57 protein-coding genes and 1 pseudogene (1 of these 58 only partly in view) are annotated in these 53965 nt (G+C 63.2%); 29 read left to right on the plus strand and 29 right to left on the minus strand.

What is annotated here, in order from left to right; translation table 11 throughout:
* Together ACWTU9_RS11915 and ACWTU9_RS11920 are read right to left on the minus strand one after the other, a co-directional pair.
* On the minus strand, nucleotides 1-8 hold the beginning of the coding sequence (locus tag ACWTU9_RS11915; RefSeq protein ID WP_455858440.1) for an autotransporter family protein. It extends 2152 nt beyond the left edge of the window; only the first 8 of its 2160 coding nucleotides appear in the window; the start codon lies at nucleotides 6-8; its stop codon lies beyond the left edge, outside the window.
* Entirely contained in the window at nucleotides 5-1837 is a 1833-nt protein-coding gene (locus ACWTU9_RS11920) for an autotransporter-associated beta strand repeat-containing protein (RefSeq protein ID WP_455858441.1), read from the minus strand. The genes ACWTU9_RS11915 and ACWTU9_RS11920 overlap by 4 nt, the downstream gene beginning before the upstream one ends.
* Nucleotides 1838-2290: 453 nt before the next feature.
* Here ACWTU9_RS11920 and ACWTU9_RS11925 point away from each other — a divergent pair, with 453 nt between their 5' ends.
* Nucleotides 2291-3169, plus strand: coding sequence for a DMT family transporter (locus ACWTU9_RS11925; protein WP_455858509.1), 879 nt, complete (start codon nucleotides 2291-2293; stop codon nucleotides 3167-3169).
* 13 nt (nucleotides 3170-3182) lie between these two features.
* On the opposite strand, the gene ACWTU9_RS11930 is transcribed toward ACWTU9_RS11925, so the two are convergent.
* The 5 genes from ACWTU9_RS11930 to ACWTU9_RS11950 form a co-directional block, all read right to left on the minus strand.
* A complete protein-coding gene (locus ACWTU9_RS11930; protein ID WP_455858442.1) occupies nucleotides 3183-4493 on the minus strand; it encodes a hemolysin family protein in 1311 nt (436 codons plus the stop codon).
* A gap of 137 nt (nucleotides 4494-4630) precedes the next feature.
* Nucleotides 4631-5338 (minus strand): LssY C-terminal domain-containing protein, encoded by a 708-nt coding sequence (locus ACWTU9_RS11935; RefSeq protein WP_455858443.1) that lies wholly within the window; start codon nucleotides 5336-5338, stop codon nucleotides 4631-4633.
* 71 nt (nucleotides 5339-5409) lie between these two features.
* Nucleotides 5410-6213 carry an extensin-like domain-containing protein gene (locus ACWTU9_RS11940; RefSeq protein WP_455858444.1) on the minus strand — a complete coding sequence of 268 codons (804 nt, stop codon included), beginning with the start codon at nucleotides 6211-6213 and terminating at the stop codon, nucleotides 5410-5412.
* A gap of 105 nt (nucleotides 6214-6318) precedes the next feature.
* Complete coding sequence (locus ACWTU9_RS11945; protein WP_455858445.1) at nucleotides 6319-7011, minus strand: extensin-like domain-containing protein; 693 nt, start codon at nucleotides 7009-7011, stop codon at nucleotides 6319-6321.
* A 559-nt stretch (nucleotides 7012-7570) separates the two neighbouring features.
* A complete protein-coding gene (locus ACWTU9_RS11950) occupies nucleotides 7571-7996 on the minus strand; it encodes a DUF3775 domain-containing protein (protein WP_455858446.1) in 426 nt (141 codons plus the stop codon).
* Between the two features lie 220 nt (nucleotides 7997-8216).
* Here ACWTU9_RS11950 and ACWTU9_RS11955 point away from each other — a divergent pair, with 220 nt between their 5' ends.
* Both ACWTU9_RS11955 and greA read left to right on the plus strand, forming a co-directional pair.
* Nucleotides 8217-8753 carry a tetratricopeptide repeat protein gene (locus ACWTU9_RS11955; RefSeq protein WP_455858447.1) on the plus strand — a complete coding sequence of 179 codons (537 nt, stop codon included), beginning with the start codon at nucleotides 8217-8219 and terminating at the stop codon, nucleotides 8751-8753.
* Nucleotides 8754-9041: 288 nt separating this feature from the next.
* Nucleotides 9042-9515 (plus strand): transcription elongation factor GreA, encoded by a 474-nt coding sequence (gene greA, locus ACWTU9_RS11960; protein WP_181058741.1) that lies wholly within the window; start codon nucleotides 9042-9044, stop codon nucleotides 9513-9515.
* A gap of 23 nt (nucleotides 9516-9538) precedes the next feature.
* On the opposite strand, the gene waaC is transcribed toward greA, so the two are convergent.
* Genes waaC through rfaD form a run of 3 tightly spaced genes read right to left on the minus strand, consistent with a single transcriptional unit; the run spans nucleotide 9539 to nucleotide 12440 of the window.
* Nucleotides 9539-10513 carry a lipopolysaccharide heptosyltransferase I gene (gene waaC / locus ACWTU9_RS11965; RefSeq protein ID WP_455858448.1) on the minus strand — a complete coding sequence of 325 codons (975 nt, stop codon included), beginning with the start codon at nucleotides 10511-10513 and terminating at the stop codon, nucleotides 9539-9541.
* Nucleotides 10510-11517: a lipopolysaccharide heptosyltransferase II gene (gene waaF, locus ACWTU9_RS11970; protein WP_455858449.1), complete on the minus strand. Its 1008-nt coding sequence runs from the start codon at nucleotides 11515-11517 to the stop codon at nucleotides 10510-10512. The genes waaC and waaF overlap by 4 nt, the downstream gene beginning before the upstream one ends.
* The gene (gene rfaD, locus ACWTU9_RS11975) at nucleotides 11490-12440 is read right to left on the minus strand and encodes an ADP-glyceromanno-heptose 6-epimerase (protein WP_455858450.1); all 951 of its coding nucleotides are present in this window, start codon (nucleotides 12438-12440) and stop codon (nucleotides 11490-11492) included. The genes waaF and rfaD overlap by 28 nt, the downstream gene beginning before the upstream one ends.
* Before the next feature lie 142 nt (nucleotides 12441-12582).
* Here rfaD and ACWTU9_RS11980 point away from each other — a divergent pair, with 142 nt between their 5' ends.
* From ACWTU9_RS11980 to ACWTU9_RS11995, 4 genes are all read left to right on the plus strand, one after another.
* Complete coding sequence (locus tag ACWTU9_RS11980; RefSeq protein WP_455858451.1) at nucleotides 12583-13215, plus strand: LysE family translocator; 633 nt, start codon at nucleotides 12583-12585, stop codon at nucleotides 13213-13215.
* A gap of 126 nt (nucleotides 13216-13341) precedes the next feature.
* The gene (gene rfaE1, locus ACWTU9_RS11985) at nucleotides 13342-14832 is read left to right on the plus strand and encodes a D-glycero-beta-D-manno-heptose-7-phosphate kinase (protein WP_455858452.1); all 1491 of its coding nucleotides are present in this window, start codon (nucleotides 13342-13344) and stop codon (nucleotides 14830-14832) included.
* A gap of 8 nt (nucleotides 14833-14840) precedes the next feature.
* Complete coding sequence (locus ACWTU9_RS11990; RefSeq protein WP_455858453.1) at nucleotides 14841-15413, plus strand: D-sedoheptulose-7-phosphate isomerase; 573 nt, start codon at nucleotides 14841-14843, stop codon at nucleotides 15411-15413.
* A complete protein-coding gene (locus tag ACWTU9_RS11995) occupies nucleotides 15406-16062 on the plus strand; it encodes a D-glycero-alpha-D-manno-heptose-1,7-bisphosphate 7-phosphatase (RefSeq protein WP_455858454.1) in 657 nt (218 codons plus the stop codon). Before ACWTU9_RS11990 ends, ACWTU9_RS11995 begins: the two co-directional genes overlap by 8 nt.
* On the opposite strand, the gene ACWTU9_RS12000 is transcribed toward ACWTU9_RS11995, so the two are convergent.
* Complete coding sequence (locus tag ACWTU9_RS12000; RefSeq protein ID WP_455858455.1) at nucleotides 16059-16529, minus strand: Lrp/AsnC family transcriptional regulator; 471 nt, start codon at nucleotides 16527-16529, stop codon at nucleotides 16059-16061. The genes ACWTU9_RS11995 and ACWTU9_RS12000 overlap by 4 nt on opposite strands.
* A gap of 258 nt (nucleotides 16530-16787) precedes the next feature.
* Here ACWTU9_RS12000 and trxB point away from each other — a divergent pair, with 258 nt between their 5' ends.
* Both trxB and ACWTU9_RS12010 read left to right on the plus strand, forming a co-directional pair.
* Complete coding sequence (gene trxB, locus ACWTU9_RS12005) at nucleotides 16788-17762, plus strand: thioredoxin-disulfide reductase (protein ID WP_455858456.1); 975 nt, start codon at nucleotides 16788-16790, stop codon at nucleotides 17760-17762.
* Between the two features lie 80 nt (nucleotides 17763-17842).
* Complete coding sequence (locus tag ACWTU9_RS12010; RefSeq protein ID WP_454585543.1) at nucleotides 17843-18739, plus strand: LysR family transcriptional regulator; 897 nt, start codon at nucleotides 17843-17845, stop codon at nucleotides 18737-18739.
* Nucleotides 18740-18892: 153 nt separating this feature from the next.
* On the opposite strand, the gene ACWTU9_RS12015 is transcribed toward ACWTU9_RS12010, so the two are convergent.
* The 3 genes from ACWTU9_RS12015 to ACWTU9_RS12025 all read right to left on the minus strand — a co-directional run bounded on the left by ACWTU9_RS12015 (nucleotide 18893) and on the right by ACWTU9_RS12025 (nucleotide 23325).
* Nucleotides 18893-19390, minus strand: a complete 498-nt coding sequence (locus tag ACWTU9_RS12015) for a methyltransferase family protein (RefSeq protein WP_455858457.1) — start codon at nucleotides 19388-19390, stop codon at nucleotides 18893-18895.
* 781 nt (nucleotides 19391-20171) lie between these two features.
* Nucleotides 20172-22223: an elongation factor G gene (locus tag ACWTU9_RS12020; RefSeq protein WP_455858458.1), complete on the minus strand. Its 2052-nt coding sequence runs from the start codon at nucleotides 22221-22223 to the stop codon at nucleotides 20172-20174.
* Nucleotides 22224-22467: 244 nt separating this feature from the next.
* Nucleotides 22468-23325, minus strand: a complete 858-nt coding sequence (locus tag ACWTU9_RS12025) for an alpha/beta fold hydrolase (protein ID WP_455858459.1) — start codon at nucleotides 23323-23325, stop codon at nucleotides 22468-22470.
* Nucleotides 23326-23473: 148 nt separating this feature from the next.
* Between ACWTU9_RS12025 and ACWTU9_RS12030 the strand changes: the two genes are divergently transcribed.
* Together ACWTU9_RS12030 and ACWTU9_RS12035 are read left to right on the plus strand one after the other, a co-directional pair.
* Entirely contained in the window at nucleotides 23474-24025 is a 552-nt protein-coding gene (locus tag ACWTU9_RS12030) for a methyltransferase family protein (protein WP_455858460.1), read from the plus strand.
* 38 nt (nucleotides 24026-24063) lie between these two features.
* Nucleotides 24064-24459: a (R)-mandelonitrile lyase gene (locus ACWTU9_RS12035; protein ID WP_455858461.1), complete on the plus strand. Its 396-nt coding sequence runs from the start codon at nucleotides 24064-24066 to the stop codon at nucleotides 24457-24459.
* A 123-nt stretch (nucleotides 24460-24582) separates the two neighbouring features.
* On the opposite strand, the gene ACWTU9_RS12040 is transcribed toward ACWTU9_RS12035, so the two are convergent.
* On the minus strand, nucleotides 24583-25785 hold the full coding sequence (locus tag ACWTU9_RS12040) for a pyridoxal phosphate-dependent aminotransferase (protein ID WP_455858462.1): 1203 nt from the start codon (nucleotides 25783-25785) through the stop codon (nucleotides 24583-24585).
* A gap of 102 nt (nucleotides 25786-25887) precedes the next feature.
* The gene (locus ACWTU9_RS12045) at nucleotides 25888-26034 is read right to left on the minus strand and encodes a hypothetical protein (RefSeq protein WP_455858463.1); all 147 of its coding nucleotides are present in this window, start codon (nucleotides 26032-26034) and stop codon (nucleotides 25888-25890) included.
* Between the two features lie 29 nt (nucleotides 26035-26063).
* On the opposite strand from ACWTU9_RS12045, the gene ACWTU9_RS12050 reads away from it, so the two are divergent.
* Nucleotides 26064-26957, plus strand: coding sequence for an EAL domain-containing protein (locus tag ACWTU9_RS12050; RefSeq protein WP_455858464.1), 894 nt, complete (start codon nucleotides 26064-26066; stop codon nucleotides 26955-26957).
* Nucleotides 26954-27814: an EAL domain-containing protein gene (locus tag ACWTU9_RS12055; RefSeq protein WP_455858465.1), complete on the plus strand. Its 861-nt coding sequence runs from the start codon at nucleotides 26954-26956 to the stop codon at nucleotides 27812-27814. The genes ACWTU9_RS12050 and ACWTU9_RS12055 overlap by 4 nt, the downstream gene beginning before the upstream one ends.
* 244 nt (nucleotides 27815-28058) lie before the next feature.
* On the opposite strand, the gene ACWTU9_RS12060 is transcribed toward ACWTU9_RS12055, so the two are convergent.
* Nucleotides 28059-28271 carry a cold-shock protein gene (locus ACWTU9_RS12060; protein ID WP_015316174.1) on the minus strand — a complete coding sequence of 71 codons (213 nt, stop codon included), beginning with the start codon at nucleotides 28269-28271 and terminating at the stop codon, nucleotides 28059-28061.
* A 286-nt stretch (nucleotides 28272-28557) separates the two neighbouring features.
* Between ACWTU9_RS12060 and ACWTU9_RS12065 the strand changes: the two genes are divergently transcribed.
* Nucleotides 28558-28896 (plus strand): hypothetical protein, encoded by a 339-nt coding sequence (locus tag ACWTU9_RS12065; RefSeq protein ID WP_455858466.1) that lies wholly within the window; start codon nucleotides 28558-28560, stop codon nucleotides 28894-28896.
* A 101-nt stretch (nucleotides 28897-28997) separates the two neighbouring features.
* Here the strand turns inward: ACWTU9_RS12065 and ACWTU9_RS12070 are convergent, their stop codons facing one another.
* Nucleotides 28998-29579 carry a methylated-DNA--[protein]-cysteine S-methyltransferase gene (locus ACWTU9_RS12070; protein ID WP_455858467.1) on the minus strand — a complete coding sequence of 194 codons (582 nt, stop codon included), beginning with the start codon at nucleotides 29577-29579 and terminating at the stop codon, nucleotides 28998-29000.
* A 178-nt stretch (nucleotides 29580-29757) separates the two neighbouring features.
* On the opposite strand from ACWTU9_RS12070, the gene ACWTU9_RS12075 reads away from it, so the two are divergent.
* Together ACWTU9_RS12075 and ACWTU9_RS12080 are read left to right on the plus strand one after the other, a co-directional pair.
* Nucleotides 29758-30693 (plus strand): transglycosylase SLT domain-containing protein, encoded by a 936-nt coding sequence (locus ACWTU9_RS12075; RefSeq protein ID WP_455858468.1) that lies wholly within the window; start codon nucleotides 29758-29760, stop codon nucleotides 30691-30693.
* 5 nt (nucleotides 30694-30698) lie between these two features.
* Nucleotides 30699-31184, plus strand: coding sequence for a GNAT family N-acetyltransferase (locus tag ACWTU9_RS12080; protein ID WP_455858469.1), 486 nt, complete (start codon nucleotides 30699-30701; stop codon nucleotides 31182-31184).
* Between the two features lie 200 nt (nucleotides 31185-31384).
* On the opposite strand, the gene ACWTU9_RS12085 is transcribed toward ACWTU9_RS12080, so the two are convergent.
* Nucleotides 31385-31729 (minus strand): hypothetical protein, encoded by a 345-nt coding sequence (locus ACWTU9_RS12085; protein ID WP_455858470.1) that lies wholly within the window; start codon nucleotides 31727-31729, stop codon nucleotides 31385-31387.
* A gap of 160 nt (nucleotides 31730-31889) precedes the next feature.
* Here ACWTU9_RS12085 and ACWTU9_RS12090 point away from each other — a divergent pair, with 160 nt between their 5' ends.
* The 6 genes from ACWTU9_RS12090 (at nucleotide 31890) to ACWTU9_RS12115 (ending at nucleotide 37109) form a co-directional block, all read left to right on the plus strand.
* Nucleotides 31890-32633: a DUF899 family protein gene (locus tag ACWTU9_RS12090; protein ID WP_455858471.1), complete on the plus strand. Its 744-nt coding sequence runs from the start codon at nucleotides 31890-31892 to the stop codon at nucleotides 32631-32633.
* Between the two features lie 198 nt (nucleotides 32634-32831).
* Nucleotides 32832-33785 carry a YihY/virulence factor BrkB family protein gene (locus ACWTU9_RS12095; protein ID WP_455858472.1) on the plus strand — a complete coding sequence of 318 codons (954 nt, stop codon included), beginning with the start codon at nucleotides 32832-32834 and terminating at the stop codon, nucleotides 33783-33785.
* Between the two features lie 124 nt (nucleotides 33786-33909).
* On the plus strand, nucleotides 33910-34455 hold the full coding sequence (locus ACWTU9_RS12100; protein ID WP_455858473.1) for a DUF4142 domain-containing protein: 546 nt from the start codon (nucleotides 33910-33912) through the stop codon (nucleotides 34453-34455).
* A gap of 313 nt (nucleotides 34456-34768) precedes the next feature.
* A complete protein-coding gene (locus ACWTU9_RS12105) occupies nucleotides 34769-35233 on the plus strand; it encodes a cupin domain-containing protein (RefSeq protein ID WP_455858474.1) in 465 nt (154 codons plus the stop codon).
* Nucleotides 35234-35447: 214 nt separating this feature from the next.
* Nucleotides 35448-35840, plus strand: a complete 393-nt coding sequence (locus ACWTU9_RS12110; protein WP_455858475.1) for a RidA family protein — start codon at nucleotides 35448-35450, stop codon at nucleotides 35838-35840.
* A gap of 228 nt (nucleotides 35841-36068) precedes the next feature.
* Nucleotides 36069-37109, plus strand: a complete 1041-nt coding sequence (locus tag ACWTU9_RS12115; protein WP_455858476.1) for a branched-chain amino acid ABC transporter substrate-binding protein — start codon at nucleotides 36069-36071, stop codon at nucleotides 37107-37109.
* Between the two features lie 104 nt (nucleotides 37110-37213).
* On the opposite strand, the gene carB is transcribed toward ACWTU9_RS12115, so the two are convergent.
* The 3 genes from carB to ACWTU9_RS12130 form a co-directional block, all read right to left on the minus strand.
* Nucleotides 37214-40717, minus strand: coding sequence for a carbamoyl-phosphate synthase large subunit (carB, locus tag ACWTU9_RS12120; protein ID WP_455858477.1), 3504 nt, complete (start codon nucleotides 40715-40717; stop codon nucleotides 37214-37216).
* 362 nt (nucleotides 40718-41079) lie between these two features.
* Nucleotides 41080-41856, minus strand: a complete 777-nt coding sequence (locus ACWTU9_RS12125) for an SH3 domain-containing protein (protein WP_455858478.1) — start codon at nucleotides 41854-41856, stop codon at nucleotides 41080-41082.
* Nucleotides 41857-42006: 150 nt separating this feature from the next.
* Nucleotides 42007-42777 (minus strand): metallophosphoesterase family protein, encoded by a 771-nt coding sequence (locus ACWTU9_RS12130; protein ID WP_455858479.1) that lies wholly within the window; start codon nucleotides 42775-42777, stop codon nucleotides 42007-42009.
* 204 nt (nucleotides 42778-42981) lie between these two features.
* On the opposite strand from ACWTU9_RS12130, the gene ACWTU9_RS12135 reads away from it, so the two are divergent.
* Nucleotides 42982-43452, plus strand: a complete 471-nt coding sequence (locus ACWTU9_RS12135) for a nucleoside deaminase (protein ID WP_454576961.1) — start codon at nucleotides 42982-42984, stop codon at nucleotides 43450-43452.
* A gap of 105 nt (nucleotides 43453-43557) precedes the next feature.
* On the opposite strand, the pseudogene ACWTU9_RS12140 reads toward ACWTU9_RS12135, so the two are convergent.
* Nucleotides 43558-43668 (minus strand): annotated as a pseudogene (locus tag ACWTU9_RS12140) (IS5/IS1182 family transposase); the annotation flags it as partial.
* A 138-nt stretch (nucleotides 43669-43806) separates the two neighbouring features.
* Here ACWTU9_RS12140 and ACWTU9_RS12145 point away from each other — a divergent pair.
* Entirely contained in the window at nucleotides 43807-44466 is a 660-nt protein-coding gene (locus tag ACWTU9_RS12145; RefSeq protein ID WP_455858480.1) for a methyltransferase family protein, read from the plus strand.
* Between the two features lie 227 nt (nucleotides 44467-44693).
* Here the strand turns inward: ACWTU9_RS12145 and ACWTU9_RS12150 are convergent, their stop codons facing one another.
* Nucleotides 44694-45050 (minus strand): ArsR/SmtB family transcription factor, encoded by a 357-nt coding sequence (locus ACWTU9_RS12150; protein ID WP_455858481.1) that lies wholly within the window; start codon nucleotides 45048-45050, stop codon nucleotides 44694-44696.
* A gap of 207 nt (nucleotides 45051-45257) precedes the next feature.
* Here ACWTU9_RS12150 and ACWTU9_RS12155 point away from each other — a divergent pair, with 207 nt between their 5' ends.
* Nucleotides 45258-46436 carry an MFS transporter gene (locus ACWTU9_RS12155; RefSeq protein ID WP_455858482.1) on the plus strand — a complete coding sequence of 393 codons (1179 nt, stop codon included), beginning with the start codon at nucleotides 45258-45260 and terminating at the stop codon, nucleotides 46434-46436.
* Nucleotides 46437-46548: 112 nt separating this feature from the next.
* On the opposite strand, the gene ACWTU9_RS12160 is transcribed toward ACWTU9_RS12155, so the two are convergent.
* Complete coding sequence (locus tag ACWTU9_RS12160; RefSeq protein ID WP_455858483.1) at nucleotides 46549-47013, minus strand: MarR family winged helix-turn-helix transcriptional regulator; 465 nt, start codon at nucleotides 47011-47013, stop codon at nucleotides 46549-46551.
* A gap of 177 nt (nucleotides 47014-47190) precedes the next feature.
* On the opposite strand from ACWTU9_RS12160, the gene ACWTU9_RS12165 reads away from it, so the two are divergent.
* Nucleotides 47191-47985 carry an SDR family NAD(P)-dependent oxidoreductase gene (locus ACWTU9_RS12165; protein ID WP_455858484.1) on the plus strand — a complete coding sequence of 265 codons (795 nt, stop codon included), beginning with the start codon at nucleotides 47191-47193 and terminating at the stop codon, nucleotides 47983-47985.
* 188 nt (nucleotides 47986-48173) lie between these two features.
* Here ACWTU9_RS12165 and ACWTU9_RS12170 read toward each other — a convergent pair whose 3' ends face one another.
* The gene (locus tag ACWTU9_RS12170) at nucleotides 48174-48773 is read right to left on the minus strand and encodes a LysE family translocator (protein WP_455858485.1); all 600 of its coding nucleotides are present in this window, start codon (nucleotides 48771-48773) and stop codon (nucleotides 48174-48176) included.
* Nucleotides 48774-48869: 96 nt separating this feature from the next.
* On the opposite strand from ACWTU9_RS12170, the gene ACWTU9_RS12175 reads away from it, so the two are divergent.
* Nucleotides 48870-49739 (plus strand): LysR family transcriptional regulator, encoded by an 870-nt coding sequence (locus ACWTU9_RS12175; RefSeq protein WP_455858486.1) that lies wholly within the window; start codon nucleotides 48870-48872, stop codon nucleotides 49737-49739.
* A gap of 182 nt (nucleotides 49740-49921) precedes the next feature.
* On the opposite strand, the gene ACWTU9_RS12180 is transcribed toward ACWTU9_RS12175, so the two are convergent.
* The 3 genes from ACWTU9_RS12180 to ACWTU9_RS12190 all read right to left on the minus strand — a co-directional run bounded on the left by ACWTU9_RS12180 (nucleotide 49922) and on the right by ACWTU9_RS12190 (nucleotide 52965).
* Entirely contained in the window at nucleotides 49922-50572 is a 651-nt protein-coding gene (locus ACWTU9_RS12180; protein WP_455858487.1) for a dihydrofolate reductase family protein, read from the minus strand.
* A gap of 119 nt (nucleotides 50573-50691) precedes the next feature.
* Nucleotides 50692-51552 carry a protein-L-isoaspartate O-methyltransferase family protein gene (locus ACWTU9_RS12185; RefSeq protein ID WP_455858488.1) on the minus strand — a complete coding sequence of 287 codons (861 nt, stop codon included), beginning with the start codon at nucleotides 51550-51552 and terminating at the stop codon, nucleotides 50692-50694.
* Between the two features lie 54 nt (nucleotides 51553-51606).
* Complete coding sequence (locus tag ACWTU9_RS12190) at nucleotides 51607-52965, minus strand: Nramp family divalent metal transporter (protein ID WP_455858489.1); 1359 nt, start codon at nucleotides 52963-52965, stop codon at nucleotides 51607-51609.
* Between the two features lie 242 nt (nucleotides 52966-53207).
* Here ACWTU9_RS12190 and mntR point away from each other — a divergent pair, with 242 nt between their 5' ends.
* Nucleotides 53208-53663: a manganese-binding transcriptional regulator MntR gene (gene mntR, locus ACWTU9_RS12195; RefSeq protein ID WP_454585513.1), complete on the plus strand. Its 456-nt coding sequence runs from the start codon at nucleotides 53208-53210 to the stop codon at nucleotides 53661-53663.
* 99 nt (nucleotides 53664-53762) lie between these two features.
* Nucleotides 53763-53951 (plus strand): hypothetical protein, encoded by a 189-nt coding sequence (locus tag ACWTU9_RS12200; RefSeq protein WP_112563314.1) that lies wholly within the window; start codon nucleotides 53763-53765, stop codon nucleotides 53949-53951.
* Nucleotides 53952-53965 lie beyond the last annotated feature (14 nt).

Genomic DNA, 53965 nt, shown 5'->3' on the forward strand with positions numbered 1-53965 from the left:
TGGCTCACCGCACCGCTGCCGGAGATGGTGCCGGCAAGGTATAGTTGTCAGTGCGGTAGAAGGCGAGCGTGCCATTGTTGGTGACGTCGCCTGTTATCGAGCCGGATGTGCCGCGATTGCCGAGTTGCAAGGTGCCGGCGGAGATCGTCGTGCCGCCGCTGTAAGTGTTGTCGCCGGTCAGGGCCGTGGTGCTGGAACCCTGTTGGACCACGCCGCCGCTGCCCGAGATGATGCCGGCAAGAATCAAGCCGTTGGAGCGGTCGAAGGCAAGGGTGCCGTTATTGGTGACGTTGCCTGTTATCGAACCCGACATGCCGCCATTGCCGAGCTGCAGCGTGCCGGCGGAGATCGTCGTGCCGCCAGCGTAGCTGCTGTCGGCCGTCAGGATCGTTGTGCCTGAACCTTGCTGGACCACCGCGCCGCTGCCGGAAATCGTGCCGGCGAAAGTCGCCTCGTTGGAGCGATCGAAGGCTAGGTTGCCGTTGTTGGTCACGTTGCCTGTTATCGAGCCTGACGTCCCGCCATTGCCGAGCTGCAATGTGCCAGCCGAGATCGTGGTGCCGCCGGCATAGGTGCTGTCGCCGGTGAGCACTGTCGTGCCGGTGCCGATCTGGTTTACCACGCCGCTGCCGGAGATGATGCCGGCAAAGGTGGAGGTATCGGAGCGGTCGAAGGCGAGGGTTCCGTTGTCGGTCACGTCACCGATAATCGATCCAGTCGTGCCGCCATTGCCGAGCTGCAGCGTGCCGGCGGAGATGGTCGTGCCGCCGTCATAGGTGTTGTCGCCGGTCAGCACCGTCGTGCCGGTGCCGATCTGGTTCACCGCGCCGATGCCGGAGATGGCGCCGGCATAAATGTAGGTGTCGGAGCGGTCGAAGGCCAAAGTGGCGTTGTTGGCGACGTTGCCGAGGATGCTCCCCGATGTGCCGCCATTGCCGATCTGCAACGTGCCCTGGCTGATCGTCCAGCTTTCGGTGGCGGTGTTGTCCGCGGTCAGCGCCCATGTGCCGCTGCCGGTCTTCTCGAGGATATCGAAGTTCCGGTATTGTCCGGCAGCACCGATCGAACCATCCAGGATCGAGAAGCCCGTTCCGCTGAGCCGAAGGCGATCCGTGGTCGCCGTCGCGTTCGCCACCACATTGCCAAAGATTTGCGAGCCGTCCTGCAGCTCCAGGCGGATTACGCCCGTCGTCGGCGCGACACTCCAGCCGATTGCGTCGGCGCCGGCGCCGGCCCGGATTATGCCGCTGTTGACGATATCGATCGAGGCGGTGGCGGCGCCCACAATCGCGCTTCCACCGGCGCCGCCCCCTTCGATCGTGCCGGTGTTGATGATCTGGCCGGCGCCGCTTCGCACAAAGATGCCGACGCCTCCGATACCGCCTGCGGCTGGCCCACCGCGGATCGTTCCGTGATTGGTTAAGCTAGTGGCGGCGGCGGGGCCGCCGAAATCGACGCCAGCACCTCCATTTCCTGTAGAGGCCGTTGCGCCCTGGACAAGGCCCATATTCGTAACCGACGCCCCATTCCGGATTGACAGCCCCGCCCCTGAACTCCCGCCGCTGGTGCCCATGAACGTGCCCACCAGTGTCCTGACGGCGCCGGTGCCTGTGATCGGGACGCCGCTGTTCGCCGGGCCCGAAAGCGTGAAACCTTGGGTGTCGATCGTGATCGACTTGGTCGGCACCGGTAGTTGACCGCTAGCCGTGGCAAAGCTGGCGGTCATCACAATCGTCGAGCTGGAATCGCCGTCTCCATTCGCCGCAGTGATGGCAGCGCGCAACTCGCCGTCAGTGCTGACCAAATAGGTCGCGGCCGCAGCCGCGCCCGGAAGCATGCAGGCGATCGCCGCGCCGCTCGCGCCCGCAAGGAGCGTCCTACCCCGAATGCGCCCAGACGCAACCGTGCCACTGCTTGCTCTCATTGAATGATGCCCTGACTGAATGCCGAATGTCTGCGGTGGCTCGCGCCGAACCAAACCGTCAATAGGTTAACTCCAGGTTTGATTCGTGTCTTGCAGTTGAAGTGTTCGTTACTGAATATTTTCTGCCGTTACTTCCATGCAACATTAGAATCTCAACATATATGCAGTATAAATATAAGCTTTGAATCAAGTATCGCTGGTGGGTCGCCGTGCGATCATGGATCGATCCGCGAAGGCCGCCCTGGCCCCCACTACGGGCCGGGGCTGCCATCTGGCCCTGCCGTTTGGGCCTGATATATCCGGCTGGAATCCGTCACATGAGCGATATCAGTGAAGTCACCCAGCACGACAAACGCCGTTTCGCCGATGATCCCGGTGCTGGTCTGCGCGCTTGCCATTTTCCTGTTGTCGGCGATGGACGCGGCGATGAAGAGCCTGGTTATCGCCGTCGGCGTCTACAACACCGTGCTGTGGCGCAGCATGCTGGCGACCGTGGTTGCGGGCACGACCTGGGCGGCGGGGCCGCGCACGCTTCCCACGCCTTCCGTGCTCAGGCTGCATGCGCTGCGTGCCATCGTCGTCGGTATCGTCCTGCTGTCGTTCTTCTGGGGGCTTGCCAGGCTGCCGCTGGCGGATGGGATCGGGCTTAGTTTCGTCGCTCCGCTGTTTGCTCTTCTGCTGGCTGCGCTGCTCCTGGGCGAACGCATACAGCGCCAGGCGATCTGGGCGTCGCTGGCCGGCATTGCCGGCGTCGCCATCATCATGGCCGGACAATTCGGGCAAGGGAACTATACCGGGGATGCCCTGCTCGGTACGGTGGCGGTGCTGGTGGCGACGGTGTTCTACGCCTACAATCTGATCCTCTCGCGGCGGCAGGCGCAGGTGGCCAAGCCGGTCGAGATCATGCTGTTTCAGAACCTGTGCGTTGCCGCCGTCCTTCTCCCCGCTGCGCCCTGGCTGGCGGTTTCCCTGCCGGGCAATCTCTGGCTTCCCCTGGCTGGCGTGACGGCACTGTCGCTCTCCGGCCAGTTCCTGATGAGCTGGTCCTATGCGCGGGCAGAAGCGCAATATCTGATTCCGACGGAATACTCGGCCTTCATCTGGGCGATCGTGTTTGGCTGGCTGTTCTTCGACGAGGCGGCGACCTGGACCACGCTGGCGGGTGCGGCCTTGATCGTCGCCAGTTGCCTGATCGCCTCGCGCTCAAATCCCAGACTTGCCGAACCGATCGAAGCCGCGGTGTGAAGGGGCGCTGTTGTCAGCGCACCACTTCGCGATGACCGCTGGGCAGGCGGGTGGCGATCAGCTTGTCGATGCGGCGGCCGTCGAGGTCGACGACCTCGAAGCGCCAGCCTTGCGCATCGACGCATTCGCCCGTCGCCGGCAGATGATGCATGTGGGACAGAACATAGCCGGCGACGGTTTCGTAGTCGCGGTTCTCCGGCAAGTCTATGCCGAGAACCTCCGCCATCTCGTCGGCCTGCATGTAACCGGCGAGCAGCCATGAGCCGTCCTCGCGCTTGACGGCGTTTTCCTCCTCGCCGGCGTCGAGGTCGGCGCGGAAGACACCGGTGATGGCTTCGAGAATGTCGGCGGGAGTGACGATGCCTTCGAAATGGCCGTATTCGTCATGCACCAGCGCCATCGGCACGTCGGAATCCTTCAGCTTCTGCAGCACGTCGAGCGCGTCGGCCTGGTCATAGACGATGGGGGCGGCGCGCACATGTTTGCGCGGGTCGAGCGGGCGGCCGGCAAGGATCGCAGCCAGCACGTCGCGGGTCTGGACGACGCCGACCATGACATCGACGCCGCCATCGCCTGCCGGCAGGCGCGAATGCTGTGTGTCCATCAACAGCTTGCGGATGGCGCTCTCATCCGCCTGCAGATTGATCCAGTCGACTTCGGTGCGCGGCGTCATCACCGCGCGCACTGCGCGATCGCCAAGCCGCATGACGCCGGCGATCATGCGCCGCTCGTCGGATTCAATGGTGCCGTGATGCTCGGCTTCGGCAACCAGCATCTTGATCTCCTCGTCGGTAACCTTATCCCCGCTCTCGCCGCGCTGGCCAAGCAGCCACAATATGGCGCGGCCGGAAATGTCGAGCAGGAAGACGAGTGGCGCCGAAACGGTGGCGAGGACGGTCATCGCAGGCGCCGCCCTCACGGCGACCCGCTCGGGATCGCGCAGCGCGATCTGCTTGGGCACCAGTTCGCCGACGATCAGCGAGAAATAGGTGATGATGGCGACGACGATGCCGACGCCGAGCGGATCGGCGATGGTCTCGCGCATGCCGTTGGCGGCCAGGAACTGTGCCAGCCGCTCGCCCAGCGTGGCGCCGGAAAAGGCGCCGGACAGGACGCCGACCAGCGTGATGCCGATCTGTACCGAGGACAGGAATTTGCCGGGATTGGAGCCAAGCGCCAGCGCGCGCCCGGCGCCCTTTATGTTGCGGTCGATCATCGCCTTGAGGCGGGCTGGCCGTGACGAAACGATGGCAAGCTCGGACATTGCCAAAAGGCCGTTCACGCAGATGAGGACGGCTACGGTCGCGATTTCAACGTATAGCATGAGGGGTCAATAGCATTGCGGCGGGCTGCTGGAAAATAGTCCGCGATGATTTTTGGAAAATGACAGTGGCAACTCGCAACGGTACGGCCCAAAAGCATCGGACAGCTTGCCGCCATTTTCAAATGCTTTTTCCGGCCTTACGGCAGTTGCCGCAGGACGCCAACGATGGCCCTGCCGTCGGTGAAATAGGGATCGCCGCCGCCATTGCGTCCGGCTTTGGTGGCGCCGATGCCAGGGATATCGCCCACCGAGATCACCATGCCGGCCGCAGTCAGGTCGTGGATCACGAGATCGCGCTCGGCGTCGATGTCGGGACCGATATGGTGAGTGATGGCGCCGGTGTCGTGGCTGAGACCAACGCCGCGATCGAAGCTGGCCGAGCCCAGCCAGAGCGGGCGGCCGTCGTCGCCGGTCGCATCGGTGCGCCAGAAGCGGACATGATGACGCCGGTCGGCGCTGCCGCCGACCGGCTTTTCAAAGGCGAGGTCCTGGGCGCGGCCTTCGAACAGCAGCCGGCTGACCGGGGCGTCGGGATAGGGATGATCGAACAGCACGCTTTCACCGATTTCGATCGCGGTTTTCAGCGTCACGCCATCGGCCGTGTCCCAGCCGGCCAGGGCGAAGGCATGCACAAGCTCCTTTTCGCTGCCGACAAGGCCGACATTGATCGGGTCGCCCGGAATGCCTTGCGGCGTATGCGTCACCATTTCGAAGGCCTGCTTGCGATAGCCGCGGTCGCGAAACGTCCAGAATTCCGGCGCGGCGACATAGGCAAGCGCCAGCCAGGCAGCCACGATAGCCGCCAGCCAGATCGTTGCGCGTCTTCGAAGGCTTTTTCGACCCACCTGCCGCCGCCTGCTTGTGAGGCTCACCTTATGCGGCGTAAACGGGTTTTGGCAAAGAGAGCCGAATACCGTCAGCGGCAGGCGCGGTAGCCGCTCTTGCGGTTCTTGATGTCGAAATGGAAATGGTTGCGGTGGTCGTAATTGTAGCCGGGGCCGAGCACGGTGGTGAAATACTGGCAGCCGTCGGCGCGCACATTGTTGAGGAAGCCGCGGGTGCGGAAGGCGAACAGGCCCGGCTTGCGCACGTCGATGTCGTCGCCATTGTTGAGCTCGATGCTCATGACGTCGAGCGCGTTGCCCTTGCCGTGCTCGGATAAGACACCTTCACCGGCGATGTTGCGGCAGGAATAGCTCGAGCCCTGGTGGATGGTTTTCACGCCCGAGAAATAGCGCCAGCGGGCCGAGGGAACCAGTTCGTTCCTGGTCCAGGCGGCAAAGCTGGCCGCCATGTTGCAGGTCAGCGTCGCCGCCGGTTTCATCTCGATGCCGGCGATGGAAGAGACCTTGACCGGCCAGTCGATGCCGCACTGTCCTTCATGGATCGGCTGGACATCGGTGTAGGCGACGCGAAGGCTCTTCAACTCGCTACGGCAGTCGATTTGGCTGGCCGGCATCTGCTCAGGCTCCGACATCGGCTCGTCCATGCGCGGATAGGCGGCGGTCATGTAGGGGTTGGATGGGACGAGCTTCTGCATGCCCTCATATTGCGGGACGGCCGCAGTCTGCGAGCCGACGTCAACGGCCGGCTGCAAATTCAGCACGCTGCCGGTGTTGCAGGCCGAAACGGCGGCCAGCGCAAGGCCGGAGGCCGCCATCGCCGCGCGTTTCGACTGGCGCAAGGAGGCGAGAAAAACGGCGCGAAATCTGCCGGCCATTGACGGAATCCCGTTGACGGATATCCGGCATTTTAACGATCAAGGGTAAAGGAAAACTCAGCGCATGCGTTCACGCCTGCGGCCGAAATGCGGCAGCCTGCCAGCCTACTGGCAGAAGGTGCCGCCGTGCCGGCGCGGTTCGAGATCGAGGTGGAGATGCAGGGCGTGGTCGACGTCGGCGCCGGGTCCAAGCACGGTCTTGAACGGTCCGCAGGCCGCCTTGCGCACGGCGTTGAGGAATTTGCCGTCCTTCTCGGGCGGCGTTGGACCGACTTCGATCTTCCTGCCGTCCGACAAGGTGAAGCTGGCGATGTCGAGGGCGTTGCCGAAGGCGTGTTCCGACAGTTTGCGCGTGCCGTGGCGCGGGCGGCAGACAAAGGCCGATGCCTGGTTGATTGATTTCAGGTTGGCGCCGAATTCGTCCTTTGCCGCCGGCTGGATGACATTGGCGGCAAAGCGGGCAGCCGCCTCGGCCATTGGGCAGTTGAGTTCGGTCGCGGGCCCGATGGCGATGGATTTGCCGAGTGATTTCAGCATGATCGGATAAGGGATCGAGCAGCCGATATCGGGATTGCTTTCAGCCTGGTGTCCTTCGAATTCGACGCCCAGAGCCCTCAATCGTTCGCGGCAGGCAACTTCCTCCGCCGGCATTTTCGCGTCGGGCAGATCGGCCGAGCGGGGGTCGGGGAGCATCTTCTTGTCGTCGGCATCCGCCGGTTTTTCGGGCGGCTGCGGGGCGATGACCGGCGGCTCTGCCTCCGGCTTTGTGGCGTCGGGCCTTTCGGTCGGAACCGGCACCACTGCCGGTGGCTCAGGCTCGCTTTCCGTATCGTTTGACTGCTCTGGCGCCGACGGCTTCGGGGTTGACGGTCCGGGCCGCGCCTGTTTTTTGAATCGGGATTTCTCTTGATTGAACCGGTCGTCATTGAACTTGGCAGCGGTCTTTGGACCTTCGGTCTTTTGCTCTTCGGTTTTTGCGGCGTCGGTTTTCTGCGCCTCCGCGGGGCGCGTCTCGGGCACCGGAACATCGCCAGCTGAGGGCTGCGGCTCCGGCGTTTTCGGTTCTGCCTGGCTCGGCGCAATATGCCGCTTGCCGCGCGATTTCAGGCGGTGCTTGCTGCGCGGCTTTGACGGCCGGTCGGCCCGTTGTGTCAGCAGTTGCTCAACCCAGGAAGGCTTGTGAGGCCGTCTATGCTTCGCGTCAGCAGGCGTCGTGAGCAATCCGGCCACCACCATGGCCAGCGCCAACCCGCATATTCTGGAAAAGACAAGCGCCGCCATTGGCCCTAAACGGCGTGGGCTTGCGGAGGTTGCCGGGAAAAGCGCGTGCGCCCGATCACGATCGGTTACCCCGGCGTTACGCGCCGATCGCCTCCAGCCCTTCCTCCAGCCAATCGGCCAAGAGCGGCATGCCGAGCAGATATTTTGCCGTGCGCTTGTTGGCGCGCTCGCGCGCGGCGGTAACCGCATCGGCCCATTCCGCCGCGTCATAGTCGCCGCGGCCGACCCAGGCCAGCGCGATGAGTTCGGCCGCTTCGTCGACATTGAGGTCGTTGATCAGTTCGCGCAGCTCTTCCTCGCTGAGGTTTTCCGAGCTTTCCTCGGCAAGCCCGTCATGGTGGTGATTGTCGCGCGTGTCGCCGTCGAACTCGACCTCATGCTCGGCGCCGTCGGTATAGTCTTCGTTGACGGCCGCGCTCAGACCCTTTGCCTTGAGAATGAACAGCCGCACGGTGTCCGGGCCGATCGATAGCTCCCATTCCCGTTCACGGCGCTGTTGCACTCTCGCGCACTCCCGCTGGTCATTTCGCGGATGATAGCGGATTTGCAGCGCGCGTCACGTCACCTTCGGCCGGCTGGCGTCATGGCTGGCGGAATTTTGACTCGTGCGGCTGTCTTTTGAAGCGGTTTTGGCAAATAGTTTTGCTGGCGGTGGCTTTTCCGGGATGAAATGATGTCGGCCTGGCGTTAGCGTTTCATCATTATCCCTCAAGGAGGCTTCGATGCGCAGACGATTGCTGATTCAAGTTCTAGCTGTTGCCGCCCTGCCGCTGTTTGCGGCGCCCGCATTCACCGCGGGTGAAGGCGGCGGAGGCGGCGACGGCGGGAGCACGAAATGCAAGAAGGGCGAGGTCTGGGACAAGAAGCTCAAGAAGTGCGTCGCGCCGAAGTACGGCATGCTCGACGACGACAACATCTACGAGGCCGGCCACGATCTGGCGATGGCCGGGCGCTATGATGAGGCGATCGCCGTGCTCAGCCTCGCCGAGAACAAGCAGGATCCGCGCATCCTCAACTATCTCGGCTATTCGCACCGTCATTCCGGCCGCGTCACGGTCGGCCTCGGCTACTACGAGGAAGCGCTGCGCATCAATCCCGATTACACGCTGGTACGCGAATATCTCGGCGAGGCGCATCTGCAGATCGGCGACCTCGCCGGCGCGCAGGAGCAGCTGGCCGAAATCGAGAAGCGCACTGGCAAAGGCTCGCGCGAATACGGCATGCTGGCCGAACAGATCTACCATTTCATGAGAAGCTGAACCCCACCCCAACGGCTTCTTTGGGTCGGCTGCGAGCAATCGCAGCCGGCTTTTTGCTGTCGTGGCCGCAACTCAGCGCGCATGCCGTGGCGACAACTGCACAATTGGCTCATGATTTTTCAAAAGTCCGCTTTTTCAGCGTGAAAAGCGCGCGAAGATCGCTATATTAGGGGAAATTGCGGTGAAACGGTTCCGTTAGCCCGAGGCTGCCGGACCCGTTTTCTTTTTGTACCCATCGACAAGGCTTTCCCCGAAACGCGGGGGTGGCGGCAGGAAAGGTCAGGCATCATGAACAAGGTCCCGATGACAGGCGAGGGCTTCGCGTCATTGAAGGAAGAACTGCGTTGGCGCCAGCAGGAAGAGCGGCCGCGCATCATCGAGGCGATCTCCGAAGCGCGCTCGCATGGCGACCTGTCCGAAAATGCCGAATATCATGCCGCCAAGGAGTCGCAGAGCCTTAATGAGGGCCGCGTCAACGAGCTCGAAGATTATATCGCGCGGGCCGAGGTGATCGACGTCACCAAGCTCAGCGGCGATAAGGTCAAGTTCGGCGCCACGGTGGTGCTGGTCGACGAGGACACCGAGGAGAAGAAGACCTACCAGATCGTCGGCGACCAGGAAGCGGACGTGAAGTCGGGCCGTATCTCTATCTCGTCGCCGATCGCGCGCGCGCTCATCGGCAAGGAAGTCGGCGACGCCATCGAGGTCAACGCGCCGGGTGGTGCACGGGGCTACGAGATCGTCCAGGTGCAGTTCATCTAGGACCTCAGATAATTCTGAAAGTTCTAAGCCGGCGCTCGTGATTTGAGCGCCAGCTGCTTTTCAGCTTCCGCCACCACCTCAACCGGCGTCAGGCGCTGCCCTGCGGCGGCAAGCAGCGTTGAGGCATACGCTCCGCGCGGGCCGGTCAAACCGGGTTCCGTCGCCAGGAAAATCGCGATCGTCGGCAGGCCGAAGGCGCTGGCAAGGTGGGTCAGGCCGGTGTCGGCGCCGATGATCAGGCTCGAGCGGCCAAGGATGGCGGCGATCTCAGCCAGCGGCGATTTTGGCACTGCGATGGTTGACGGCACGGCTCTGGCGATCGCCTCGGCCACGGCCTTCTCGCGCTCGTTCGACCAGGTGGTGACCGGCGTGAACTGCCGTTCAGCCAGCAGCCGGGCGGTTTTGATCCAGTCTTCGGCCGGCCATTTCTTGTCCTCGCGGCTGGTGCCGTGCAGCAGGAAGGCGGTTTTGCCATCGATGCCGGCCACGTCGCCCGGAGGCGGCACAATCCCCGATGACAGCGTCGATAGATCGGGCTTGTAGTCGAGCGCCAGCCCGAACAGCCGGCGCGTGCGTTCGATGGCGTGCAGGTCGCGCGGCACAGCGTATTTGCGCTGGTAAAACAACGTTGCCGATGGTTCTCGCGCGCTTGCGCGGTCGAAACCGGCAACCGGCGCGCCGGCCTGGATGGCGACAAAGGCCGACTTCAACAACCCCTGCGCATCGATGATCAGATCGTACTGGCCCGCCTGCAGTTTCCGGCGCAAGCCGGCCATCTCGCGCCATGTACCGCTGTCGAAAAGGTGCTTGCGCCAGCGCCGGATCGCCACCTTGTGGATGGTTCGGATCCCCGGATGCAGCGCAACGATGCCGGCGAAGGCCTCTTCCACGCACCAGTCGAAGGAAATGTCGGGACGCGCGCGCCGCGCATCCTCGATGGCGGGAAAAGTGTGGATGACGTCGCCCATCGACGATGTCTTGACGATCAGCACCTTCATGCGACGGCCGGCATTTCCAGCAAGCGGTCGACCGCCGCAGTTACGCGTTCGACATCGAGTGTTTTCAGGCAGTTGAGATGGCCGAGCGGGCAAACCTTCTGGTGGCAAGGCGAGCAGGACAAATGCAGCCAGATCAGCTCGCGCTGCTCGGCAAGCGGCGGCGTGTTTTCCGGCGAGGTCGAACCGTAGACGGCAACGATCGGCGTGCCGACGGCAGCAGCGACATGCATCAACCCACTGTCGTTGGATACAGCCAACCTGGCAGCGGCGATCAGGTCGATGGCGTCTTCCAGCCGCGTTTTGCCTGCGAGATCGATGACGCCGGGCGCGAGTGCCGCGATCTCGGTGGTGACGTCGCGATCGTTCTTGGAGCCGAACAGCGCGACCTTGAATCCCTTTGCCATTATCTCGCGGGCGAGACCGGCATAGCTTTCGCTCGGCCAGCGCTTGGCCGGGCCGAATTCAGCGCCGGGCATCAGGGCCACGAATTTTCTCGGCTGCAGGCCGAAGCGGGCCAGAAGCTCGTTCTGATTGCCCGCATCGACAGTGAGCCGCGGGGGCCGGAAGTGTCCGCCCTGGGCGAGACCGAAATAGGCCTGCGCAGTGCGCCGTTTGACGGCATCGGGCAGCGGCACGATGTCGGTCAGCAGGCCATAGCGCATTTCGCGCAAATTGCCGAAACGGCGCGGAATGCGCGCAAAGAACGGGATCAGCGCCGACTTCCAGCTTCCCGGCAGGACGTATGCCATGTCGTAGCGGCCGCGCAGCAGGCGGCCGAAGCGGCGGCGAATGGTGAATTCGAGCGCGCCGGCTTTCAGTGGAAAATCGATCTGCTGGCGGATCTCGGGCATGCGCTTGACCAGCGGGGCGGCCCAGGCCGGCGCCAGCACGTCGATGGCGGCGTTGGGATGGAGCTCCTTCAGCGCCGAGAACAGGCACTGCGCCATGACCATGTCGCCCACCCAGCGTGGGCCGATCACGAGGATCGTTGGGCTTTCAGCCATTCGACATAGTCTCTGACGCCGGTTTCCACGCTGCGGAATTGCCCGTTATAGCCGGCTGCGCGCAAGCGGGACATATCAGCCTGCGTAAAACTCTGGTAGCTGCCCTTGAGGTGGTCTGGAAACTCAATGAACTCGATCTCGCCCTTGCCAAGCGTATCGATGACGGTCTCGGCGATGGCGCGAAACGGCTGGGCGCGGCCGGTGCCGCAGTTGAAAATGCCGCTGGCGCCGCGCTTCCACAGCCACAGATTGACGTCGGCGACGTCTCCGACATGGATGAAATCGCGGCTCTGTTCGCCCGGCCCGAAACCGTCATAAGCGCCGAACAGCTTGGGGTTCTCACCGCGCCCGACCTGGTTGAACAGATGGAAGGCGACCGAGGCCATGGCGCCCTTATGTGCCTCGCGCGGCCCGTAGACGTTGAAATAGCGCAGGCCGACGACCTGCGAATGGTCGGTGTCGAACACCGTGCGCCTGACATAGTCGTCGAACAGTTTCTTCGAATAGGCATAGACGTTGAGCGGCCGCTCGAGCGCCGGATCCTCGCGGAACTCTGAGCCGCCGCCATACACGGATGCCGAGGAGGCGTAGAGGAGCGGCACGCGCAGCGACAGGCAGGCATGCAGCAGCCGCTTCGAATAGGCGTAGTTTACCTCCATCATGTATCTACCGTTCCACTCGGTGGTGGTCGAGCAGGCGCCCTGATGGAAAACGGCCTCGATGCGGCCGAGATCGCCGGCCTCGAAGCGCGGCAGGAATTCGTCCTTGTCTAGATAGTCGGCGATCTGCAAGTCGGCCAGATTGGCGATCTTGTGGCCGTCGGTGAGGTCGTCGACGACGAGGATGTCGTCATGGCCTTCGGCGTTGAGTGCGGCGACGATGTTGGAGCCGATCATGCCGGCGCCGCCCGTGACGATGATCATGAAGGCCTCTGGTTGCTTGCGATTCCGGTCCTTATAAGGGAGGCCAGCCGGGCTGTCGATGAAGCAGACGGTTGCGCCGCAGTTGCGCTGCAAAGCTTCCGCTTCACTCGATCCACGCCGCCCTGACATCTTGAGGTGCAAAATGCCGTCGACCGAACTGCTCATTGCGTTTTTCGCCACCACGGCGATCTTCGCCTACATCCCAGGCCCGGCCATGCTCTATGCGGCTGCGCAGACGATGGCGCGTGGGCGCTGGTCGGGGCTGACGGCTGCACTTGGCATACATCTCGGCGGTTATGTCCATGTCTTTGCGGCTGCGGCCGGCCTGTCGGTGCTGTTCCACGCCGTTCCGCCGCTCTATATGGCGGTCAAGCTCATCGGCGCGCTCTATCTGACCTGGCTCGGCGTCGCCCTGTTCCGCAAACGCGGGGAGGGGGATGCGGCATTGCCCGTCATCGAGCGCAAATCGGCGCGCCGCGCGTTTTTCGAGAGCATCACGGTCGAAGTGCTCAATCCGAAGACGGCGATCTTCTTCATGGCGTTCCTGCCGCAGTTCATCGATGCCTCGGCGGGCTTCCCGGTCTGGCTGCAGTTCGTCGTTTTGGGCACCATCGTCAATCTGATGTTTTCTTCCGCCGACATCGTCTGCGTGTTGCTGGCCGGGCTGGTGATCGGCCGGCTCAAGCGCTCCAGCCGGGCGCAGCGCCTGATGCAGCGGGCAGGCGGGGCGGTGCTGGTTGGACTGGGCGTGCATGTCGCCCTGCAGAAGAGCTGACGGCTGCTGCCTGACGTTGCGCTGCGTGGATTTGCGGTATATCGGCTTCGCCATGAACGATCCGGCCCGTAAATTGACAATTTTCAGCGTGATTGAGATCGGCCTTTCCCTCGCATTGCCAGTGACATGATCAAGCACAATCCGCCTTCTCCCGAGCCCCTGCACCGCGCCATTGCCCGCTTTGGCGACGTCGCCGTGCTAGTGGTCGGCGACTTCATCCTCGACCGTTTCGTCAACGGCGTCATCGAACGCATCTCGCCGGAAGCGCCCATCCCGGTGCTGCACGGGCGCGGCGAGACATCGACGATGGGCGGCGCCGGCAATGTCGTCGCCAACATCGTCTCGCTGGGCGCCAATGCCATCCCGGTCTCGGTGATCGGTACCGATGTGGCCGGTGACAATCTGGTGCGCATGCTTGGCGAGCTCGGCGCCGACACGGCAGGCATGGCGCAGGAGCGCGGCCGCATGACGTCGTCGAAGAGCCGCTTCAGCGCGCTCAACCAGCAGGTGCTGCGCTTCGACGAGGAAGAGATCAAGCCGCTCGACGACAAGGAGCGGGCAGGCTTGGTCCGGCATTTTCGCGACGCACTCTCTCGCGCCGATATCGTCATCCTGTCCGATTACGGCAAAGGCATCTTGCTCGATGGCGTCGCCGCCGAACTGATCGCCATCTGCCGCGAGGCGGGAAAACCGGTGCTGGTCGACCCCAAAGGACGCGACTATGCGCGCTATGCGGGGGCAACCGCCATCACCCCCAACCGCAAGGAGCTTGGCGAAGCCGTGGGTCATCCGGTTTTCGCCGATGACGAGATTGTCGAGGCAGCACGCGAATTGATTGCGGCGCATGGCTTCGACTTCGTCGTCGCCACCCGCAGCGAAAAGGGCATGAGCGTCGTCGGCCACGATGAGGCGCGCCACATTGCCACGCAGGCGCGCGAAGTGTTCGATGTGTCGGGCGCCGGCGACACCGTCATTGCGAGTTTCGCGCTGGCTCTGGCCGCGGGTGCTGATCGCGTCATGGCCGCTTCGATCGCAAATGCTGCCGGCGGCGTGGTGGTGGGCAAGCGCGGCACGGCGCGGCTCACCGTCGAGGAACTCACCGGCGCGCTGTTCCGCTCGCACGGCCCGACCGCGCACAAGGATGCCATCCTCGATGCCGCATCGGCAGCACGCATGGTTGCGGCGTGGAAGGATGAGGGCCTCAGCGTCGGCTTCACCAATGGCTGTTTCGATATCCTGCATGCCGGCCATGTCAGCCTGCTGCACGCGGCGCGCAGCCAGTGCGACCGGCTGGTGCTCGGCCTCAACAGCGATGCCTCGGTGCGCAGGCTGAAAGGACCGGGCCGTCCGGTCAACGACCAGCATGACCGCGCCTGCGTGCTCGCTGCCCTGGCGTCGGTCGATGCCGTGGTCGTCTTCGACGAGGACACGCCGCTGGCGCTGATCGAGGCGCTGCTGCCCGACATTCTGGTCAAGGGCGCCGACTACACCGTCGAAACCGTTGTCGGGGCCGATGTGGTGCAGAAGGCGGGCGGACGTGTCGTGCTGGTCGATCTCGTCGCCGGCAAGAGCACCACCGGCACGATCGGCAAACTGCGCGCCGACACCACAAACTGAGGGATTTCATGTCCGGACTGAACGATTACTTGGTCCGCTCGGCGGCTGCCATCACCGCCACGGTCGAGCGTGACCTGACCGACGAGATGGAGCGCGCGGTGAGCGCTGTCGTGTCGGCGCTTTCGTCGGGCAAAGCGCTGCTCATCGCTGGCAATGGCGGCTCGGCCAGCGACGCCATCCACATCGCCGGTGAACTGGTCGGCCGCTTCCTGAAGGAGCGCAAGGCCTACAATGTCATTGCGCTGCCGGCCAATGCGGCGGTGCTGACCGCCTGGGGCAACGACTACGGCTTCGACACCGTGTTTTCGCGCCAGGTCGAGGCGCACGGCGCGCCCGGCGGCGTACTGCTCGCCATTTCGACCAGCGGCAATTCGCCGAGCATCCTCGCCGCCGCCGAGCAGGCGCGGATGATGGGCATGACGGTGATCAGCCTGACCGGCGACACCGGCGGCAAGCTCAAGCCGCTCACCGACATCCTGCTCAACGTGCCCTCGACCTCGACGCCGATCATCCAGCAGGGGCATCTCTGCCTCTACCACTATCTCTGCGAAGTGGTGGAAGCGCGCCTCAGCAATGGCTGACACCGGCGCCTCCGGTCCATACCCGCTGGCGGAGCCCGGCCTATGGGTCGAGCGAGTTGGCCGGCGGCTGTTTGTCGTCGGCGCTCCGGCGCTGTTTCTCGACCGCGACGGCACCATCAACGTGGATACCGGCTATCCCGACGACCCCGCCGACATCGTCTTACGGCCGGAAATGCTGCCAGTAATCCGAACTGCCAATATCGTCGGCCTTCCTGCGGTCATAGTGTCCAACCAGTCGGGCATTGCGCGCGGCTACTTCGGCTGGCCTGAATTCGCCGCCGTGAATGCCCGGCTGCTGGCACTTCTCGAAGCCGAGCAATGCCGTATCGATATGGTCCTTGCCTGTGCCTATCATTCGAGTGGCACGGGTGAACTGGCGATAGGCGATCATCCGATGCGCAAGCCCAATCCAGGTATGCTTTTGCGTGCTCGTGATCTGCTGGGCGTGGACGTCGGTCGATCGATCATCGTTGGCGACAAGGCTGACGATATGGAAGCCGGTCGACGGGCCGGGCTGGTAGAAGGCTGGCTGGTCGGCGGCAGGCTCAACAAAAGGGCGCCCGACGGTAGTTTCACGACGCGCAAGCTGATGACGGGCAATGATTACCGCAGATTGTGCGACGTAGTCGCAGGGTTGGGCGTGGCTTAGAACGCCACCAGCCCCTCGTCCTTGACGCGGCGGATGGTGAGTGCGGTGCGCACCGTGTCGACATTGGGCGCCGAGGCCAGCTCTTCGATGACGAAGGTCTGGAAGGTGCCGAGGTCGCTCGCCACGCAATGCAGCAGGAAGTCGGATTCGCCCGACACCATCCACGCGTCGCGCACGATCGGCCAGCCGCGGGTGCGCTCGGCGAATGTCTTGAGCTCGGCATCGGCCTGGTGATGCAGGCCGATCAGGCAGAAGGCGACGACGTCCATGCCGAGCGCCGGCGCGTTGAGCAAAGCGCGATAGCCTCTGATGATGCCGGTTTCCTCCAGCCGCCGGACGCGGCGCAGGCAGGGCGGCGCCGAAATGCCGACCCGGCTCGACAGTTCGACATTGGTCATGCGCCCGTCGGCCTGCAACTCGCGCAGAATCTTCCAGTCGATGGCGTCGAGGTCGGCTTTGAGCGGCATGGCTGTCTCAGCTTGAGCGCAAGAATCTTTCGCGATCTCGTCATTAAACGACTTTTGTGTCGATGCCAGCCCTTGGTCGGGCGATTTTAAGGCGGTAACGAAAGCGGCGACCCACGCGAAATAAGCCTGTGGGCCGAAGCTTTCCGGGGACGACGGCCTGTTCGTCTTGCTGGCGTGGTTGGCAACCCTTACATTACCGGCACCGTTTCACGTCTTTTTCCAAGGCACACTCGATTGTCTGCCCCGCAGAGGCTTTAGATGACCACCAAGCACGCGCCTGTCCTCATCATCGGTTCCGGCCCCGCCGGCTATACGGCGGCGGTCTACGCCGCGCGCGCCATGCTGAAGCCGATGCTGGTCGCCGGCCTGCAGCAGGGCGGCCAGCTGATGATCACCACCGATGTCGAAAACTATCCCGGCTTCGCCGATCCGATCCAAGGTCCGTGGCTGATGGAGCAGATGCTGAAGCAGGCCGAGCATGTCGGTACCGACATCATTAACGACATCATCACCGAGGTCGATCTCAATGTGCGGCCGTTCCGCGCCAAGGGCGATTCCGGCACCACCTACACGGCGGACGCGCTGATCATCGCGACCGGCGCGCAGGCGAAATGGTTGGGCATTCCGACCGAACAGACCTTCATGGGCTTTGGCGTGTCGGCCTGCGCCACCTGCGACGGCTTCTTCTATCGCGGCAAGGATGTCGCGGTGATTGGCGGCGGCAATTCGGCGGTGGAGGAGGCGCTCTACCTCTCCAATCTGGCAAAAAGCGTGACGGTCATCCATCGGCGCAACGATTTCCGAGCCGAGCGCATCCTGCGTGAGCGGCTGCTGAAGAAGGACAATGTCCGCGTCATCTGGGACACGATCGTAGACGAGATCACAGGCCGGCCCGGCAAGACGCCGCTGCCGCCTTCGGTCGAAGGGCTGAAGCTCAAAAATGCAGTGACCGGCGAGATCAGCCATCTCAAGGTCGACGGCGTGTTCGTGGCGATAGGCCATGCGCCGGCGGTCGAGCTGTTTGCCGGCAAGCTGAAGCAGAAGCCGAACGGCTATCTGTGGACGGCGCCGAATTCGACCCGCACCGACGTGCCCGGTGTGTTCGCCGCCGGCGATGTGACCGACGACATCTACCGCCAGGCGGTGACCGCCGCCGGGCTCGGCTGCATGGCCGCGCTCGAGGCGGAAAAGTACCTGGCCGGCATCGAGGTGCACCGAGAAGCGGCGGAATAAAATCTATCAAGACGGCAGAGCAAGCCGTTCAAAAGCCTGATTTTTCATTCAGACGCCAAAAACAGAACGAGGGGAACTCAATGGCGTTGGACTGGGACAAGCTTCGCGTGTTTCACGCTGCGGCGGAGGCTGGGTCTTTCACCCATGCCGCCGAGACATTGCATCTGTCGCAATCGGCGATTTCACGCCAGGTCAGTGCGCTCGAACATGATGTCGGTGTGCCGCTGTTCAACCGCCATGCCCGCGGCCTGGTGCTGACCGAGCAGGGCGAGATGCTGTTCCGCACTGCGCATGACGTGCTGATGAAGCTCGAGACCATCAAGTCGCGGCTGACCGAGGCCAAGGACCGGCCGTCCGGCGTGCTCAGGGTGACGACCACTGTCGGGCTTGGCGCCGGCTGGCTGACCGAGCGGGTGCAGGAATTCATTGAACTCTATCCCGAAATCAGCCTGCAGTTGATCCTCGCCAATGAGGAGCTCGACCTCACCATGCGCCAGGCCGATTGCGCGATCCGGTTGCGCCAGCCGCAGCAGCCCGATCTGATCCAGCGCCGCCTGTTCACCGTGCATTTCCACCTCTACGCCTCCCCGGCCTATGTCGGCAAACACGGCAGGCCGACCTCGGTCGCCGATCTGAAGAACCATCGAATCGTCACCTTCGGCGTGCCGGTGCCGTCGCATCTGTCGGAACTGAACTGGCTGGAGACGATCGGCGATTTCGAAGGCGGGCAAAGGGTTCCGACACTGCAGATCAACGACATCTTGTCGATCAAGCGCGCCGTGCAGGGCGGCGCCGGCATCGCCATGCTGCCCGATTATGTGATCTCCAAGGACTCCGATCTGGTGCAGCTTTTGCCAGAGACCGAGGTGCCGTCCTTCGACACCTATTTCGCCTATCCCGATGCGATGAAGAACCAGGCCAAGCTGCATGTGTTCCGCGATTTCATCATCGCGAAAGCACGCAGCTGGTCGTTCTAGGGGCACGTCGATATTCAGGTGAGGCCGGCCTGCGAATGATGGCTTCCTGCGCTTCCGGTGCTCACGTACTTGAGTACGCTCCGCTCCGGTTCCCGGATGCCACCATTCTCGGCTCAGCCTGACCTGAAACTCAACATGCCCCTTGGCGCTCAATTATCCCCGCCACGGCGTCAGCCGCGGCAGCCAGCCGGGGACGTTGCGGCGGTAGGTCTCGTATTCGGCGCCGTAGCGGCTGGCGAGCGTCGGCTCTTCGTAGAACTTGACGAAGGAGCTCATGACGACCGCGCCGATAGCGGCATAGGCAACGACGGGCCAGCTCGAAAACATTAGCGCCTGGCCGACGATGATCGACAGCACGGCGACATACATCGGGTTGCGTACATGGCGGTAGGCGCCGCCGATCACCAGCTTTTCCGTGGGCGCGACAGGTGCCGGCGTGCCAAGCCCTTCGAGCGCGAATCGGGCGAAGGAATGGATGAGCAGGGCGATGGCCGCGACGATTAGGATTCCGCCAACAGGGACGAAGCCGGGTACCGTCGACAGCGGCAGACGGTAGTGGTCCGCCAGCAGCCAGGGCACCACACCGGCGACGACGCAAGGCGCTGCGATGAAGAAGACCGCGCTGCCGGCGATCGCCTGCGGTGTCCGCATTTCTGGTCTCCTTTGCCGTGGCCGGGCGTTCCGATTCTGACCGGTGCCGCAAAAATAAACGCGCTCTGCCTGATTCCGTGTCATTTGGCATTTCTGCATTTCGGCGCGAAAATCAGGGCCATGATGGTTTTGTGACGGCAATAGGCCGGTCGCACAGGCCATTTGAAGTCTTTTTCTGGTCCTATCGGCCTCTGAAATGGGTTAGACCACAGCCTGCGCCTTTTTGCATGCGTGTGTTGCAAAATAGATGCTTGTTTCTTGGGCATGATCAGCACATATATAGATCATCTCCTGGGCGCGTTCTCCTCCCATTAGCGCCCTCGAGTGTTCCCCTCTGGAGGTTAGCCTTAGCAGGCACTTCCAATCAAACTCAGCCGGATCTTCGTTGATCCGGCTTTTTTGTTTTAAGGGCCTGCCGCAGCCGGCGAAAAAACCGATCAGAATTGCCGCGTAACAGTGACATGTAACCTCGGGTAACCTGTCGCAGGCGCGATTCATCGTTTAAGTAGATTATAGGACGCGGTGTGGTTCGTCCGGGAGATGGGGGCATCACTCGGAAGATCCGGGCTCAGGCGGCTACCGCGTCCGAACCTATTCTTCTGCCAGTGCCGTATGGCGCGGCGGATACATGCGGCGGACCTGCCGTTTTCCTCCCAAGAAGACGGTCCGCACAAAAAACGGCGTCGGGATCATCCGGACGCCGTTTTTTGTGCGGATCAGACGCGGCCTTCAGAGCAGTTCACCGTTTCACTGAAACGCTGAACCGCTCTAGCTCATTGTTCTACGCGGCCTTGCCGTTGGCGTTCATCGCCTCGTCGGCCAGCCGTCCCGTAAGCTCCGCCATGTGATCGAAGGCACAGCGATAGCTGGCGACGCCGGCGGTTGCCGAGCGCAGTTCGATGATCAGATCGCCGATCTCGGCTTGCGGCATGGTCGCCTCGACGACATCCCATCCCGGCCAGTCAGGCCGCGCGTCGTAGCCGAGGATCTGGCCGCGCCTTTGCGGGATCAGCGCAATGATCTTCGACGTGGCTTCGGACGGGGTGACGATCTCGACCTTCATTACCGGCTCGAGCAGCACAGGCGAACAGGCCGCCATGCCTTCCTTCATCGCCAGCTTGGCCGCCATCTGGAAGGCCATGTCGGAGGAATCGACGGCATGGTAGGAGCCGTCGGAGAGGTTGACAGCGACATCGACGACAGGGAAGCCGAGCGGGCCGGATTTGAGATAGTCGCGCACGCCGGTCTCGACCGACTGAATATAGGTCTTGGGCACGACGCCGCCGGTTATGGTGTCCGAGAACTGGAAGCCGGAGCCGCGCGGCAGCGGCTTGATCTCGATCACCACATCGCCGAACTGGCCATGGCCGCCGGACTGCTTCTTGTGACGGCCGCGCTGCTGCACCGTCTTGCGGATGGTCTCGCGGTAGGGGACGGCAGGGGCATGGCCTTCGACCGGGATCTGGTTCTTGCCTTCCAGCCGCTCGCGCACGACCCGCAGATGCATCTCGCCGTGGCCTGACAGCACGGTCTCTGCCGAGTCCTGGTTGTGGCGCAGGCTGAGCGAGGGATCTTCCTCGGCCAGACGCTGGATGGCCGCCGACATCTTGACCTCGTCCTTGCGCTCCTTCGGCCGCAGGGCGAAAGCAAAGACGGGTTGCGGCGCTGCGAGCGTGACCAGCGGCTTGATGCCCCCCTTGGTGGAGCTCAACGTCTGGCCGGTCTTGACCTCGTCCAGCTTGCCCACGGCCACCGTGTCGCCGGCCTTGGCCGACGTGAGCTTGGACTGGTCCTTGCCGAGCATCTTGTAGATGCCGGAGACCTTCGCCGTCTCGCCGTTCGACAAATAAAGCTCGGCGGCATCGGCGATCTGGCCGGAGAGCACGCGCGACACCGACAGCTTGCCGCCATGCGCGGTGTGGATGGTCTTCATCACCTGGACGACGGTCTGATTGCCGTCGGGGACACCGAGCCGTTTTCGGGTGGCCTCGACATCCGGTGCGTCATGGCGGATCGCCTTCAACAGGCGCAGCACGCCATTGCCCTTTTCAGCGGTGCCGATCAGCACCGGGGTTATGGCGCCGGCGCGCAGGTCGGCGGAGAGATCGTCGAACACCGCGTCTTTCGGCGGCTCGATCTCCTCCAGTAACTGCTCCATCAACTGATCGTCATGATCGGCAAGGGTCTCCAGCATGGAGAAGCGGGCTTCCAGTTCGCGCGCCTTTTCGTCGCCCGGTATTTCGGCGACCTGGCTTTCGGCATATTCGCGGTAGATGTAGGCGCGCTCCAGCGCCAGGTCGATCGAACCGATGACCACGTTGTCCTTGCGCAGCGGAATCTGGCGCAGCAGCAGTGGCGCCGCGCTCGTCGGCTGCAGCATCTTCAGCGTGTCGCGCACGCCGGCGATCGCCTTGTCGACCTTGTTGAGGAACAGGATGCGCGGCACGCCGAGATCGTCGAGCTTGCGCATGATGAGTTGCAAGGCGGGGATCTTCTTCTCATCGGCCTCGGCGACGACCACGGCGATGTCGCAGGCGGCCAGCACCGGTTCGGCCTCGAAGGAGAATTCGATCGATCCGGGACAGTCGACGAAGGTGAGTTGCTCGCCCATGAATTCGGTGGTGGCAAAGGTCGCCTCGACGCTCATGGCGTGCGCCCGAGCCTCGGGCGAATGATCGGAAACGGTGCTTCCCGATGAAACGGGATTTTGGCGGGGTATGGCGCCTGTACGGGCGAGGATGGCTTCGAGAAGTGTCGTCTTACCGCTTGCAAAGGGACCGACTATGGCAATGCATTTCGGTCCCGTGCGTCGTCCTCCGGCGCGAGTACCCATGGCTGACCTCCACTCAGGCGTTTGCCCTTGGGTTGCGATCAGCAAAAGTGGAAACGGTTTTGCGCCGATCGCACCCTGTCGTGAGCGGCGGCCGGCCTGTTCGACCGTCGCGGGCGGGTTATTTTCGTTTAGCCTCCTGCCCAAACCCATCGTCCCACGGGTTAGCCGGCAGGGCAAGGAAAATAGAAATGCGCGGCAGTCAGGCGGACAAGCGAAAACCGGGATCAGAACCGTCGGGAGATTTTCAGCGGGCCTGGGTGCGGCTCGCCGGCCTGGCTGCGCTCTGCTTCACCACTGTCTCGGCAAAGCGCGACAGAAGCGGGTTGAACCGCTCCGGCTGTTCCCAGAAAGGTGCATGGCCGGCGTCCGGGATGACATGGCACTGCTCCCATAGCGAGGCGTAGGCCACCGTCTCGAAGTAGCTCAGCCGCACCAGCGGGTCATGCTCGCCATTGATCACCGCGACGGGAAATGAGGCGTGTTCGACCACCTGTTTCTGGTCGGCGCCCTTGCCGGCAAACATGCTGCGCGCCACGCCTGCGCGAAGCCTGCCGTCGGTGCGCCTTATGGCTTCGCGGAAAGACGGACTTGCGGTGTCGCCGAAGCAAAGCGCCTCAAAGCGCTCGATGTCGCGTTCCGAGTAGACCTTCTTGGAGGTGAGCAGCATGTCCCAGTTTGCGTGAAAGCCGCGCAGCATGCCGAGCGGTCCTCTCGACACCGGCGGTGCTCCGGTCAGCACCAGGCCGCCGACAGCATGATGGAAGCTGGCAAGCTCGATCGCCACATGGCCGCCGAGAGACCAGCCGAAGATGATGGCACGGTCAACGCCCAGCAAATCGAGAAGGCGGGCCGTCGTCTGCGCGAGACCGGTAATCGAATAGGCGGTTGCCGGGTCGCGGGCATCGGAGGACTCGCCATGGCCGGGAAGGTCGAAGGCGATCAGCCGGTGGGCATCGGCGAGCGGACTGTCGAACTGACGGGCAAACACAGCGCGCGAACTGCCCGAGCCATGGATCATGACGATGGGCATGCCGGATCCCGACGACTGGCTGAGGCGCAAATCGGCCTGCGGCGTGCGGATGGTGCGGTCAGTGACGCTCATGCTGGATTAGACCTTCAGATTTGCCTGAAGGCCAACATCGCATGGGGGGCTCTATATGTTCTTTAAACATGTGGTTAAGAAAGGATTGCTAGAAATCGACCGCCGGCTTGACTGCCGGGTCCAGGGCAACCACCGCGGAATCTCGACAATGGAACCAGTCCTCGATCTTCTTGTCTCGATCTGCAGCATCGCGACGGTCGGCCAGTATGTCTGGTCGATGCGGGCGCATTTCCAATCGCCGGCCATGTCTCCAGGCGCCATGATGATATCGGCGGCTGTGATCGCCACGGCGCTGTTCTTTCTCACCATACTGTGGATCCAATCGCAGCCGGTTTCGGCAAAGCTCATCGGGCTCGCCGTCGAATTGGCAAGCTCTGCCCTGTTCTGGTGGGCTATTGTCACGTCGCGCAAGGCGCGTCTGCGCTTCGCTTTTGCGCCCGACGATCCGCACAGCCTGCTGACCGACGGCCCCTATGGCTATGTCCGCCATCCGTTCTACACGTCCTACATCATCTTCTGGATCGGATGGGGGATCGCGACCTGGTCGATCTGGGCGATTGTGCCGGTCGCCGGGCTCGCCATCCTCTATGTGTTTGCCGCGCTCGGCGAAGAGAAGAAGTTTTCGCGCACGCCGCTGGCCGGCGACTATCAGGCCTATCGCGGTCGCGCCGGTCTGTTCTGGCCGCGGCTGGGGTGGTAGGCAGCAGGGGTAAGGTTTGCCGGATTGAGGATCGCCAGATGAAGATCATTGCCTGCGGCAGCGTGCCGACCATCATCGCCCCCGACAAGTATTTCACCGGCCGCGTGTTGCAGACGCCGATCATCGAGAAGGAAGCGCCGGCGCGGCTGCGCGCCACGCTGGTCAGCTTCGAGCCCGGCGCGCGCACCCACTGGCACACGCATCCGCTCGGCCAGACACTCTATGTCACTGCGGGCGCCGGACTTGCGCAGACATGGGGCGGGCCGATCCAGGAGATCAAGGCAGGCGACACCATCTCGTTCGAGCCCGGTGAGAAGCACTGGCACGGCGCAGGTCCGAAAACGACGATGACCCATGTCGCCATGCAGGAGGCGCTGGACGGCGTCCATGCCGATTGGATGGAAGCGGTAACCTCTGAACAATATGGCGGCTGAACGCTTGGCCGGCGAAACCGGCATGCACGAACCCTTCGCCACCGTCCATGCCGGAGCAAGAGGCATGAAGCGCCAACACAAAACCCGGCGGCGACGCGGGGTTTTCTGTGAGCACGGACAGGATCAGGTCAGCGATGCGGTGAAGCGCTGGATGCGCGTGCAGGCTTCCTCCAGCAGCGTCTCCGACGTCGCGTAGGAGATGCGGAAGTTCGGGCCGAGGCCGAAGGCCGAGCCGAACACCACCGCGACACCCTCGGCCTCGAGAAGTTCCGAGCAAAAAGCCTCGTCGGTGTCGATGACCTTGCCGGCCTTGGTCTTCTTGCCGATCAGCTGGGCGCAGGACGGATAGACATAGAAAGCGCCTTCCGGCGAGGGGCAGGTGATGCCGCGGGCCTGGTTGAGCATCGACACGACGAGGTCGCGCCTCCCTTGAAAGATCGCCTTGTTCCTGGCGACAAAATCCTGCGGGCCATTGAGCGCCTCGACGGAAGCCCATTGCGCGATGGTGCAGGCGCCGGACGTCTGCTGGCCCTGGATCATGTCCATCGCCTTGATCAGCTGCACTGGACCCGCCGCATAGCCGATGCGCCAGCCGGTCATGGCATAGGCTTTCGACACGCCGTTCATGGTCAGCGTGCGCTCGTAAAGCGTCGGCTCGACCTCTGCGATGGTCTTGAAGACGAAGTCGCCATAGGTCAGGTGCTCGTACATGTCGTCGGTCAGCGTCCAGACATGCGGGTGCTTCAAGAGCACATCGGCCAGCGCGCGCAGTTCCGCTTCCGTATAGGCGGCGCCCGACGGGTTAGACGGCGAGTTCATCAGCAGCCATTTGGTCTTCGGCGTGATCGCCTTCTCCAGCACTGCGGGAGTCAATTTGAAACCATTCTCGATCGAGGTGTCGGCAAACACCGAGGTGCCGCCACAGATCGCCACCATTTCGGGATAGCTGACCCAGTAGGGGCGGGGGATGATGACCTCGTCGCCGGGGTTCAGCGTCGCCATGAAAGCGTTGAACAGGATCTGCTTGCCGCCAGTGCCGACAATGGTCTGCTCGGGTTTGTAATCGAGATTGTTCTCGCGCTTGAACTTTTTGGCGATCGCCTCGCGCAGCGGCACGATGCCCGAAACCGGCGGGTATTTGGTCTCGCCACGGCGGATCGCCTCGATCGCCGCATTCTTGATGTTGTCGGGCGTATCGAAATCCGGTTCGCCAGCGCCGAGGCCGATAATGTCACGGCCGGCATTTTTCAGCTCGCGGGCTTTCTGCGTCACCGCGATGGTGGCGGAAGGCTTCACGCGGGAAAGGGCGTCGGCAAGAAAGGCCATGACCAAATATCTCCAGAGGGGTCGGCGCAGCCGGGAACAGCTGCGGCGCTTCTCATGTCGCATCAATCCGGCAAGTGCAAGCATTGTCGGATGAGCCAGGGGTCAAGGACCTGTGAAGATCGGCTTTTGGAACACTGCGTATTCCGGGTTTCGTCCGCGCTTGGGACCTTGCAATCCATGCGGCGTATCCGCGGCAAGAATAAATTCATCAACGGCCGCTAAAACCTTTGACGGCAGGATCGCCAGCAATTTCGCCTGTCTCGCGGAGCGAGGGACCCTTGTCGCGCAGCATCGGGCTTGCCCACATTATCCATAACGATGACGGCACCTCGTCAGGTGTCTGGGGTATCTATACGCTGCAAAGCGCCTTCCAGCCGATCTTCGCCTTCAAAGAGGGGAAATTGTCGGTGGTGGCGTTCGAGGGGCTGATCCGGCCGTTCCGCGACGGCGAGCCGCAATCGCCGATGAATTTCTTCTCGACCTGTCCGGCCGGCGACCGCCTGCATATCGAGGCGCTGACGCGCACGCTGCATTTGCTCAACGCCGGCGCCTGCCTGCCGCAAGAGGCCTCGATCTTCATCAATTTCGACCCGTCGGTGTTCACCGAGCGCTCCATCGCCGACAACGCGCTGCGCGACATGCGCCTGGTGCTGTACGAGGCTGGGATCGATCCGCGCCGCATCGTGTGCGAGGTGACCGAGCAGAAGTCGGCGTCGCAGGAAACGCTTTACAGCTTCGTCGAGGCGCTGCGGGCCAATGGCTTCCGCATTGCCGTCGACGACTATGGCGCCGATGAATCGGACATCCACCGCATCAAGGAACTCAAGCCGGATATCGTCAAATTCGATGCGCACTGGATCACGCAGCTGATGGAGTCCGGCGCCGGCTTTGCGTTGTTGACCACCATGGTGACGAACTTCGAACAGCAAGGCATCCGCACCGTTTTCGAGGGCATCGAGGAGGGTTGGCAGCTTGAACTGGCCGAGAAATCGGGCGCCTCGATGGTGCAGGGTTTCGTGCTGGCAAAGCCGGAACTGGCGCCGACCAGTTTTCGCGTTTTCGGCATGGATGCGCAGGCACCTGTCGCGGCGGCCGAGCCAGTCAAGGAGCCTGCCGGCCGAACCGCTTCAGCGCGGCCGGCCAGGGTGTTCGGGCGCAGGACCGGGCCATGACCGGGCAGCGCGAGCGGCGGCGCGATGTCGGCGATGCGATCTTCGCCGACGAGGTCGGCATCGAATACGGCATCTATGGCGCGTTTCGGCTGAAGACCGCCTACCAGCCGATCTTTGCGCCACGCGGCGGCGCACTGGCCGCGGTCGCGGTAGAGGCACTGATCGAACCGCACCGCGCGGCCATGCCGGTTGCGCCGGCCGTGTTCTTCGACAGCGTCGCGGCGGGCGACCGGCTGTTTGTCGAGACGATGTGCCGGATGCTGCATCTGAAAAATTTCCGCAACATCGGCGTCGACGGGCTCGATCTGTTCTTCAACTACAACCCGATGATCAACGATCATCTCGGGCGGGCGTTGGCCGAGATCCGGCTGATGACCCGGCATCTCGGCGATCTCGACTTGCATGCCGGCATGCTGGTCTGCGAAATCACCGAGCAGGCCGCCGACGATCATGTGCTGGCCCCGCTGGTGCGCGAGATGCGTCGCGACGGCGTTCGCATCGCCATCGACGATTTCGGTACTGGCCATTCGACCGCGGAGCGGATGAACCTGCTTCAACCGGATATCGTCAAGATCGACGGCGGCTGGTTCGCCGAATTCTGCCGCCACACTGCCGCCGAGCGCTTCTTCCGGCCGCTGGTCTCGTCGCTGCACGACCGTGGCGCGAGAGTGCTGGTCGAAGGCATCGAGCAACCCGTGCACCTGCGCGTCGCGCTGGATGGCGGTGCCGACCTGCTGCAGGGGTTCCATCTCGGCCGACCAGCGCTCGCCGGTACGCTCTTCAACCAGCAGCCGCTGTCGATCGAAGCGCTGCTGGGCGCTGACAACAAGGTTGTGCCGTTGCATCTGCGGCGCTGATGTTCGTCCTTCTCCCCGTTCAACGGGGAGAAGGACGCTGAACCCCAGACAAACAAAAAGGCGGGATAAATCCCGCCTTCCCATTTTCGGTAGCCTGATCGGGAGCTTTAAGTCCGGGCTGGCAGCTATCTGCTGATCCAGCTTGTCGGGTCTTTCCACTCCAGCGCGCTTCTCGCGCGACTGTCAGTACATCCGTGACTTGCCGCGCGCCCCGAACTCTCGTCCGGCGCGCGCTATCGCAAAATCAGGCTGCCTTGCTCAGAGAACCAGCGGACGACTTGCCTGTGCGGCGGTCCTGCTCGATCTCGAAGTTGATCTTCTGGCCTTCGACCAGGGTCGACAGTCCAGCGCGCTCGACAGCGGAGATGTGGACGAAAACGTCCGCGCCGCCCGAATCAGGCTGAATGAAGCCGAAGCCCTTGGTGGCATTGAACCACTTGACCGTACCAGTTGCCATATGAATAGTCCTCGCATTTGCTTTGGTTTGACCGAACCGAGGTTCAGCCGGTGTGTATCGAGATTTTGGAGATAGACGTCAGCAAACGCGAAGATCGCGAGGCCCGGATCGATCGGCCGAAATATCAATGGAACTGATATAGGCAGGTTTTGCACCAAAAACAAGACGGCTCGAAAAAAGGCGCCATCGTGGCGCCGCCCAAAGGCCGCCTCAATCGCATGAAAGCGTTGAGCAATCGGGAAGATCGGAGCGCCCCACGGCGTTAGTCCGGTTTTGGGAGGCAAGCATGAAAACCGTCGGGAAAACCATTCTGCTGGCTGTCTGCCTGACGCTGGCGGCCGCCGAAGCGCAGGCGATCTCGCGCTACGATCCCACCCGTATGAGTTGCGACAGGGTGCAGGGCACGATCGCCCGCCAGGGCGCGGTGATCCTGCGCTACCAGTCGAAACGTGTGCCGGGGCTGCCACTCTTCGACCGCTATGTGCAGAGCCAGCAGTTCTGCAACATCGGCGAGGTCAGGAAACGCGCCTACGTGCCGAGCGCCGACGCGGATTCCTGCCCGGTCTATTTGTGCAAGCGGATCGAGAACGATCATTTCCACCGGCGGTTCCTGCGCCGGCATTAAAGCGCGTCGCGCTTCAGACTTTTGTTTTGATGCATGTCGTTCTCCCAAAACCGCTGCACACTTTTGGGCGACATGCATCAGATCGCGTGGGGTTCTGAATTTCAGAACCCGAACGAGACCTGCGCCGGCGGCGGCGGGCCGACGCGCACGCCTTCCATGGCCAGCATCTTTTCCTTGGTGGCCGAGCCGCCGGGCGCCGAGAAGCCGCCGATCTTGCCGCCCGCGGCCAGAATGCGGTGGCAGGGGATGACCAGTGGTACGGGGTTGGCGCCAAGCGCGGCGCCGGTTTCGCGCGGCAGGCCGGGCTGGCCGGCGCGTTTGGCCAGTTCGCCATAGGTGGTTGTTTCGCCATAGCCGAGCTTTCGCGCCGCGTCGTAGATGGCGAGGCGGAAGTCGTCGACGCCGTCCAAATCGACCGGCACACCGGAGAAATCGACGTCCTCGCCTGAGGCATAGGCCTTGATCGAGGCGATCAACTCGACGACCCATTGCGGCTGCCCAATGTTGGCGGTCGTATTGCCTGAAACACCGGCATGCCGCATCAGCCGGCGCTCTACCGCCTCACGGCTCTTTTCGGGCAGGCAGAGCCGGATCAGGCCCTTTTCGCTCCAGGCGATGCCCATGAAGCCGATCACTGTTTCTAACACTGCGTGACCGGCTGTGATCGAAGATGTCGTTTCCATGATGCACTCCTTTCCGCAAAGTAGCGAAAACCGGCATACCGACCGGTACATATGCAGAACAATATGGCATCTGGACCTCGCTCTCGCCACCCGAAAACCAACAGATGGCCCCGATTGCCCACCAGGAATCGCTGGTGTAAGGACTTCTTAACAACCCGACAAACCGGACCCGCGCGGCTTGCCAGCAAAATTAAACCTTATTGCGATCTGCGTGATCGTCGGTGCCGCTGCACTCAGCGGCTGCCAATCGACTTCGCAGATGAAGGCTACGCCTGCGCTGACCGAAACCGCGACCGCCGTGGGCAGCGATGCCGGCTTCACCGTACCCCTGCCCGACGCGGTTTCGGTGCTGCCGCAACCCTCGGGCATAGCGCCCGTCCAGGCAGCCGAAGTGACACCTGCTACACCAGCGCTCGATGCCGCCGCGCAGCCTGCTGCCGCGACCGCGGCCTTTGCCGGCGCGACGCCCGCGGCGCCGGCCATGCCTGCGGTGATGGCCGCCAGCGCCTGGCAGGCGCCTGCGCCCGCCAAGGCCGGACAGTCCGTCACGGCTGAGACATATACGACCGCCGGTCTTGTCATGCCGGCAACCGCCAAGGGCGGCGAGAAAACCTTGCCCGGCGTGCAGCAGGTGGCCTATGTCGGGCCGCAGAATCCGGCAGCCCTGGTGCAGTTCCCTGCCGGCCCGCTCAGCTCCGCGCCAGCAGAAGAGCATGCGACCGGCATGCGCGGTGACATCGATCAGCTGATCCAGAAATACGCCGCGCTCTATGAGGTGCCGGTCGATCTGGTGCGCCATGTCGTCAACCGCGAAAGCACCTACAACCCCAAGGCATACAATAACGGCCATTGGGGGCTGATGCAGATCAAGCACGCGACGGCGCGCGGCATGGGCTATGACGGCCCGGCCAAGGGCCTGTTCGATGCCGAGACCAATCTGAAATATGCGGTCAAATATCTGCGCGGAGCCTGGCTGTGTGCCGACGGCAACGCCAAGAAGGCCGATTGGCTCTACCAGTCCGGCTACTATTTCGATGCCAAGCGCAAAGGCCTGCTCGAGGCGACCGGCCTCGGTGTCGACCGCAAGCGGCGCCGGCTGCAGCCCGACGCCTGAGCGCAATGCCTGAACCGCGCCCGCCGGCTCCAAACGTCCGGCTGCGCAAGATCCTCGACGAGACAATCGTTGCACCGCATTGGCCGGACGGCTTTGCCATGCGCTGCTTCGAACATGGCGACGCACAGCCCTTGCATGCGCTCTTGGCCGAGGTGTTCGACGACGGCACCGACGGACCGTTCGACGAATGGTGGCCGCGCATTTCAGGCGATGCCGAATTCGACCCGGCGCTGTGTTTCCTGGTCATCGACGCCAAGGGACGGCTGGCGGCGGCAGCGCTGTGCTGGACGAGGGCCTTCGTCAAGGACCTCGCCGTTCACCCCGAGGCGCGCGGCAAAGGCATTGGCGAGGCGCTGATGTGGCAGGCTTTCAATGCCTTTCGCGATCGAGGCGCGCCGCATGTCGACCTCAAGACCAACACGGTCGAGAACGCCGCCGCGCTCAGGCTCTACGAGCGGCTGGGCATGATCCAAGTCCCTTGGGAAGGCTGAAGCGGCTGTTGAAATCCTTCGATTTGTGAACTGCTTCACATTGGCCGCTGCAACCGGATGCTACCTACCATCCATGCCTTTCGACCGATGGCGGATCGACGACTGGCTGATGTGGAGAGGCTGCACCGGCATGTGTTCAGCCACTCCTTGGCGGGTCCCAGGCGGGGGTTTGGGGCCCGCCAGTCGTTTCCGACTGGCCTTCAGATATCGGGAGCGTTGCCGATCGTCCTTTTGAGCTCGAGCGCCCAGGCGCGGCCCTCGTCGCCGCCCCACAATAGCCAGGCGATATAGCCGGCCGACGGATTGTCTTCATTGCCGTAATTCCTGCCGCGCTTGTCGACTTCGTGGCGGGCGAAATAGCTGACCACGCGGCGGATGGTGGAGGGCGCCAGCTTTTCGCGGTTCTTCAGTTCGGTGGCGCGGGCAACGCCGATCTCGGTGCCGCCGCGGCCGAACTGCTTGCGCAGTCGCAACCCCTTGGCGGCATTGTCGGCCACCACTTGCGGGCAACGCAGGTCGATCTCTTCGGTGCTTTGCTCGCCCATATGTGCTCCCCTGATCCCCAGAGATCCAGCTGAGAGGAAGAATACGGCAAAATGGGTCCATTTCCCGGACCAAAAATGTCGGAGCTGCTCGGGCTGGCTCGTCCTTGGGTCGTAAAGCAATCCGAGCCGGGACGCCGGCGCAACGGCCAAGGAGACGATCATGATCAGCTTCCCCAACGAATCCGCGAAGTATCGCACTGCCCGCGAAAAACTCCTGCAGAAGGAAATCGAATTGCGCCGCGCCATGGAGGCCGTGGCGGTTGCCCGCCGTGCTTTGCCGCCAGGCGGGCTGGTGCCGCAGGATTATGTCTTCGACGGGCTGGACGCGGAGGGCAGGCCGGCGCGGATAAAACTGTCGGAACTGTTTGCGCCGGGCAAGGATTCGCTGATCCTCTACCAGATGATGTTTCCGCGCCACCCGCAGGAGACGCGTGACGTGGCAACCAGTGGCGGCACGGCGAAACTCGCGCGGCCCGACCAGCCGTGCCCGTCCTGCACCGCGCTGCTCGACCAGTTCGACGGCGCGGTCGGCCACCTGGAAGCGGCCGGCTTCAACTTCGCCGTCGTGGCCAAGACGGCACTCGAAAATCTGGTCACGCTCGGCCGGGATCGCGGCTGGCGCAACATGCCGCTGGTGTCGGCGGCCAGCAACAGCTTCAAGCGTGACTATAATGCCGAGACGGCCGACGGCGCGCAGATTCCGCTGCTTTCGGTGTTTCACAGGGATGGTGACGGCATCAGGCATTTCTGGTCGTCGGAGCTTGACTTCGCGCCGACCGACCCGGGACAGGACCCGCGCTCCATCGGCACCTGCGAGATCCTGTGGAACCTGATGGATTTTACCCCGGAAGGCCGGCCGAACTGGCACGAGCAGCTGCAGTATGGCGAGGCGTGCTGTCATTGAGGGTGGCGCGCTCTTGCTGTCCTTTCGCACGACTTCAGTGTCCTTGGCCTGCGCTTCACGTCGCTGGTGAAGCTCTCGCTCAAGTCGGCCGGAACATCGGAACATCCGCTGCATTGATAGGAGACGGTTTGCGACCCCACTCACGGATTCGAAGTGCGACCCACACTTAAAACCGTATGGGACTTGGTGCGAGAAAGCGTGGTTGGCTTTGTCAACGACAATGCCCTTAGTCATGGCGCGGCGATGGCCTTTTATGCCGCCACGTCGCTGGCCCCGGTTCTGATCATTGTCGTCGCGATAGTTGGCATCGCATTTGGTCATGACGCAGCACAGGTGGCTTTGTCTGCTCAGATATCGGGGCTGATGGGTGCAGAAAGCGCGGCGCTCCTTCAAACGGCGCTCGAAGGGGCATCCAGCAAATCATCGGGAACCCTGGCGGCCATTATCGGTGTGGCGACTTTGCTCGTCACCGCCTCCGCGGTGTTTGGAGAGATGCAGCAGGCCCTGAATGCAATATGGAAGGTTGAAGCGAAAGGGAGTTCGCTGTCGCGTCTCTTGCGCGCGCGTGCGGCAAGTCTCGGCCTGGTCGCCGCTCTCGGCTTTATGTTGCTGGTATCTTTGGTGGCGAGCGCGGCGATCTCTGCTCTGGGCAACATGATCAGCGCTCATTTGCCGTTCGGCGAATTTGTTCTGAGCGCGATCAACACCCTGATTTCATTTTCCCTGATCTCCGTGATGTTTGCCGCGATCTACAAGGTCCTGCCGGACCGCGCCTTGAAATGGCGGGATGTCGGGATCGGTGCTGTCGTGACCGCCGCTCTGTTCACCTTGGGGAAGTCGCTTATTGGTTGGTATATCGGCACAAGTGCGATCGCATCATCATATGGTGCGGCCGGAGGGCTGCTCGTCATACTGCTCTGGGTCTATTATTCATCAGAAATCTTTCTGCTCGGTGCAGAGTTGACCCGCGCCTATTCCGTTCGACATGGAAGCAGGTCCGACCTGGACGGGCTGGTTCAAAATGCTCCCGCTTCAGAAAACCTTGTTTCAATTCGTCGAAAGCCCAGCTCTTCGGGCGCCGTTGCGTTGCTGGCGGTGGCGTGCGTGAGCGCAACGATGACAGCCCTTCTGCTGGGGCCTCGTCGCCCGTAGGAAGAGATCACGCTGCAGTCGTAAGGCTGCTTCCCTTTTCCCGCGCGAGCAGAAGGGACGCGGCTGGCAACCTCCCCGCATCTGCTGCGTTGGGTCTGCGAGGACAATTTCACGGAGCGTTTCGATGAAACCGCATCTCGCCATTGCCATGTTGGCCCTTCTGGCCGGAACGCCTTCAGCCTTTGCCCAGCAGGCGGTCGGCACTTTGCCGGCGGTGTCGGAGAACAAGGTCGACACCGCCACCTTCACCAAAACACTTGTAAGCGCCAACCGCTTCGAGATCGAAAGCAGCCAGATGGCCGAGAAGAAGGGCGTCGCGGCCGATGTGGCCGATTTCGCCGCGCTGATGGTGAAGGACCACACAAAGGCCGGCCAGGATTTCGAGGCGGCGCTGGAAAGGAGCCAGACCACGGCATCCATCAAGCCCGAAGGCCCGCCGCTGCTGCCGAAAGACCTGGCAATGCTCGACCAGCTCAGGGCGCTGGATGGCGAGGCCTTCCAGGCCAAGTACATCACCTTGCAGACCGAGGCGCACAAGCAGGCGGTGGCGATGTTTTCCACCTATGCCCGATCCGGCGACGACCCGGCTCTGAAGGAGTTCGCCAAGAAGACGCTGGAGGTGCTGAACATGCACGAGATGCATCTGAGGGATGTGGGGGCGGTGCATTAGGGATTCGACAGTCAGGACGGACCAAGCACAGCGCTCTACGGCGCGCCCCTCTGTCCTGCCGGACATCTCCCCCACGAGGGGGGAGATTGGCTGTCATTGCGACCTTCGCCAATTTCCAACGTTGCAAGAAGAGAGCCGGCGCCAAAGCGGCCAATCTCCCCCCAAGTGGGGGAGATGTCCGGCAGGACAGAGGGGGCGCCGTAGGGTGCCAAGTCCGATATCGCTCGCCCCTGGCAAACCCCACACCCAAACCTGGCCCTGTGCCTCCACCGGCCAAGCACTACACTGCCGGCATCACCCTCGGGAGCACCCCATGCCCAAGATCGATCTCGCATCCGTTCCAGTCCGCCAAGGCTCCGGCTACCCCGTGCCCTTCGACGCGCCCTGCGCCGACCGTACGCGCAAGCGTCTCGGTGATGCCGGCGGCCTGAGCGATTTCGGCGTCAACCTGATGACATTGCCGCCCGGCGGCTGGTCGAGCCAGCGCCACTGGCACAGCCATGAGGACGAGCTCGTCTATGTGCTGGAAGGCGAACTGGTGCTGGTCGAGGATGGCGGCGAGACGTTGCTCAGGGCCGGCGACTGCGCGACCTTCGCCAAGAACAGCGGCAACGGCCACCACATGATCAATCGCTCGTCGGTGACGGCGCGCTATCTCGAAGTCGGCTCGCGCAATCCCGACGATGTCATCACCTGCTCCGACATCGACATGATGAGCCCGAGTTCCGACGGGCGGTTTTTGCACAAGGATGGCACGCCTTATCCGGGGCAGGGGTGAGCCTTTTTCCTTCTCCCCTTCTTGTGGGAGAAGGTGTCGCCGAAGGCGACGGGGTGTTCCAGGGAAAGCCGACGTCTCACTCCGCTGGAACACCCCTCATCCGTCTCGGCGCTGCGCGCCGGTCCACCTTCTCCCACAAGGGGAGAAGGAAAGAACGCCGCTGGCGTTCCCCGAGTGCCGCGATAAGCTCGCCCGCAAACAAGGAAGGATCGCCATGACCAAGGAAATCGTCGAAGTGCCGGTGTTGTCGGCGGCGGTGCGTGCGCTTGGCGTGCCGCTGTCGCTGGTGACCAAGGGCGCCGGGCTGGTCTTCGTCTCCGGCATGCCGCCGCTCGATCTCACGACCGGCAAACTCGTCAAGGGCGACATCGAGGTGCAGACTGAGGCGTCGCTGAAGGCGCTGCGCCATTGTCTCGAAGCGGCCGGAAGCTCGCTGGAGAACGTGCTGATGGTGCGCATCTACGCCGCCAATGCCGGCTTCTACAACGCGATCAACCGCGTCTATGCCCGGCATTTCCTGGAAAACCCGCCCTCGCGGACATTCGTGCCTGTGGCGTCTTGGCCGATGGAGTTTGATATCGAGATCGAGTGCGTGGCGGTGGGGTGAAGAGGGCGTTGTTGGAGCGCTCGGTCAGGAAGTAACGGAGGCTTTCAATTTACTGAAAGCGCGTGTTAGATCTCCAATCTCGGGACTATTTAAATACTTTTGGGGGCGGGGATGCGTGAATTGCGGGCTGCAGTGTCTCGGATATTCACAATACTGGCGCTCGGACTATTGGCCCTGACAACGCTAGCAACTCCGCAGTTGGCGGCCGCAGAATGCTCGGATATTCGCATGGCGGTGGTCGGCCCCATGACGGGACATTTGGCGCTCATGGGCGAGCAAATGCGCCGTGGTGCTCAACTCGCAACAGACGACATCAATGCCAAAGGCGGCGTAGGGGGATGTAAGATAGCGCTCACCGTCCTGGACGATGAGGCCGACCCAACCACCGCCATCGCCGTTGCCAAAAAACTGGCCGAAGACAGAGTTCGCTTCGTTGTCGGCCACTACAATTCAGGGACTTCCATTCCCGCCTCGCGAGTATACGCGAAGAACAACACGTTGATGGTCAGTCCGGCATCGACAAATCCCGCGCTCACCGAATTCAAGCTTTGGAACGTTGTTCGGACATCAGGGCGCGACGATGTTCAAGGGACGTTTGCAGCTGAATATATGGCGGATCATTTTCCAGGCCGGAACCTCGCTATCGTGAGCGATGGTACGCCCTATGGCGATGGTTTGGCGAACAAGGCCGGGAAGGCACTGCGAGCAAAGAAGCACCGTGAGGTGCTGGCTGCCAAGATTAAGCAGGGGCAAGGCGATTTCGGGGGCCTCATCGGCAAAATGAAGGCGGCGAAGATAGAGGTTCTCTTCTTCGCCGGTCTCGCGGATGATTTTGGCCAGCTTATTCGCCAGACCAAGGATGCCGGGTTGAACGTTCAGTTTATCTCCGGCGATGGAACTTTCATCGACGATCTGAAGACGATAGCAGGGCCGGCGGTGGAGGGCGTCCTGTTTGTCTTTTCGCTCGAGGACCGAATCAATCCAGCCGCAGCGAGTGTCGTTGCGAGCTTTCGTTCGCACGGCTTTGAGCCCGAAGCCTACACGCTGAAGTCTTATGCTGCGGTTCAGGTGATAGCCAAAGGCATCAAAATGGCTGGGGCCCAAGCGCCGCGGGCTGCAGCGGCTTCTATTAAGTCCGGGCAGCCAATTCCAACTGTGCTGGGCGACCTGGCTTTCGATGCCAAAGGGGATCGGCTCGAGCGTGACACGGCCATGTATGTCTGGAGGAAGCAGAGCAACGGCGATTTCATCACGGAGCCGGCAAAATAGGGACGCCTATGCCTCTGCATAGGCCAATCTTATGAGCTGACGCTGCCCCTCATCCGCCTGCCGGCACCTTCTCCCCGTTAAACGGGGAGAAGAGAGCTAATCGCCTAGGCAAAATACTCCTGCAGCGGCCGCACCTCCAGGCTCCCCGCCTTCAGCGCCGCGATCGCTTCCGCCACCGCAGCAGCGCCCGACAGTGTCGTATAATACGGCACCTTCTGCATCAGTGTTGCCCGCCGTAGCGACTTCGAGTCCGACACCGCCTTCTGGCCATCCGTGGTGTTGAAGACGATCTGGACCTGGCGGTTGCGGATGGCGTCTTCGATGTGGGGGCGTCCCTCCAGCACCTTGTTGATCTTTTCGGCGACCACGCCGTTTTCGGCGAGGAAGCGCTGCGTGCCTGAGGTCGCCAGCACTTTGAAGCCCTGGCCGGCGAGGCGCTTGACCGCCGGCAATATGCCTTTCTTGTCCTCGTCGCGCACCGAGACGAACAGCGTGCCGGAGCGCGGCAGGTCGACGCCGGCCCCTAACTGGCTCTTGGCGAAGGCCAGCGCGAAGTCGCGGTCGAGGCCCATGACCTCGCCGGTCGAGCGCATTTCCGGGCCGAGCAATATGTCGACGCCGGGGAAGCGGGCGAAGGGGAAGACGGCTTCCTTGACTGCGATGTGGCCGGGATTGCGCGGGTCGGGCATGGCGCCGTAATGGGCGAAGGCGTCTTCCAGTTTTTCGCCGGCCATGATGCGGGCAGCGATTTTCGCGATGGGACGACCGATGGTCTTGGCGACGAAGGGCACGGTGCGCGATGCCCGCGGGTTGACCTCCAGCACATAGACCGTGCCGTCCTTGATCGCATACTGTACGTTCATCAGTCCGCCGACATTGAGCGCGCGGGCAAGCGCCGCCGTCTGGCGCTCAAGCTCGTCGACGAGGTCGGACGGAAGTGCGTGCACCGGCAGCGAGCAGGCCGAGTCGCCCGAATGGATGCCGGCTTCCTCGATGTGTTCCAGAATGCCTGAGACAAAGGTCGCCGTGCCGTCGCAGAGGCAGTCGACATCGACCTCGATGGCGCCGGAGAGATAGGTGTCGAACAGCAGCGGGTTCTTGCCCAGCAGCGTGTTGATCTGGCCGGTCTTGTCGTTGGGGTATTTCTGCTTGATGTCCTCCGGCACCAGGCCGGGCACGGTGTCGAGCAGGTAGGTCTGCAGCATGCCCTCGTCATGGATGATCTGCATGGCGCGGCCGCCGAGCACGTAGGAGGGGCGCACGACCAGCGGGAAGCCGAGCTCACCGGCGACGAGGCGGGCCTGCTCGACCGAATAGGCGATGCCGTTCTTCGGCTGGGTCAGGTTCAGCTTGTGCAGCAGCTTCTGGAAGCGGTCGCGATCTTCGGCGAGATCGATCATGTCGGGCGATGTGCCCAGGATCGGGATGCCGGCCTTCTCCAGCGCGTCGGCGAGCTTCAGCGGCGTCTGGCCGCCGAACTGGACGATGACGCCGACCAGTTCGCCCGACGCCTGTTCGGCGCGCAGGATCTCCAGCACGTCTTCCGCCGTCAGCGGCTCGAAATAGAGCCGGTCGGAGGTGTCGTAGTCGGTCGAGACCGTCTCAGGATTGCAGTTGATCATGATCGCTTCATAGCCGGCGTCGCGCAGCGCGAAGGCGGCATGGCAGCAGCAATAGTCGAACTCGATGCCCTGGCCGATGCGGTTGGGACCGCCGCCGAGGATGACGACCTTCTTGCGCGCCGAGACCTGCGCCTCATTGGCGAGCGCGCCGGCGAAGGGCACTTCGTACGTCGAATACATGTAGGCGGTGGGCGAAGCGAACTCGGCGGCGCAAGTGTCGATGCGCTTATAAACCGGATGAACGTCGAGCTTTTCGCGAGTCTTCTGAATCACTTCGGCGTCGGTCTTCGTCAGCGACGCGAGGCGGGCGTCGGAGAAGCCCATCGCCTTCAGCGTGCGTAGATTGACGGCGTCCTGCGGAATGCCGTGCTCGCGGATGCGGGCTTCCATGGCGAGAATGCCGGCGATCTGTTCGAGGAACCACGGGTCGATCTTGCACATGGCATGCACGTCTTCCAGCGAGGTGCCCATGCGGATCGCCTGTGCCACCATGCGCAGGCGGTCGGGCGTCGGCGTGCCCAAAGCGGCGCGGATGGCGTTGCGGTCGTCGACGTGGCTGGCGGGCGCAGTGCCATGACCAAGGCCGGGGATTTCGATCTCGTCGAGACCGGTCAGGCCGGTCTCCAGTCCACGCAAAGCCTTCTGCAGAGACTCCTGAAAAGTGCGGCCGATGGCCATCACCTCGCCGACCGACTTCATGGCGGTGGTCAGCACCGGCTCGGCACCGGGGAATTTCTCGAAGGCAAAGCGCGGGATCTTGGTGACGACGTAGTCGATGCTCGGCTCGAACGAGGCGGGCGTGGCGCCGCCGGTGATGTCGTTCTCCAGCTCGTCCAGCGTGTAGCCGACGGCGAGTTTCGCGGCGATCTTGGCGATAGGGAAGCCGGTCGCCTTGGAGGCGAGAGCGGAAGAGCGCGAGACGCGCGGGTTCATCTCGATCACCACCAGCCGGCCGTCGGCCGGGTTGACGGCGAACTGCACATTCGAGCCGCCGGTCTCGACGCCGATCTCGCGCAGCACCGCGATCGAGGCGTTGCGCATCATCTGGTATTCCTTGTCGGTCAGCGTCAGCGCCGGAGCGACCGTGATGGAATCGCCGGTGTGCACGCCCATCGGGTCGATGTTCTCGATAGAGCAGACGATGATGCAATTGTCCGCCTTGTCGCGGACGACCTCCATCTCATATTCCTTCCAGCCGAGCACGCTTTCCTCGATCAGCACTTCGGTGGTCGGCGAGGCGTCGAGGCCGGACTGGACGATGTCGTAGAATTCGGCGCGGTTGTAGGCGATGCCGCCGCCGGTGCCGCCCATGGTGAAGGAGGGGCGGATGATGGCGGGCAGGCCGACATGGTCGAGCGCCTGGGCGGCGATCGCCATGCCGTGGCTGATGTAGCGCTGCTTGCGGTCGCCTTCGCCGAGGTTCCAGCGGGTTTCCAGCGCATCGAGCGCGGCGTCGAGATCGGCAGGCTTCTCTGCCTTGAGTGCGGCGCGCTCGGCCTCATGCATCTTGCGGTCGGTGTTCTTGACGTCGGTGGCGTTGGCCAGCATCGACTTCGGCGTTTCGAGCCCGATCTTCTTCATCGCCTCGCGAAACAAAGCGCGGTCCTCGGCCTTGTCGATTGCCGTGGCGTCGGCGCCGATCATCTCGACATTGTAGCGGTCGAGCACGCCCATGCGGCGCAGCGACAAAGCGGTGTTGAGCGCGGTCTGGCCGCCCATGGTCGGCAACAGCGCGTCGGGCCGCTCCTTGGCGATGATCTTGGCAACGACTTCAGGCGTGATCGGCTCGATATAGGTGGCGTCGGCCAGTTCCGGGTCGGTCATGATGGTGGCCGGATTGGAATTGACCAGGATGACGCGGAACCCCTCTTCCTTCAGCGCCTTGCAGGCCTGGGTGCCGGAATAGTCGAACTCGCAGGCCTGGCCGATGACGATGGGGCCGGCCCCGATGATCAGGATCGACTTGATGTCGGTGCGTCTTGGCATCGTTGTGAGTTCCGTTCGGCGAGCGGCTTGCACGAAAAACCGGGACGGGAAGACCCGGCCGGTTGTGCTTGCGATTCTGGTATCAGGCTAGGAGGGCCTTATAGGGAAGAGTTTTGGGAGATGTAACCCCGAAAATGAGGGATTGTGGGGCTCTCAGCAACAAGCGCCTCATTCCGTCGCGCCCCCCTCTGTCCTGCCGGACGTCTCCCCCACCAGGGGGGAGATTGGGTGTCGCGATTGGTTTCGCCAATCCTGAACGTTCAAGGGAAGCCGTTAAATCGAAGCTGCTGATCTCCCCCCTTGCGGGGGAGATGTCCGGCAGGACAGAGGGGGTGCTGTCCCGCCGGCGTTCGAGGCTCAAGCTAACCTCCGGTCGCCACGGCGTCGATAATCTCGAAGCGTTCTGAGGCGCCGATGCGGATCATGTTCAAGCTGCCCTCGCGGGTGAAGCGGAATTCGTCGGGAGAGTCCGAGCCGACAGGCAGGCCGCCGTGAAAGCTGATGATGCGCGTTCCGCCATCCGGCCAGGTCACGGTCACCGCGCTGTCGCCGCCGGTATGGGCGACGTTTATCTGGCACTGCATCATCGGTTGGCCGACATAGCGGGCGCAGGGAATTTCCAGGGTTTCATTCGCCGCCAGCGCTAGGCCATAGGCATCCTGCATGGCGATCTCCGCCGCGGACTTCGGCATGGTTTCGGTGCTGGCCGGCTGGCTCGCGCTACCCAGCCGAGCGGTCAGGTCGGGTGCATCGGGGGTCGCACCGGTTTCGGTGGCCACGGCGTCCGCCGCCTGGTCGGGCACCGTCGCCGGATTGAGGGGCACCAGATAGCGCGCCGGCGCCCAGCCGCTGACTTTGGGATTGTCTGAAACAATCTTGCACCAGGGATGTCCGTCAATGTCGTTGCAGCCGAGGTTGCGCACGCTGGCACCTGCAGCGACCCGCGCCTCGGTCTTGCCCATCGGCGAGGGCTCGGCGCGGATGTTGAGCAGATCGTCGGGGGCAAGTCCCGTAACGATGGAGATGAAGGGCGTATCTTCCGCGTGGGCCGGGACAACGGCTAGCCATGCCGCCATCAGCAGCGGAGCGGCAATCAGCGCATGCAAACTTGTTCGGAGCGTAACGATGCGCCTCATCATTGGCCGTGCACTGATACTCTGTACCTTTGCCGCGGTATGTTCAGCCGCATGCGGAGGCGGTTTTATAGGGGACGATGCGCCGCCATGTAAGTCCGAAAATGCGTCCGATCTTTGGTGCCGGGAGGGCGGAGGCAGGCACGGCTGTGCCGTTCAAGCGGAGCCTTGCCAAGAGGGTTTCGGCATAAAGCCGGTTCTGAGCGCATGCGCCCATTCCGGCCGGCCCGCCTGTTCTGCCTGAATGGCCGCCGCTTCGTGGTCGTAGTCGACGGCGATAGTCTCGAAACGGTCCGGCCCTTCGTCATCCAGGGTGACGATGCCGTAGCGCGCATGCGGGCTGCCCTGCTCCGAAACATGCGCCGGCGGCGTGTCATCGTCATAGGCGGGGCAGCCGACGCTGCCGGGGTTGAAGAGAACGGGGCCGCCGGGGATGCGGATCAGCTCCGCGCGGTGGCTGTGTCCGCACAGCACGATGCGGCAGGCGAGCCCCTTCAGCCGCCGCTGAATGGCGGCAAGCGGCGCGCGCACCAGATGGCCATCGACGATCGCGTCGAGCAGATATTTCTCGTCATGGTCGGGCCGGGCATGGAAGGCGACCACGCCGGGAATGATCTCCAGCGTGAAGGGCAGGGCGAACAGGGCCTCGCGCTGCGCCCCCGTCAGCCGTTCCTGCGCGTAGCGGTCGGAGGCCCACATCGTGTCGTCGGCGGGATCAACGGCGACGCGGCGGTCATGGTTGCCGCGCACGGTCGGCAGGTCGAGCGCTTCCAGCCGCTCGAACGTCTCGCGCGGCCACAGCGGGCCGGAGACGCAATCGCCGAGATTGATGGTGAGATCGGTACCGCCGCGCCGCTTGAGATCGGCGAGCACGGCTTCCAGCGCCAGCACATTGCCATGGATGTCGGCGAGAACGGCAATGCGCATGCGGCGGGCTCCTTGGTGCAGCCCGTCGGGGCTTGCGGCCCGCCTTCGTTATCAAGCTCCTGCCTTTTATCAAGCCCTTGAGATCGTTCGCGACAGCCGGGAGGCTTTGGCTATCGCAGAAGCACTCCGTCTGCTAGCGTCGACGCCGTCCAGAGTTCGTCTGGGGGGAATATCCGCTCAAGACAGCCTCGGAAGGACCAGGCGATGACCCGCGACCAGATGGTTGCCCACCTCCGCGCCGCCAATGATGTCGCGCGCGAGACTGCCGCGCACGGGCATCATCCTTTCGGCTGTGTGCTCGTCGGTCCCGACGATCGTATCCTGATGCGGCAGGGCAACATCAACACCGTGCGCCACGCCGAGACCGAACTCTCCCGGCGTGCCGCGGACGCCTATCCGCCGGAATTCCTGTGGTCCTGCACGCTCGTCACAACCGGCGAGCCCTGTGCGATGTGCACAGGAACGCTCTACTGGGCCAATATCGGCCGGCTGGTCTATGGCTACGAGGAGACCAAGCTTCTCGCGCTGACTGGCGACCATGCCGAGAATCCGACGATGAGCCTGTCGTCGCGCACAGTGCTTGGCTCCGGGCAGAAGCCGGTCGAGGTCCACGGTCCTTTCCCCGAGATGGACGAGGAGCTTCTCGCCCCGCATATCGGTTTTTGGCAGCGCTAGATCGACGGAATTTTACTTTGGATCCGGGCTAGAGCTTTTCACCGTTTCACGGAAACGGCAAAAACGCGCTCTATCTCTTTGATTTAACGCAATTCCCTAGGGAATAACGAAGACAACACCACTGATGATCCGGCGGTCGTCCATGCCGTGCGACAATGGAAAGTATGGCTTAATGCGGCGCATCTGCGTCTCAGGCAACAGCATCAAATTACTCATGGCAGCGCCTCCTTGCGCAACCATTGGATCAATCCGTCGAGGACGCCGCAAATGGCAAATGCCAGCGTCCCTGTTGGCCCAAGCCAGACATCGGGGTAAACTGGACGTCGCTTCTCCTTTGAGGTGCTAAGGTAGCGGATGCCCGTCTCGGCTTACTTCAAGGCAGGTTTGTTTGTAGTCGCCGCGGCTGCCGCATTGTTCGCAGCGGCCGGCACGATCGCTGTCCCAGGCTTTTGGGCCTATCTCGCAATCTTCGCTGTCGTCATGATCGTTTCGTTCGCGGCGCTCGATCCGGACCTCCTGCGCGAACGTATGCGGCCGGGTGGCAAGAAGCCGCCGCTCTCGTTGAGGGTCTTCTCGCTCGTTCTGTTCATGCACTGGATCGTTGCCGGGCTTGACCGTGGCCGATTCCATTGGAGCGACAACGTGCCCGATTGGCTTCAGGGCGTTTGCCTGTTCACGGTCGCGGCCGGCTACGCCCTGGCACTATGGGCTATGCGTGTGAACCGTTTTTTCTCCTCAGTCATCCGCATCCAGGCCGACCGCGGCCAGGACGTCGTCAGCACGGGGCCTTATGCCTTCGTCCGCCACCCTGGCTACGCCGCTGGATTTCTGATCATAGCGGCAAGCGGACCCGCGCTCGGATCGTGGCTTGCGGCTGCGCTTGTTGTGCTCTTCAGCCTGCCGTTTCTGGCCTACCGCACCATCACGGAGGACCGAATTCTTCGCGCGGAGCTTGCGGGCTATTCGGATTACGCAGCGCGGGTCCGATGGCGGCTTCTCCCGGGTATTTGGTGAGGCCAAACCTCCTTAGGAAGCGGAAGCGTGCTTCGAAGGTGGTCGCGGCCTGTCAATGCAGCAAATTTTTGCCGTGGTCCCTTGGGCTCACGTTTTGGTTCCGATTTCTGAAGTTGGCGCTTTTGAGACCTTGGTCCAAAGCTCATAATGGCGGGAAGTTGCCGTTCGTGGCCTATTCCGAAAGCGATGACTCTTGGCAGTTGATGCCAGATTAATAGGTCCTGACCCTAGGCCGGCACTTCGATGTTGTGGCCACCGACCGCGGGAAGGGCAGGATCGTCTCCGGCCGCGGCGATGATGCTGTCGAGCAGGCCGGGGAAGCGGGCGTCGAGATCGGCGCGGCGCAGTGTAATCATCCGGTTGGTGCCGACCACTTCGGCGCGGGTGACGCCGGCTTCGCGCAGTTTGGCAAGGTGATAGCTGAGATTGGTCTTCGAGCCGAAGTCGAGGAACTGGCTGCAGTTCAGCGCCACGCCTTCCTTGCTGGCGAGATAGCGCACGATGGCGAGCCTGGTCGGGTCGCCAAGCACGGCAAGCACGATCGGCAGGCTGATCTGGTCTGTATTGGGATGCGGCAAGGTCATGGCCCGAACCTAAGCACAGTCGGTGGCGATTTCAACGCGTTCATCCTTTGCGGGGCATACACAGTGTTTCTCCGTTTCGCGACCAGGCTCACCGGCTGTCCTGACACAGGGCTGTCAGCAGGCTTCAGCTATTTTTACCTGGCTTCATTGACATCATGCCCTGTTATGTCCAATTGTTCAATAACTTTTGAACTAAGGGACCTCCCCATGGACAAGCGCCTCTTCTGGCTTGCGCTCGGATCGTTCACGATCTCGACCGAAGGCTTCGTCATTTCCAGCCTGCTGCCTGACATTGCCGGCGACGCCGGCATTTCGATTCCGCTCGCCGGCACGCTGATCACCGCCTTCGCGCTCGCCTATGCGATCGGCACGCCGATCCTGGCGACGCTGACCGGCGAATGGGACCGGCGCCGGGTCATCCTGTGGACGCTGGCCTTCTTCGTCATTGGTAATATTGCTGCCGCGGTCAGCTCGTCCTTCGAACTGCTGCTGATCGCCCGCATCATCATGGCGCTGTCGTCCGGCCTGTTTGCTGCAACCGCGCAAGGCACGGCGGTGGCGCTGGTCGATGACCATCACCGCGCCCGCGCCATTGCTGTCGTCGTCGGCGGCACCACGGTGGCGGTTGCGCTCGGCGCGCCGCTCGGTGCGCTGGTCGCTGCCTTTGCCGGCTGGCGCGGCACGTTCTTTGCCATCGCCGGGCTCGGCGCGCTGGTCGGCGCCATCCTGTGGTACCGGCTGCCGCGCGGCATTGTCGGCACCAGGCTGCCGCTCAAGCGGCGGCTGGCCGCGGCGTTGCGCCCCGGCGTCATGCCGATCCTTTTGACCACGGCGCTGGCCCTGATCGGCGCCTTCTCCGTGTTTTCCTATATCGCACCGCTGGCCATCCAGAGCGGCGGCCTGAGCCCGCTGGCGCTGCCCGGCATGCTGCTCGCCTTCGGCGTCGGCGCCGTCATCGGCAACATAGCCGGCGGCCAGGCGGCCGACCGGTTCGGCGCGACGCGCACCGTCGGTTGGTCGCTGGCGCTGAGCGCGGCCATGCTGGTCATGCTCTCGGTCGTCCCGACCTTCCTGCCGCAGCATCTCGCCGGGCCGGTGCTGATGGCCATGATGGTGCCGTGGGGTATGGTCGGCTGGGCATTCCCGCCGGCGCAGGCCAGCCGCATCATCAAGCTGGCGCCCGACGCGGCCCCCATCGTTCTGTCGCTCAACGCCTCGGCGCTCTACCTCGGCGTGGCGCTGGGTGCAGTGGTCGGCGGTGCCGTGCTGCGCTACGGCGTGCCGGCCGATCTCGGCCTGGTCGCCGCCATCTTCCCGCTGATCGGGCTTGGCGTGGTGCTGGCCGGCCGCTGGGCCGGCCGGGCGGTCGCCGTGCCGGCGGAGTAGACTTACTGGTTTGACGCAATTCCCAAGGGAAAGCGCTGCGCGCTTTTCCTGGGAAAACCGCTGCACACTTTTCCTGGAATTGCTTTTCCAGATCTGATTGCCGGCCGCTCTTTCAGCTTGAAGGGGTGGCCGGCGGCGTTTCGTAATCCAGTGCGGCGACTTCATCCAGCATGGCACGCAGGTCGGCCGCCCGTTGCTCGCCGACCATGTCCTCGAAACGCTGCTGGGCAATGCTCCACAATTTCGTCGCCTCCTCGAGCTTGGCGAGGCCCTGGCTTGTCAGCCGCACCCGCTTGATGCGGCGATCGCCCTTGTCGGCGAAGGTTTCGACATAGCCGTCACGGATCAATGGCTTCAGCGTGTGGCCGAGCGCCGACAGATCCATGACCATCTCTTCTGCAATCGTACCCATCGCCGGCTCGCTGCCGACATGGATCTGGTACAGCAAGCCGTATTGTGTGCCCTTCAGGCCCGAAGGCGCGATCACATCGTCATAGAAGCGGCTGAGCTTGCGCGCGGCGCGCCGCAGCGTGGCGTTGTTGCAAGGGCTGAATCCCGGCATCGCAGTCTTGTTCATCACCATTCCTTCCCGGCAAAAGCGCCTGCCGGCCTGCCGCAGAAATAGTTTCTGGCGCCACCGTTGACAAGATAGTGGCATATACCTACTTCCCCGATAGTGGCATATGCCACCAATTGGAAATCAGGCGGCGAGGGACATCCAATCTCGCCGGAAAGCTAAAAAAGGAACACGACAATGAGTGGACAGGACAACAAGGGAACCGCAGTGATCACCGGCGCATCGGCAGGCATCGGCGCGGTCTATGCCGACCGGCTGGCAGGGCAGGGCTATGATCTGGTGCTGGTTGCGCGGCGCGCCGACCGGCTCGAGGAACTGGCTGAAAAGCTGCGTTATGCCTATAAGCGCAAGGTCAGCGTGATATCCGCCGATCTCGCCGACGACGATGATGTGCGCCGCGTCGAGCAGGCGATAGCAGCCGACGATAGCGTCACGCTGCTGGTCAACAATGCCGGCATCGGCGGCCAAGCCGTGGTGGCGACCGCCGACGCCGACGAGGCCGAGCGCATGATCAAGGTCAATGTCATCGCCTTGACCCGCCTGACCCGCGCCGTGCTGCCGGGGCTTTTGGCGCGCAACCGCGGCGCCATCGTCAACATCGCCTCCGTGCTCGCCTATGAGACCTCGTTCGGCGGCATCTACAGCGGCACCAAGGCCTATGTCGTCAACTTCACTGAGGGGCTGCACCGCGAAGTCGCCGGCACCAATGTGAAGGTGCAGGCGGTACTGCCGGGCGCGACCCGCACCGATTTCTGGGAGCTTGCCGGCAGCGATATCGACCAGTTGCCGAAGGAAATCATCATGACCGCCGACGATATGGTCGATGCCGCGCTTGTCGGTCTCGCCAGGGGCGAAGCCGTCACCGTGCCGGCGCTCGCCGATGCGGGCAAGCTCGACACCTTCCTCGGCGCAAGGCAGGCCTTCTACGGCAGCCTGCATGCCGACAAGCCGGCCGCCCGCTACGCGGCTTGAGCTGACAGAACCCGGGTTCCTCACCCCCCGCAAAGCGGGGGAGAGGTGGCCGCGAAGCGGACGGAGAGGGGGCCTTCCTAGGGCGAATGCCTAATGGAGTCTGGTCACCGTCGTCGCGCCAGTCCCCCTCTCCGTCTCGGCTTCGCCGTGCCACCTCTCCCCCATTCCATGGGGGCGAGGAACTAGAGCTAAGCCCCCCGCCACATCGGAATGATCGACGCTGCGAGCACCAGCGCCAACACGATGTTGAGCGCGCGCCACTGCCATTCGGTCTTGAGCAGCCGTGCCAGCACCATGCCGGCCACGCACCAGATGGACAGCGAGATGGCCGCGGTGAGGCCGAAGGTAGAGCCGAGCAGCAGCGCGAGCTGCCCCGGTCCGTCGGCAAGGGCCGCGAACGAGGCCGCGGCACCCAAGCCCATCGCCCAGCCCTTCGGGTTCGTCCACTGAATGCCGGCGCCGCCGAAGAAACTGTTGGGCTTGGCCATCGTGACATCGAGATTGGGCGGCCCGGCGCGGCCGATCTTGATCGCCAGCCACACAAGATAGGCCGAGCCGATGATCTTCATCGCCAGTTGCAGCGATGGCATGGCCAGCAGCAGGCCGGCGAGCCCGGCGGCGGCGGCACCCGTTACCGTGGCAAGGCCGGCGGCACTGCCGGCCATCAGCGGCACGGAGCGGCGAAAGCCGAACTGCGCGCCCGAAGCGGTGGACAGAGTTGTGGCGATGCCCGGGGTGGCGGTGGCCACGAAGGCAAACAGGATGAGCGGCAGGATGGTCTGGAGCATGGGGCGTCCTTCGTCGAGGGCCTTATGGTAGACTTCCGCCTGCTTCAGTAAATGCAATGTTTGCGATGCCTCGCATTAGCGAATATAATGCTATGCATGATCCGAAACCTCGACATGGCTCTGATCCGCACCTTCGTCACCGTCGCCGACAAGGCCAGCATGACCGCGGCAGCGAACGCGCTGCACCTGACGCAAGGCGCCGTCAGCCAGCAGGTCAAGCGGCTGGAGGAGGCGCTGGGCTGCAGCCTGTTCGAGCGCGACCGGCGCGGCTTGCGGCTGACGCGGCCTGGCGAGCGGCTGTTCGGCAAGGCAAAGCGGCTGCTCGGCCTCAATGACGAGATCTGGGCCGAGATGGCGGGCACGGAGGTTGCCGGCCAGGCGCGGCTCGGCGTGCCCTACGACCTCGTCGGCACCTTGCTGGCGCCGGTGCTGAAGGCCTATTCGGAAGCCTATCCACGGGTCGAGATATCGCTGCTCTGCGCTGCCTCGCCGGATCTTGCCGCCGCACTTGCCGCCGGCACCATCGATCTAGCCCTTATCGAGGAGCCGGTCGGCCCGTCGGCCGGTGAATGCCTTGCCATCGACCGGCTGGTCTGGGTTGGCGCCAAGGGCGGCGTTGCCCGCGCCAAGCGGCCGCTGCCGGTGTCAATTGTCGCCGACACCTGCGCCTTCCGCCCGGTGGTGCTGTCGGCGCTGAACGAGCATGGTCTGGAGTGGCGCACCGTGTTCGAAAACGGCAACATCGACGCCACGACCGCGACGGTGCGCTCCGATCTCGCCGTCACCACGTGGCTGGCCTCCACCGTGCCGGCCGACCTAGATATTCTGCCTTTCGATGCCGGGCTGCCACCGCTGCCGAATTTCTCGATCAACCTGCATCTGCCAGGGTTTGGCGCGGCGCCTGCCGCGCAGGAATTCGCGCGGTTTATCAGGGATGGACTGGGGCGGCGGGCGATGGCGGCTTGAACGTGCGCTCCTTCTCCCCGTCACTATACGGGGAGAAGGTGCCGGCAGGCGGATGAGGGGCGGCGCGAACCGATCCGTTTTCTGATCCACAGACGTTTCGTCCAATTGGCGAGGTCAGCGCTGCCCCTCATTGCCCTGCCGGGTATTTCTCCCCGTATAGTGACGGGGAGAAAGAGCCACTCCTACTTCCAGTTCTTGCGCCGCTCGAGCTCGGCTTCGGACGGTTCTTGCGTGACAAACGACCCGACCTTGATCTCGCCTGATCGTTCGTAGGTCGCCATGATGACGCCAGTGGTGGTGGCCTGCGACTTGACGAGCCTGAAGGCGGCCGGCATCGCACTGTCGCCGAACAGCCGCTTGCCCTTGCCCAGCAGCAGCGGGAACGTCATCAGCCGGATTTCGTCGATCAGCCCGTTGGCCAGCAAGGTCTGGATCAGTTCGCCCGAACCCTGGATGAGCAGGTCAGGTCCATCCTCCTGGCTGAGGCGGCGCAACGCCGCGATGATATCTTCCCCAAGCCATTGCGTGTTCTCCCAGGTAAGCGAGTCCGGCCGATGCGTCGCCACATATTTGGTCGCAGGGTTGAAGGCATCTCCGATCGGATCTTTCTGATACGGCCAGTACGCCGCGAAGATGTCGTAGGTTCTGCGGCCGAGCAGCAGGGCGAAGGGTTTGGAGAAGAGTTCCTCCATTGCCACGCCTGCCACTTCGTCAAAGTAGTGGAAGGTCCAGCCGCCGAACTCGAAGCCGCCAACTGGATCCTCTTCCGGCCCGCCTGGAGCCTGCATGATGCCGTCGAGGCTGACGAAGGTGGCGGCGATGATCTTCCTCATTGGGCTTCTCCTTTTGGTGATCCGCGCCGTCAGGGCCGGATTTCGATCCAAGGACGGACGGGCAGGTGGCCTTCCGACAGGTAACGGCAAGAAATCCGCCGCCGCCCGGTGAAGGATACCTATTGCCGCTTTCGCCCGCTGCCAGGAGCCTGTGACGAAAACCAGACATCGCCGATGACAGCGGTGGCGGTCCGGTCGGGCGTCCTGTCAGCCGCCAGCCAGATCGAGCGGCTGCGGGCCGCTTGCTGGAGGTCGGGGATTTTCGCCCCGGAGCTGGCAACCGAGGCGCCAACGCAAGGGATGAACCAGGAGCGCATGAACGGGTCGCAGGCAAAGCCCTTGTCGGTGCGGGTTACCATTACGGCAAGGCCGACACTCTGGGAGGGGCGCCAGGGAAAGATCATGCGGCCGCCGGGCTTGAGCGCCCGTAGCCAGGCAACCGGCGGCGCCACGACACCGGCATTGACGTAGATGATGTCGGAAGGCGGCAGATCGCCTGTGACGGCATCGCCGTGGATGACTCTGGCATTGCGGTAGGGTTCGAGGTTCTTTGTCGCTCTGGCCGCAAGATCGGCTTCCAGTTCGAAGGCAGTCACAGGGCCCGGCGAAACCAGCCGCGCCAGCAAGGCGGTGTAGTAGCCGGTGCCGGCACCGGCATGGGTGACGGCCTCACCCGGTCTGGGGGCGATCCTGCCGATCCACATGGCGTGCAGGGAAGGCTCGCCATTGTTGATGCCCTTGTCGGCATCGAGCGCCACCAGCACATCCTGATAGATGTGAACCGGATCGGCGCTCGGCGTCACGATCCTGCCGTTGCCGGTGATCAGCGCCCTGCCGGCCACGATCGTCCAAGGTCCGGGACCGAGAAAGGCCTCGCGCGGCACTGTGGCGAACGCCTGTTCGAGGCGCGAATCGGCCGAGCCGGCATTTGCGGCCATCAGCTGTGCATAGAATTTCCTGGCGTCTTCCACACTTGTCATGATGCGCTACAAGATAGCGCGAACTGCCGGTTTGTCGCGGTCGCAAGGGGAAATTCAGCCGACGCCGAAGACCGTGTCGTAGAGCAGTTTGAAGTTGAGCACCAGGATGATCGCCGCGACCACCCAGGCAAGTGCCGCCACGCTGCGCGGAATGGCAAGGTTGCCCATCTTCTTCTTGTCGGAGACGAACTGCACCAGCGGCACAACCGCGAAGGGCAGCTGCATCGACAGGATCACCTGGCTGAAGACCAACAACTGGCCGGTGCCCTTTTCGCCATAGAGCGCGGTGACGACCACCACCGGGACGATAGCGATGCCGCGTGTCAGCAGCCGGCGCGCCCATTGCGGGATGCGCAGGCGCAGGAAGCCTTCCATCACGATCTGGCCGGCAAGCGTCGCCGTCACCGTCGAGTTGAGGCCCGAGGCCAGCAGCGCCACTGCAAACAGGATCGAGGCGATGCCGAGGCCAAGCAGCGGCGACAGGAGTTCGAAGGCCTGGCCGATCTCGGCGACATCCTGGTGGCCGGTGCCGTGGAAGGCGACAGCCGACACAATCAGGATGGAAGCGTTGACGAACAGCGCCAGGACAAGCGCGATGGTCGAGTCGGTCGTTGCCCATTTGATGGCGTCGCGCTTGCCTTTTTCGGTCCGTTCATAGGCGCGCGTCTGCACGATCGAGGAGTGCAGATAGAGATTGTGCGGCATCACGGTGGCTCCGATGATGCCGATGGCGATGTAGAGCATGGCCGGGTTGGTCACGATCTCCGTCGACGGCACGAACATCGAATGCAGGATCGAGCCGACCGGTGGGGCCGCGGCAAAGATCTGGATGGCGAAACAGCCGAAGATGATGATCAGAAGCGCGATGACGAAGGCTTCGAGATAGCGGAACCCCTTGTTCATCAACAAAAGCACGATGAAGGCGTCGAGCGCCGTCAGCATGGCGCCGCCGACCAGTGGAATACCGAACAGAAGCTGCAGCGCAATCGCCGTGCCGATGACTTCGGCGAGGTCGCAGGCGATGATGGCGAGTTCGCAGGCGACCCACAGCACGAAACTGACGGGACGCGGATAGTAGGCGCGGCAGGCCTGGGCGAGGTCGCGGCCGGTGGCGATGCCGAGCCGTGCGGCGAGCGCCTGCAGCAGGATCGCCATCAGGTTGGACAGCATGATGATGAACAAAAGCGTGTAGCCGAACTGGGCGCCGCCGGCGAGGTCGGTTGCCCAGTTGCCCGGGTCCATATAGCCGACCGAAACCATGTAGCCCGGCCCCATGAAGGCGAACAGGCGGCGGAACCAGATGCCGGATTGCGGCACCGCGATCGTGGAATTCACCTCGCGCAGGCTCGGCGGATTGTCCTCCGGCCTGTCAAATCGCCAGGCTGATCCCACGGTTGCGTCGGCTTCGGACATGGAGGGCTTTCCACTGGATGGATTGGTGTTGTCATCCTATCTATGTCAGGGCTCAACATTATGCAATAGGCTATATTTCATTGTATATGCTTCTTATGCGGCAGCCGGTTGGACGCGCAGGGAGCGATCGCAAACGCCGGTTGCACCTGCCATGGAATGCAAATAAACGGCTGGAACAGTTAAGCCCGTGCTATGAATGGCAAAGGGCGATTGATTTGTCGAAAGCCAGGAAGGAGCGCGTATTGGCGCTGAAGCATAAACCGGTTCGACGCGAAGAGCCGCTTCCGAATGCCGACGTTCATTCAGAAGGCTTCCGGCAGACGCGCGAAGCGCGCCGCAGCGCGCTGGTCGAGGATTATGTCGAGCTGATCGCCGACCTGATCGAGGACGGCAACGAGGCGCGGCAGGTCGATATAGCGGCAAGGCTTGGCGTCGCCCAGCCGACGGTGGCCAAGATGCTGACCAGGCTGTGCGCCGACGGGCTCGTCTCGCGCAAGCCGTATCGCGGTGTGTTCCTGACCGATGCCGGCCGCAAGGTGGCGGAGGAAAGCCGCATCCGCCACCAGACGGTCGAAGCCTTTTTGCGCTCGCTCGGCGTCAGCGCCGAGACGGCGCGGATCGATGCCGAAGGCATCGAGCATCATGTCAGCGCCGAGACGCTGGAAGCCTTCCGCAAGGCGATGATCGCGCCACGCTGAGGCTTCCGAGCCTCGGACCAAAGTCCATCGGAACCTCCGAACCTCATGCTCGTTGCTCCTGACGTCGCGCGCGATTGGTGCGCGTCAAGGGAGGAAACCATGGGCGTTGAACAGGCACCGACCGCGAAGGGCAAGCAAGCTGCCAGAGGATTAAAGCAGGCGGCTGCAAAGGATGAGCGCAAGACTGAAGCCGAAACCGGCCGGCCGCTGAAGAAGGGCGCCGCGCGTTTCGAGGAACGCTCCAAAAGCTCGGACGGCAAGAGCGCCGGCGCCAAGCAGAAGAGCTGAGCTCTCGGCCGCAA

The sequence above is a fragment of the Mesorhizobium sp. 128a genome (assembly GCF_053848025.1).

Bases quoted from the DNA above. Each gene is read 5' to 3' on its own strand.
- ACWTU9_RS11920 (WP_455858441.1), bottom strand. From the start codon at position 1,837: ATGCTTCCGGGCGCGGCTGCGGCCGCGACCTATTTGGTCAGCACTGAC.
- ACWTU9_RS11925 (WP_455858509.1), top strand. From the start codon at position 2,291: ATGATCCCGGTGCTGGTCTGCGCGCTTGCCATTTTCCTGTTGTCGGCG.
- ACWTU9_RS11930 (WP_455858442.1), bottom strand. From the start codon at position 4,493: ATGCTATACGTTGAAATCGCGACCGTAGCCGTCCTCATCTGCGTGAAC.
- ACWTU9_RS11940 (WP_455858444.1), bottom strand. From the start codon at position 6,213: ATGGCCGGCAGATTTCGCGCCGTTTTTCTCGCCTCCTTGCGCCAGTCG.
- ACWTU9_RS11955 (WP_455858447.1), top strand. From the start codon at position 8,217: ATGCGCAGACGATTGCTGATTCAAGTTCTAGCTGTTGCCGCCCTGCCG.
- greA (WP_181058741.1), top strand. From the start codon at position 9,042: ATGAACAAGGTCCCGATGACAGGCGAGGGCTTCGCGTCATTGAAGGAA.
- waaC (WP_455858448.1), bottom strand. From the start codon at position 10,513: ATGAAGGTGCTGATCGTCAAGACATCGTCGATGGGCGACGTCATCCAC.
- waaF (WP_455858449.1), bottom strand. From the start codon at position 11,517: ATGGCTGAAAGCCCAACGATCCTCGTGATCGGCCCACGCTGGGTGGGC.
- rfaD (WP_455858450.1), bottom strand. From the start codon at position 12,440: ATGATCATCGTCACGGGCGGCGCCGGCATGATCGGCTCCAACATCGTC.
- ACWTU9_RS11980 (WP_455858451.1), top strand. From the start codon at position 12,583: ATGCCGTCGACCGAACTGCTCATTGCGTTTTTCGCCACCACGGCGATC.
- rfaE1 (WP_455858452.1), top strand. From the start codon at position 13,342: ATGATCAAGCACAATCCGCCTTCTCCCGAGCCCCTGCACCGCGCCATT.
- ACWTU9_RS11990 (WP_455858453.1), top strand. From the start codon at position 14,841: ATGTCCGGACTGAACGATTACTTGGTCCGCTCGGCGGCTGCCATCACC.
- ACWTU9_RS11995 (WP_455858454.1), top strand. From the start codon at position 15,406: ATGGCTGACACCGGCGCCTCCGGTCCATACCCGCTGGCGGAGCCCGGC.
- ACWTU9_RS12000 (WP_455858455.1), bottom strand. From the start codon at position 16,529: ATGCCGCTCAAAGCCGACCTCGACGCCATCGACTGGAAGATTCTGCGC.
- trxB (WP_455858456.1), top strand. From the start codon at position 16,788: ATGACCACCAAGCACGCGCCTGTCCTCATCATCGGTTCCGGCCCCGCC.
- ACWTU9_RS12010 (WP_454585543.1), top strand. From the start codon at position 17,843: ATGGCGTTGGACTGGGACAAGCTTCGCGTGTTTCACGCTGCGGCGGAG.
- ACWTU9_RS12015 (WP_455858457.1), bottom strand. From the start codon at position 19,390: ATGCGGACACCGCAGGCGATCGCCGGCAGCGCGGTCTTCTTCATCGCA.
- ACWTU9_RS12020 (WP_455858458.1), bottom strand. From the start codon at position 22,223: ATGGGTACTCGCGCCGGAGGACGACGCACGGGACCGAAATGCATTGCC.
- ACWTU9_RS12025 (WP_455858459.1), bottom strand. From the start codon at position 23,325: ATGAGCGTCACTGACCGCACCATCCGCACGCCGCAGGCCGATTTGCGC.
- ACWTU9_RS12030 (WP_455858460.1), top strand. From the start codon at position 23,474: ATGGAACCAGTCCTCGATCTTCTTGTCTCGATCTGCAGCATCGCGACG.
- ACWTU9_RS12035 (WP_455858461.1), top strand. From the start codon at position 24,064: ATGAAGATCATTGCCTGCGGCAGCGTGCCGACCATCATCGCCCCCGAC.
- ACWTU9_RS12040 (WP_455858462.1), bottom strand. From the start codon at position 25,785: ATGGCCTTTCTTGCCGACGCCCTTTCCCGCGTGAAGCCTTCCGCCACC.
- ACWTU9_RS12055 (WP_455858465.1), top strand. From the start codon at position 26,954: ATGACCGGGCAGCGCGAGCGGCGGCGCGATGTCGGCGATGCGATCTTC.
- ACWTU9_RS12060 (WP_015316174.1), bottom strand. From the start codon at position 28,271: ATGGCAACTGGTACGGTCAAGTGGTTCAATGCCACCAAGGGCTTCGGC.
- ACWTU9_RS12065 (WP_455858466.1), top strand. From the start codon at position 28,558: ATGAAAACCGTCGGGAAAACCATTCTGCTGGCTGTCTGCCTGACGCTG.
- ACWTU9_RS12070 (WP_455858467.1), bottom strand. From the start codon at position 29,579: ATGGAAACGACATCTTCGATCACAGCCGGTCACGCAGTGTTAGAAACA.
- ACWTU9_RS12080 (WP_455858469.1), top strand. From the start codon at position 30,699: ATGCCTGAACCGCGCCCGCCGGCTCCAAACGTCCGGCTGCGCAAGATC.
- ACWTU9_RS12085 (WP_455858470.1), bottom strand. From the start codon at position 31,729: ATGGGCGAGCAAAGCACCGAAGAGATCGACCTGCGTTGCCCGCAAGTG.
- ACWTU9_RS12090 (WP_455858471.1), top strand. From the start codon at position 31,890: ATGATCAGCTTCCCCAACGAATCCGCGAAGTATCGCACTGCCCGCGAA.
- ACWTU9_RS12100 (WP_455858473.1), top strand. From the start codon at position 33,910: ATGAAACCGCATCTCGCCATTGCCATGTTGGCCCTTCTGGCCGGAACG.
- ACWTU9_RS12105 (WP_455858474.1), top strand. From the start codon at position 34,769: ATGCCCAAGATCGATCTCGCATCCGTTCCAGTCCGCCAAGGCTCCGGC.
- ACWTU9_RS12110 (WP_455858475.1), top strand. From the start codon at position 35,448: ATGACCAAGGAAATCGTCGAAGTGCCGGTGTTGTCGGCGGCGGTGCGT.
- ACWTU9_RS12115 (WP_455858476.1), top strand. From the start codon at position 36,069: ATGGCGGTGGTCGGCCCCATGACGGGACATTTGGCGCTCATGGGCGAG.
- carB (WP_455858477.1), bottom strand. From the start codon at position 40,717: ATGCCAAGACGCACCGACATCAAGTCGATCCTGATCATCGGGGCCGGC.
- ACWTU9_RS12125 (WP_455858478.1), bottom strand. From the start codon at position 41,856: ATGATGAGGCGCATCGTTACGCTCCGAACAAGTTTGCATGCGCTGATT.
- ACWTU9_RS12130 (WP_455858479.1), bottom strand. From the start codon at position 42,777: ATGCGCATTGCCGTTCTCGCCGACATCCATGGCAATGTGCTGGCGCTG.
- ACWTU9_RS12135 (WP_454576961.1), top strand. From the start codon at position 42,982: ATGACCCGCGACCAGATGGTTGCCCACCTCCGCGCCGCCAATGATGTC.
- ACWTU9_RS12145 (WP_455858480.1), top strand. From the start codon at position 43,807: ATGCCCGTCTCGGCTTACTTCAAGGCAGGTTTGTTTGTAGTCGCCGCG.
- ACWTU9_RS12150 (WP_455858481.1), bottom strand. From the start codon at position 45,050: ATGACCTTGCCGCATCCCAATACAGACCAGATCAGCCTGCCGATCGTG.
- ACWTU9_RS12155 (WP_455858482.1), top strand. From the start codon at position 45,258: ATGGACAAGCGCCTCTTCTGGCTTGCGCTCGGATCGTTCACGATCTCG.
- ACWTU9_RS12160 (WP_455858483.1), bottom strand. From the start codon at position 47,013: ATGAACAAGACTGCGATGCCGGGATTCAGCCCTTGCAACAACGCCACG.
- ACWTU9_RS12165 (WP_455858484.1), top strand. From the start codon at position 47,191: ATGAGTGGACAGGACAACAAGGGAACCGCAGTGATCACCGGCGCATCG.
- ACWTU9_RS12170 (WP_455858485.1), bottom strand. From the start codon at position 48,773: ATGCTCCAGACCATCCTGCCGCTCATCCTGTTTGCCTTCGTGGCCACC.
- ACWTU9_RS12175 (WP_455858486.1), top strand. From the start codon at position 48,870: ATGATCCGAAACCTCGACATGGCTCTGATCCGCACCTTCGTCACCGTC.
- ACWTU9_RS12180 (WP_455858487.1), bottom strand. From the start codon at position 50,572: ATGAGGAAGATCATCGCCGCCACCTTCGTCAGCCTCGACGGCATCATG.
- ACWTU9_RS12185 (WP_455858488.1), bottom strand. From the start codon at position 51,552: ATGACAAGTGTGGAAGACGCCAGGAAATTCTATGCACAGCTGATGGCC.
- ACWTU9_RS12190 (WP_455858489.1), bottom strand. From the start codon at position 52,965: ATGTCCGAAGCCGACGCAACCGTGGGATCAGCCTGGCGATTTGACAGG.
- ACWTU9_RS12200 (WP_112563314.1), top strand. From the start codon at position 53,763: ATGGGCGTTGAACAGGCACCGACCGCGAAGGGCAAGCAAGCTGCCAGA.